Source organism: Bacillus luti, from assembly GCF_001884105.1.
Classification (GTDB): Bacteria; Bacillota; Bacilli; order Bacillales; family Bacillaceae_G; genus Bacillus_A; species Bacillus_A luti.
Window position 1 is genome coordinate 1 of record NZ_MACI01000033.1, and the last position, 48,432, is coordinate 48,432.

General features: G+C 36.2%; 50 protein-coding genes and 2 tRNA genes. 1 reads left to right on the top strand and 51 read right to left on the bottom strand.

The window, feature by feature from the left end; all coding sequences use genetic code 11:
* Nucleotides 1-370: 370 nt before the first annotated feature.
* The 42 genes from lysS to metG all read right to left on the bottom strand — a co-directional run bounded on the left by lysS (nucleotide 371) and on the right by metG (nucleotide 40,910).
* The gene (lysS, locus tag BAQ48_RS07910) at nucleotides 371-1,870 is read right to left on the bottom strand and encodes a lysine--tRNA ligase (protein ID WP_048526409.1); all 1,500 of its coding nucleotides are present in this window, start codon (nucleotides 1,868-1,870) and stop codon (nucleotides 371-373) included.
* A 159-nt stretch (nucleotides 1,871-2,029) separates the two neighbouring features.
* Nucleotides 2,030-3,028 carry a tRNA dihydrouridine synthase DusB gene (gene dusB / locus BAQ48_RS07915; RefSeq protein WP_071710656.1) on the bottom strand — a complete coding sequence of 333 codons (999 nt, stop codon included), beginning with the start codon at nucleotides 3,026-3,028 and terminating at the stop codon, nucleotides 2,030-2,032.
* 23 nt (nucleotides 3,029-3,051) lie between these two features.
* A complete protein-coding gene (locus tag BAQ48_RS07920; protein WP_000387027.1) occupies nucleotides 3,052-3,255 on the bottom strand; it encodes a helix-turn-helix domain-containing protein in 204 nt (67 codons plus the stop codon).
* The gene (gene folK / locus BAQ48_RS07925; RefSeq protein ID WP_001059452.1) at nucleotides 3,207-3,722 is read right to left on the bottom strand and encodes a 2-amino-4-hydroxy-6-hydroxymethyldihydropteridine diphosphokinase; all 516 of its coding nucleotides are present in this window, start codon (nucleotides 3,720-3,722) and stop codon (nucleotides 3,207-3,209) included. Before folK ends, BAQ48_RS07920 begins: the two co-directional genes overlap by 49 nt.
* Nucleotides 3,719-4,081 carry a dihydroneopterin aldolase gene (folB, locus tag BAQ48_RS07930; protein ID WP_000358058.1) on the bottom strand — a complete coding sequence of 121 codons (363 nt, stop codon included), beginning with the start codon at nucleotides 4,079-4,081 and terminating at the stop codon, nucleotides 3,719-3,721. The genes folK and folB overlap by 4 nt, the downstream gene beginning before the upstream one ends.
* Nucleotides 4,082-4,942, bottom strand: a complete 861-nt coding sequence (gene folP, locus BAQ48_RS07935; protein WP_071710657.1) for a dihydropteroate synthase — start codon at nucleotides 4,940-4,942, stop codon at nucleotides 4,082-4,084.
* Nucleotides 4,917-5,789, bottom strand: coding sequence for an aminodeoxychorismate lyase (gene pabC / locus BAQ48_RS07940; protein ID WP_071710658.1), 873 nt, complete (start codon nucleotides 5,787-5,789; stop codon nucleotides 4,917-4,919). The genes folP and pabC overlap by 26 nt, the downstream gene beginning before the upstream one ends.
* Nucleotides 5,783-6,370, bottom strand: coding sequence for an aminodeoxychorismate/anthranilate synthase component II (pabA, locus tag BAQ48_RS07945; RefSeq protein WP_071710659.1), 588 nt, complete (start codon nucleotides 6,368-6,370; stop codon nucleotides 5,783-5,785). Before pabA ends, pabC begins: the two co-directional genes overlap by 7 nt.
* A gap of 5 nt (nucleotides 6,371-6,375) precedes the next feature.
* Nucleotides 6,376-7,773 (bottom strand): aminodeoxychorismate synthase component I, encoded by a 1,398-nt coding sequence (pabB, locus tag BAQ48_RS07950; protein ID WP_071710660.1) that lies wholly within the window; start codon nucleotides 7,771-7,773, stop codon nucleotides 6,376-6,378.
* Nucleotides 7,774-7,996: 223 nt separating this feature from the next.
* Complete coding sequence (gene cysK / locus BAQ48_RS07955) at nucleotides 7,997-8,920, bottom strand: cysteine synthase A (protein WP_071710661.1); 924 nt, start codon at nucleotides 8,918-8,920, stop codon at nucleotides 7,997-7,999.
* Between the two features lie 112 nt (nucleotides 8,921-9,032).
* Nucleotides 9,033-9,908 (bottom strand): redox-regulated molecular chaperone HslO, encoded by an 876-nt coding sequence (gene hslO / locus BAQ48_RS07960; protein ID WP_071710662.1) that lies wholly within the window; start codon nucleotides 9,906-9,908, stop codon nucleotides 9,033-9,035.
* Between the two features lie 6 nt (nucleotides 9,909-9,914).
* Nucleotides 9,915-10,703, bottom strand: coding sequence for a type III pantothenate kinase (locus tag BAQ48_RS07965; RefSeq protein WP_071710663.1), 789 nt, complete (start codon nucleotides 10,701-10,703; stop codon nucleotides 9,915-9,917).
* Between the two features lie 242 nt (nucleotides 10,704-10,945).
* Nucleotides 10,946-12,847, bottom strand: coding sequence for an ATP-dependent zinc metalloprotease FtsH (gene ftsH, locus BAQ48_RS07970; protein WP_001079654.1), 1,902 nt, complete (start codon nucleotides 12,845-12,847; stop codon nucleotides 10,946-10,948).
* Between the two features lie 85 nt (nucleotides 12,848-12,932).
* On the bottom strand, nucleotides 12,933-13,475 hold the full coding sequence (gene hpt / locus BAQ48_RS07975; protein ID WP_000981842.1) for a hypoxanthine phosphoribosyltransferase: 543 nt from the start codon (nucleotides 13,473-13,475) through the stop codon (nucleotides 12,933-12,935).
* Nucleotides 13,472-14,902, bottom strand: coding sequence for a tRNA lysidine(34) synthetase TilS (tilS, locus tag BAQ48_RS07980; RefSeq protein WP_071710664.1), 1,431 nt, complete (start codon nucleotides 14,900-14,902; stop codon nucleotides 13,472-13,474). The genes hpt and tilS overlap by 4 nt, the downstream gene beginning before the upstream one ends.
* A gap of 254 nt (nucleotides 14,903-15,156) precedes the next feature.
* Nucleotides 15,157-17,628, bottom strand: a complete 2,472-nt coding sequence (spoIIE, locus tag BAQ48_RS07985; protein WP_071710665.1) for a stage II sporulation protein E — start codon at nucleotides 17,626-17,628, stop codon at nucleotides 15,157-15,159.
* 259 nt (nucleotides 17,629-17,887) lie between these two features.
* Nucleotides 17,888-17,959, bottom strand: a tRNA-Glu gene (locus BAQ48_RS07990).
* A gap of 13 nt (nucleotides 17,960-17,972) precedes the next feature.
* Nucleotides 17,973-18,046: transfer RNA gene (locus tag BAQ48_RS07995), tRNA-Met, on the bottom strand.
* 160 nt (nucleotides 18,047-18,206) lie between these two features.
* Nucleotides 18,207-18,692 carry a S1 domain-containing RNA-binding protein gene (locus BAQ48_RS08000; RefSeq protein ID WP_000021451.1) on the bottom strand — a complete coding sequence of 162 codons (486 nt, stop codon included), beginning with the start codon at nucleotides 18,690-18,692 and terminating at the stop codon, nucleotides 18,207-18,209.
* Nucleotides 18,693-18,779: 87 nt separating this feature from the next.
* Nucleotides 18,780-19,139, bottom strand: coding sequence for a cell division protein DivIC (gene divIC, locus BAQ48_RS08005; RefSeq protein ID WP_001208736.1), 360 nt, complete (start codon nucleotides 19,137-19,139; stop codon nucleotides 18,780-18,782).
* Nucleotides 19,136-19,789, bottom strand: a complete 654-nt coding sequence (gene yabQ, locus BAQ48_RS08010; protein WP_071710666.1) for a spore cortex biosynthesis protein YabQ — start codon at nucleotides 19,787-19,789, stop codon at nucleotides 19,136-19,138. The genes divIC and yabQ overlap by 4 nt, the downstream gene beginning before the upstream one ends.
* Nucleotides 19,786-20,094, bottom strand: a complete 309-nt coding sequence (yabP, locus tag BAQ48_RS08015) for a sporulation protein YabP (RefSeq protein WP_001059102.1) — start codon at nucleotides 20,092-20,094, stop codon at nucleotides 19,786-19,788. Before yabP ends, yabQ begins: the two co-directional genes overlap by 4 nt.
* 58 nt (nucleotides 20,095-20,152) lie before the next feature.
* Nucleotides 20,153-20,428: an RNA-binding S4 domain-containing protein gene (locus BAQ48_RS08020; protein WP_001234875.1), complete on the bottom strand. Its 276-nt coding sequence runs from the start codon at nucleotides 20,426-20,428 to the stop codon at nucleotides 20,153-20,155.
* 14 nt (nucleotides 20,429-20,442) lie between these two features.
* Entirely contained in the window at nucleotides 20,443-21,903 is a 1,461-nt protein-coding gene (gene yabN, locus BAQ48_RS08025; protein WP_071710667.1) for a bifunctional methyltransferase/pyrophosphohydrolase YabN, read from the bottom strand.
* Nucleotides 21,904-21,915: 12 nt separating this feature from the next.
* Entirely contained in the window at nucleotides 21,916-23,517 is a 1,602-nt protein-coding gene (locus BAQ48_RS08030) for a putative polysaccharide biosynthesis protein (RefSeq protein ID WP_071710668.1), read from the bottom strand.
* Nucleotides 23,518-23,748: 231 nt separating this feature from the next.
* Complete coding sequence (gene spoVT, locus BAQ48_RS08035) at nucleotides 23,749-24,285, bottom strand: stage V sporulation protein T (protein WP_000648302.1); 537 nt, start codon at nucleotides 24,283-24,285, stop codon at nucleotides 23,749-23,751.
* Between the two features lie 136 nt (nucleotides 24,286-24,421).
* The gene (mfd, locus tag BAQ48_RS08040) at nucleotides 24,422-27,952 is read right to left on the bottom strand and encodes a transcription-repair coupling factor (protein ID WP_071710669.1); all 3,531 of its coding nucleotides are present in this window, start codon (nucleotides 27,950-27,952) and stop codon (nucleotides 24,422-24,424) included.
* Nucleotides 27,953-28,057: 105 nt separating this feature from the next.
* Nucleotides 28,058-28,282, bottom strand: a complete 225-nt coding sequence (locus BAQ48_RS08045; RefSeq protein ID WP_000399443.1) for an anti-sigma-F factor Fin family protein — start codon at nucleotides 28,280-28,282, stop codon at nucleotides 28,058-28,060.
* Nucleotides 28,283-28,352: 70 nt separating this feature from the next.
* Nucleotides 28,353-28,913 carry an aminoacyl-tRNA hydrolase gene (gene pth / locus BAQ48_RS08050; RefSeq protein WP_000767701.1) on the bottom strand — a complete coding sequence of 187 codons (561 nt, stop codon included), beginning with the start codon at nucleotides 28,911-28,913 and terminating at the stop codon, nucleotides 28,353-28,355.
* A 73-nt stretch (nucleotides 28,914-28,986) separates the two neighbouring features.
* Nucleotides 28,987-29,940, bottom strand: a complete 954-nt coding sequence (locus BAQ48_RS08055) for a ribose-phosphate diphosphokinase (RefSeq protein WP_000107420.1) — start codon at nucleotides 29,938-29,940, stop codon at nucleotides 28,987-28,989.
* An 18-nt stretch (nucleotides 29,941-29,958) separates the two neighbouring features.
* Complete coding sequence (glmU, locus tag BAQ48_RS08060) at nucleotides 29,959-31,338, bottom strand: bifunctional UDP-N-acetylglucosamine diphosphorylase/glucosamine-1-phosphate N-acetyltransferase GlmU (protein ID WP_000071037.1); 1,380 nt, start codon at nucleotides 31,336-31,338, stop codon at nucleotides 29,959-29,961.
* A 323-nt stretch (nucleotides 31,339-31,661) separates the two neighbouring features.
* Nucleotides 31,662-31,955: a septation regulator SpoVG gene (gene spoVG, locus BAQ48_RS08065; RefSeq protein WP_000454042.1), complete on the bottom strand. Its 294-nt coding sequence runs from the start codon at nucleotides 31,953-31,955 to the stop codon at nucleotides 31,662-31,664.
* Nucleotides 31,956-32,107: 152 nt separating this feature from the next.
* Nucleotides 32,108-32,482 (bottom strand): RidA family protein, encoded by a 375-nt coding sequence (locus BAQ48_RS08070; RefSeq protein ID WP_071710670.1) that lies wholly within the window; start codon nucleotides 32,480-32,482, stop codon nucleotides 32,108-32,110.
* 122 nt (nucleotides 32,483-32,604) lie between these two features.
* Complete coding sequence (gene purR / locus BAQ48_RS08075) at nucleotides 32,605-33,453, bottom strand: pur operon repressor (RefSeq protein ID WP_000702470.1); 849 nt, start codon at nucleotides 33,451-33,453, stop codon at nucleotides 32,605-32,607.
* A gap of 54 nt (nucleotides 33,454-33,507) precedes the next feature.
* Nucleotides 33,508-34,377: a 4-(cytidine 5'-diphospho)-2-C-methyl-D-erythritol kinase gene (gene ispE / locus BAQ48_RS08080; RefSeq protein WP_000772106.1), complete on the bottom strand. Its 870-nt coding sequence runs from the start codon at nucleotides 34,375-34,377 to the stop codon at nucleotides 33,508-33,510.
* A gap of 196 nt (nucleotides 34,378-34,573) precedes the next feature.
* Nucleotides 34,574-34,753: an acid-soluble spore protein SspF gene (gene sspF, locus BAQ48_RS08085; RefSeq protein WP_079999435.1), complete on the bottom strand. Its 180-nt coding sequence runs from the start codon at nucleotides 34,751-34,753 to the stop codon at nucleotides 34,574-34,576.
* A gap of 91 nt (nucleotides 34,754-34,844) precedes the next feature.
* Nucleotides 34,845-35,105: a biofilm formation stimulator Veg gene (gene veg / locus BAQ48_RS08090; protein WP_000044345.1), complete on the bottom strand. Its 261-nt coding sequence runs from the start codon at nucleotides 35,103-35,105 to the stop codon at nucleotides 34,845-34,847.
* 238 nt (nucleotides 35,106-35,343) lie between these two features.
* Complete coding sequence (gene yabG / locus BAQ48_RS08095; protein ID WP_001173739.1) at nucleotides 35,344-36,207, bottom strand: sporulation peptidase YabG; 864 nt, start codon at nucleotides 36,205-36,207, stop codon at nucleotides 35,344-35,346.
* Nucleotides 36,208-36,317: 110 nt separating this feature from the next.
* The gene (gene rsmA, locus BAQ48_RS08100; RefSeq protein ID WP_000651550.1) at nucleotides 36,318-37,196 is read right to left on the bottom strand and encodes a 16S rRNA (adenine(1518)-N(6)/adenine(1519)-N(6))-dimethyltransferase RsmA; all 879 of its coding nucleotides are present in this window, start codon (nucleotides 37,194-37,196) and stop codon (nucleotides 36,318-36,320) included.
* The gene (rnmV, locus tag BAQ48_RS08105) at nucleotides 37,193-37,750 is read right to left on the bottom strand and encodes a ribonuclease M5 (protein ID WP_000692830.1); all 558 of its coding nucleotides are present in this window, start codon (nucleotides 37,748-37,750) and stop codon (nucleotides 37,193-37,195) included. Before rnmV ends, rsmA begins: the two co-directional genes overlap by 4 nt.
* A 216-nt stretch (nucleotides 37,751-37,966) precedes the next feature.
* Nucleotides 37,967-38,734: a TatD family hydrolase gene (locus tag BAQ48_RS08110; protein ID WP_071710671.1), complete on the bottom strand. Its 768-nt coding sequence runs from the start codon at nucleotides 38,732-38,734 to the stop codon at nucleotides 37,967-37,969.
* A gap of 166 nt (nucleotides 38,735-38,900) precedes the next feature.
* The gene (gene metG, locus BAQ48_RS08115; protein ID WP_071710672.1) at nucleotides 38,901-40,910 is read right to left on the bottom strand and encodes a methionine--tRNA ligase; all 2,010 of its coding nucleotides are present in this window, start codon (nucleotides 40,908-40,910) and stop codon (nucleotides 38,901-38,903) included.
* A 493-nt stretch (nucleotides 40,911-41,403) separates the two neighbouring features.
* Between metG and BAQ48_RS08120 the strand changes: the two genes are divergently transcribed.
* Nucleotides 41,404-41,688, top strand: a complete 285-nt coding sequence (locus tag BAQ48_RS08120; RefSeq protein ID WP_000843036.1) for an AbrB/MazE/SpoVT family DNA-binding domain-containing protein — start codon at nucleotides 41,404-41,406, stop codon at nucleotides 41,686-41,688.
* A 20-nt stretch (nucleotides 41,689-41,708) separates the two neighbouring features.
* Here BAQ48_RS08120 and rsmI read toward each other — a convergent pair whose 3' ends face one another.
* The 9 genes from rsmI to BAQ48_RS08165 form a co-directional block, all read right to left on the bottom strand.
* The gene (rsmI, locus tag BAQ48_RS08125) at nucleotides 41,709-42,584 is read right to left on the bottom strand and encodes a 16S rRNA (cytidine(1402)-2'-O)-methyltransferase (RefSeq protein ID WP_071710673.1); all 876 of its coding nucleotides are present in this window, start codon (nucleotides 42,582-42,584) and stop codon (nucleotides 41,709-41,711) included.
* On the bottom strand, nucleotides 42,553-42,843 hold the full coding sequence (locus BAQ48_RS08130) for a GIY-YIG nuclease family protein (RefSeq protein WP_000414348.1): 291 nt from the start codon (nucleotides 42,841-42,843) through the stop codon (nucleotides 42,553-42,555). Before BAQ48_RS08130 ends, rsmI begins: the two co-directional genes overlap by 32 nt.
* Nucleotides 42,830-43,570 (bottom strand): tRNA1(Val) (adenine(37)-N6)-methyltransferase, encoded by a 741-nt coding sequence (locus BAQ48_RS08135; protein ID WP_071710674.1) that lies wholly within the window; start codon nucleotides 43,568-43,570, stop codon nucleotides 42,830-42,832. Before BAQ48_RS08135 ends, BAQ48_RS08130 begins: the two co-directional genes overlap by 14 nt.
* A 120-nt stretch (nucleotides 43,571-43,690) precedes the next feature.
* On the bottom strand, nucleotides 43,691-44,041 hold the full coding sequence (gene yabA, locus BAQ48_RS08140; protein WP_000412062.1) for a DNA replication initiation control protein YabA: 351 nt from the start codon (nucleotides 44,039-44,041) through the stop codon (nucleotides 43,691-43,693).
* A 14-nt stretch (nucleotides 44,042-44,055) separates the two neighbouring features.
* Entirely contained in the window at nucleotides 44,056-44,883 is an 828-nt protein-coding gene (locus tag BAQ48_RS08145) for a PSP1 domain-containing protein (RefSeq protein WP_000272429.1), read from the bottom strand.
* 5 nt (nucleotides 44,884-44,888) lie between these two features.
* Nucleotides 44,889-45,872 carry a DNA polymerase III subunit delta' gene (holB, locus tag BAQ48_RS08150; protein WP_071710675.1) on the bottom strand — a complete coding sequence of 328 codons (984 nt, stop codon included), beginning with the start codon at nucleotides 45,870-45,872 and terminating at the stop codon, nucleotides 44,889-44,891.
* A 35-nt stretch (nucleotides 45,873-45,907) separates the two neighbouring features.
* Nucleotides 45,908-46,534, bottom strand: coding sequence for a dTMP kinase (gene tmk / locus BAQ48_RS08155; protein WP_071710676.1), 627 nt, complete (start codon nucleotides 46,532-46,534; stop codon nucleotides 45,908-45,910).
* Between the two features lies 1 nt (nucleotide 46,535).
* Complete coding sequence (locus BAQ48_RS08160; protein ID WP_071710677.1) at nucleotides 46,536-47,957, bottom strand: aminotransferase class I/II-fold pyridoxal phosphate-dependent enzyme; 1,422 nt, start codon at nucleotides 47,955-47,957, stop codon at nucleotides 46,536-46,538.
* Between the two features lie 71 nt (nucleotides 47,958-48,028).
* On the bottom strand, nucleotides 48,029-48,208 hold the full coding sequence (locus BAQ48_RS08165) for a sigma factor G inhibitor Gin (RefSeq protein WP_071710678.1): 180 nt from the start codon (nucleotides 48,206-48,208) through the stop codon (nucleotides 48,029-48,031).
* Nucleotides 48,209-48,432 lie beyond the last annotated feature (224 nt).

A 48,432-nucleotide genomic window follows, 5' to 3' on the forward strand; every position in this document is an offset into this window, starting at 1 on the left:
TAGTTTGTCTAGCATCTAAAAATAAAAATTGACGTTTCACGTTGTTTGTTTCGTTCAGTTTTCAAAGAACTTCTTCATCGCTCAGAAGCGACTTTATTAATATAACATTTTGTTATATTTTCGTCAACAACTTTTTTTAATAAGTTGTTTTTCGTTTGTTTTGCTTGTTACCTTTCGTGGCAACGAATATAAATATACCAGTTCGATTATTAAAATGCAATAGTTTTTCTAATAAAATTTTTAACTTAGTAAAAAAGTATAAAAACAGCATATTTCTTCTATATAAATATAATTTTCCACACTATCAAGATTTACTATCTCCAAGTAACTCATATTCAAATAAAAAAAGCTTTGGAGAAATCTCCAAAGCTTAGTCTTGTTTATGACGCATAGCAGGGAATAATAATACATCACGAATAGATGGTGCATTCGTTAATAACATAACAAGACGATCAATACCAATTCCTAGTCCACCTGTAGGAGGCATACCATACTCAAGAGCTTCGATATAATCATCATCCATCATGTGAGCTTCATCATTACCTTGTTCGCGTTCTTTTAATTGCGCTTCAAAACGTTCTTTTTGATCGATTGGATCATTTAACTCAGTGAATGCATTTGCATGTTCACGTGCAACGATAAATAATTCGAAACGATCTGTGAATCGTGGATCTTCATCATTCTTTTTCGCAAGTGGCGAAATTTCTACCGGATGACCGTAAATAAATGTTGGTTGGATTAATTTATCTTCTACTTTTTGTTCGAAGAATTCATTTATAATATGACCAACTTCCATTGTATCTTTAATATCTACATTATGTTCTTTTGCAAGTTCACGCGCTTCTTCCACACTCATTGGATTCCAGAAATCTGCTCCAGAATGTTCTTTAATTGCATCTACCATATGAAGACGTGTCCATTCTGGTTCTAGATTAATTTCATAATCACCATATTGGATTGTTGTTGTACCTAGTACTTGTTTCGCAATATGAGCAACCATATTTTCTGTTAGTTTCATAATATCTTTATAATCAGCATACGCTTCATACAATTCAATCATCGTAAACTCAGGGTTATGACGAGTTGATACACCCTCATTACGGAATACACGACCGATTTCATAAACTTTTTCTAATCCACCCACGATAAGGCGTTTTAAATGAAGTTCAATTGCGATACGCATATATAATTCCATATCTAACGCATTATGGTGCGTAATGAAAGGACGAGCAGAAGCTCCACCTGCAATTGCATGCATCATAGGTGTTTCCACTTCAAGATAACCGTTGTCATCTAAGTATCTTCTCATTTCACGAATGATCTTACTACGAGTAACGAATGTTTCACGGCTTTCCATACTTGTAATTAAGTCTAAATAACGTTGACGGTAGCGTTGTTCAACATCTTTTAATCCGTGGTATTTATCCGGTAGTGGACGAAGAGATTTCGTTAATAGTGTAAAGCCCGTTGCTTTTACTGAAAGTTCTCCAACGTTCGTTTTGAACACTTTACCTTCAATACCTACTAAGTCACCTAAGTCTGCTGTTTTAAATAATTCGTACTCTTCATCTCCAACAGCATCTTTACGAACATAAATTTGAACTTGTCCATGTAAATCTTGAATATGTGCAAATCCAGCTTTTCCTTTACCGCGTTTTGTCATGATACGACCAGCGATAGAAACAGAGATTTCTTTCTCTTCTAATTCTTCTTTAGAGAACTCTCCATATAAGCTTAATAAGTCATTTGTTGCATTTGTACGTTCAAATCGTTTACCGAACGGATCGATTCCTTGCTCACGTAAGTTATGTAGCTTTTCACGACGAACAAGCAATTGGTCGTTTAATTCTTCGTGGTTCATGTTATCCATGGTATTGATATCACTCCAGCTCTATTAATTTTTACAATATATACAGTATAGCATTTTCTACTCAACTAGAAAAACTGCCAGCAACTAACTGGCAGTTCTTCTTTCTTTCACGTAATTATAGGAAGTGTGTAGAAGAATGTCAATCTTCCCTATCTATTATTAACCAACGTGAATTGTTTGTTGTTTTGCTTCTACTTCTTCTACAAACGCACCTAATACATTCGCAAGGTCTTCACGCGTATTACAAGCATTGATACCATTACGTACAGTTGCATTACCACGAATACCTTTTAAATACCAAGCTGCATGCTTTCTCATCTCTCTTACAGCGACATTTTCGTTCTTTAAATCGATAAGACGATCTAGATGCAACATACATACGTCAATTTTCTCGCGCACTGTCGGTTCCGGCATTAATTCACCCGTCTCTAAATACTTTACCGTACGATAAATCATCCACGGATCTCCAAGAGCAGCGCGACCAATCATAACACCATCTACGCCAATTTCATCAATCATACGCTTTGCATCTTGTGGCGTTGCGACATCACCATTTCCGATAACCGGGATATTTACAGATCGCTTTACTTGTTTAATAATATCCCAATCCGCTTTTCCTTCATACATTTGTACTCGTGTACGCCCATGAACTGCTACCGCTTGTCCACCAGCACGCTCAACAGCTTTTGCATTCTCGATTGCGAAAATATGATCCTCATCCCAACCAATACGCATTTTAACTGTAACTGGTTTTTTAACAGCATCTACAACTGCCGCTACCATTTCATATATTTTATTTGGGTCTAAAAGCCACTTTGCTCCCGCATCACACTTAACGATTTTCGGTACTGGGCACCCCATATTAATATCAATGATGTCTGCTGTCGTATATTGATCTACGTATTTCGCAGCATCTACAAGAGTTTCTTTCTCTCCACCAAAAATTTGTAAACTTAATGGCTTTTCTCTCTCATCGATGTATAACATATCTAATGTTCTTTTATTGTTCAGTAGTATTGCCTTATCACTTACCATTTCGGCACAAACTAGACCTGCACCAAATTCTTTTACTGTCAAACGGAATGCAGAGTTACACACTCCCGCCATCGGTGCTAATACAACCGGATTTTTCATCTCAATATTTGCGATCTTTAACACTCGATTTACTCCTTCCTTCATGGTCACTTTGGCATTAGCTCATCTATCGAGACCTTTAACGCTTTAGCAACTTCCACTACAAAATCTTGGGAAGGCGATCGATTACCTCTCTCAACTTCACCTAAAACAGATACAGATACCCCTAATTCTTTTGCAAAACCTTCTTGCGTATAACCTTTTAGCTTTCGAAAAGCACGAATGCGTCTTCCCCATTTTTCTGCTTCCATACCGTTACTCCCTCTCGCCTTTTCATTTCTTCTACTTGTGAACGTGAAATGTCTTGTTTTATATCTTGATTAATCTCTAACAACGGAACGATAACAAAAGCTCTTTCGAACATCCGCGGATGCGGAACAATAAGATTCTCCGCTTCAATATTTTCTTGATTATATAGTAAAATGTCAAGGTCGATAGTCCTCGGGCCCCACCTGATTTCCCTTTTTCTTCCTAGGTTGTTTTCTACTTTTTGCGTTACTTTCAATAATTCTTGCGGTGATAAATTGGTAGAAATTTTTATAACTAAATTTAAAAAGCAACTTTGGTCAGTATAGCCAACTGGTTCCGTTTCATATACAGACGAAACATCCTCAACTTGGATATAAGGATTTTTATTTAGAAACTGAATCGCTTCAGTTAAATACGTATAACGCTCTCCAATATTTGAACCTAATGCAATGTACGCTATGTTATTCATGGACGTTCTCTCGTAATTTCCACTGCTACAGCGCGATAATGCCCAGGTATCGGCGGATCCGGTTTAATTACTTTAATTGTACAACGCAAAATACTCTCATATTGTTTCAATATATCTGTAGCGATATTTTCAGCAATACTCTCTACAAGCTTATACGTTCTATCTTCAACAACTTTTCTACACAGTTCGAAAAGTTCTCCATAATTGACCGAATGCTCTAAGTCATCACTTTCTCCCGCCTGTTTCAAATCCAATTCTACTGTTAAGTCGACTTTAAATCTCTGACCTAATTTATTTTCTTCTGGGAATACACCATGATAACCGTAAAACTCCATATCATGGATATAAATTTTATCCAATTACTTCGCCCCCTTACCAATCATCGCATCCATCATCTTAGCCATACGTGCCATTTCCTTCACATCATGAACACGAACAAACTCACAACCTTTTTCAATACCAAGACAAACAGTAGCTCCCGTTCCCTCAAGACGTTCCTCTACCGGTAAATCTAGCACATGCCCAATAAAGGACTTTCTTGAAGTACCTAAGAGAACTGGGTAACCTAGTATGTTTAACTGTTCTAAATTGCGCATCGCCTCTAAGTTTTGTTCAGGCGTTTTAGCGAAACCGATGCCCGGGTCTAAAATAATATTCTCATCTCGCACACCAGCATCTTTAGCAACTTTAATACTATCATGCAAATCGGCAATCATATCCGCCATTAAATTACGATAATTCATATTATCGCGGTTATGCATCAAGATGATAGGCACATTATAATGAGCTGCAACTTCAGCAATTTTCGGTTCCGCCTTCGCTCCCCAAATATCATTAATAATATGAGCGCCAGCTTCAATTGCTTGCTTTGCAACCTCAGCTTTATATGTATCGATAGATATAGGCAATTTCACCTCTTTTGAAACCGCCTGAATCATTGGAACAACTCGCTTAATTTCTTCTTCTACTGATACTTTAGCAAAACCTGGGCGAGTAGATTCTCCACCAATATCAATAATATGAGCACCTTCATCTCGCATTTCTCTTGCATGGCGCACTGCAGCCTCTACCTCATTGTAACTCCCACCATCTGAAAATGAATCTGGCGTTACATTTAAAATCCCCATAATTAATGTTTTTTCATTTAAATTCAATGTATATTCACCGCAGCGTAAATCATAATCCCACTTCAAATTACACATCTCCTCTTCGTAATTCATTTCTGCTCCACAATTTCTCTCTCTGCATTTCATAAAGATTCATCAATCTTTTTGTAACCACTCCCACTTTACCCGGGAAATCTCGCCCTTCTATACGACAAAGCGGAATAACTTCTTGAATGGAGTTTGTTACGAAGATTTCATCTGCGGAAAGTAATTCATCTTTCTTAAAGAAACCTTCCTTCACTTCTATACCAAATTCCTCTGCAATCTTTATAATAAACGCACGAGTGATACCATTTAAAATCCCCGTTTTTAGCGAAGGTGTATACAAAATATTATCTTTCACAAAAAAGAGATTCGAAACAATACCCTCTGCAACATAACCTGCTTCAGTAAGGAAAATACCTTCCTTATTCACAACATTTCCAATTTCACGCTTCCCTAAAATGTTATTTAAATAATGATGAGATTTCAAGCGCAATGCCCCTTCCGGCGTATTGCGCACCTGCTTTAAAATAACCCCTTCTTTTTCCACTATATCTCCTGGGGCTGCTAAAGGTTTTATAAAAACAATAACAGACGGTTCTTCATACATTGCTGTTTGCAATCCTATTTCATCTATACCCGCCGACACATTAAAGCGTACGTACGCGTGTTCCAATCCATTCTGAACGAGTAAATTTTTCAAAATAAACATTACATCATCTTTTGTCATTGTCCATTTGATTTGCAATGTATCCAGCGCATCTATTAAACGGTTATAATGGTCATCCAACAAAAAAGGATGACCATTATAAATGCGAAACGTCTCAAAAACCCCAAGGCCATATAAATAACCATGGTCATAAGGAGAGATTTTCGCTTCACTCGCTTCTACATACTCACCATTTACGTAAATTAGCATGATGCCACACTAGGACTGTATTTACGAATAAAATTCTGTAGCAACTCTTTCCCATGAGAAGTCATAATAGATTCCGGGTGGAACTGCACACCTTCGATCGGCAATGTTGTATGACGAAGCGCCATAATTTCCCCTTCCACCGTCCAAGATGTTACCTCTAAACAATCTGGTAACGTCTCTTTCTTAACAATTAAGGAATGGTAACGCGTCGCAGTAAACGGATTAGGAATATCCGAGAAAATCGTCTTTCCGTCATGATGCATAAGCGAAGTTTTTCCATGCATTAATCGTTCCGCACGAACAACCTCCCCACCAAACACTTGCGCAATGGATTGATGCCCAAGACAAACCCCAAAAATCGGAATCTTTCCAGCAAAGTATCGAATAACCTCCATACTAATTCCTGCTTCATTCGGACTACATGGACCTGGCGAAATCATTAAAAAGTCTGGTTTCATATTCTCAATATCTGAAATAGTCACTTCATCGTTACGTTTAACAACAAGCTCTTGTCCAAGTTCTCCAAGAAACTGCACTAAATTAAATGTAAAAGAATCATAATTATCAATCATTAATATCATTTCTCTCACCTAACCGTTTCTTCGCTACGTTCTTTTGCACGCCATAAAGCAATCGCCTTTTTTAACGACTCTTTATATTCATTCTTCGGATTCGAATCAATTACAATTCCCGCTCCTGCTTGTACATGTGCTTTTCCATCTTTAGCAAGAAGTGTCCTAATTACAATATTCAATTCTGTATCTCCAGAATAACCGATCCAACCGATTGAACCTGTATAAATCCCTCGGCGAACAGGTTCTAACTCTTCAATAATTTCCATCGTACGTATTTTCGGGGCACCAGTAATTGTCCCCCCTGGGAATACAGCCTTCACTAAATCAAAAGCATCTTTATCTTCTTCCACCTCACCACGCACATTAGAAACAATATGCATAACATGTGAGTATTTCTCAATTACCATAAATTCATCTACTTCTACAGTGCCATATTTACAAACACGTCCTAAATCATTTCGTTCTAAATCCACAAGCATGACGTGCTCTGCTCTTTCTTTTTCGTTCTCAATTAATTCTCTTGCCAATTCTTCATCCTCTTGCTCGTTCGCCCCTCTAGATCTCGTTCCAGCAATTGGTCTTGTGCTTACTTCGGTTCCTTGTTTCTTAATTAGTAACTCTGGCGATCCACTAACAATTTGAAAATCTCCAAGCTCCAAGTAACCCATATATGGAGATGGATTAATTTCACGAAGACTTGTATAAATTTCTAGCGGGTGTGTTTGTAACGTTCTTTCTTGTCTTGTCGACAAGTTAACTTGGAATACATCACCAGCACCAATATATTCTTGAATACATTCAACCGCCTTCATAAAGCTTTCTTCAGTAAAAGCAACTGCTTCACTTTTCTTTTCAGGGCACACAAACGGTATAGTCACTTCCGGCGCTTCTGTCGCCCAAAGAACCTTCCATTCATTTAATCGCTCTTTTGCCTCTTCATGCTTATCTACATAATGCGTAATAATCCATAATACTTTTTCTTCTTGATCATATACAAACACATCATCAAATAACAAAAAGAATATATCAGGTATATTAATGTCATCCTCCGCAAGAGAAGGAAGTTTTTCGATGTAACGGATACAATCATAACTAAAGTAACCAATCGCTCCACCTTGGAAAGGCGGGTACTCTGGATTATAGTCCGTTTTCCATTTCTCCATATATTCTTGCATTAAATCTAATGGATTCCCTCGCTTTATTGTTTCCTTACCACTTTCGCTTATATGTAACGTTTCATCCTTCCCTTGGATTACCGCTACCGGATTTAGCCCCACAATGTTATAACGGCCGCCACGTCCACTTTCTAACAAAATATGTTGCGGCTTATCCTGAGAAAGAAATTTATATTGTTTAAAAAAGTCTAACTGATATGGAATAGAAAGCGCTAAAGATTTTCTTCGTTGCATATCAACACCCCGTCTTCTTTTATCCCACCCTCTTAGATTAATCATTTCAAACTACATATGTTATGTATATGGAGAATGATTATACTCAAGGGCTAGTGAAAATAAATTAATTATACTACCTCTTATTTTACATGAAGTTTTCTAGTCATTCACTCTTTTCCTATTTCCAATCCAAAAAGAAAAAAGCATCCTTTTTCAAGGATGCTTTTTCAATCACATTTAATTAGGATTCAAATTGATAAAGTGGTGTACTTAAATAACGTTCACCATTACTTGGGATAATAACAAGTACCTTTTTCCCTTCACCTAACTTTTTGGCAACTTCTGTCGCTGCATAAATAACTGCCCCTGAAGAGATACCGACTAAAATACCTTCCTCTTTAGCCACTCTTCTCGCATATTCGAACGCTTGCTCTGCCTTTACTTGAATGATTTCATCATATATTTCTACATCCAATGTCTCTGGAACAAATCCTGCTCCAATTCCTTGGATTTTATGTGGACCCGGTTTTCCACCAGATAACACTGGCGAATCCGCAGGTTCTACTGCATAAATTTTAATATCTTTATACGCTTCCTTCAGCACTTCACCAGCACCAGTAATTGTTCCACCTGTACCAATACCCGCAATAAACGCATCTAGTTGATCACCCATTTGTTCAACAATTTCTGGACCCGTTGTTAAACGATGAATTTCTGGATTCGATTGATTTTTGAACTGTTGCGGTATAAAGTAGCCATGCTCTTTCGCTAATTCAGTCGCTTGACGAATTGCTCCGCCCATTCCTTCAGGCCCTGGAGTCAATACTAATTCAGCACCGTAAGCACGTAATAAATTACGACGCTCCACACTCATTGTTTCTGGCATTACTAAAATTGCCTTATATCCTTTAGCAGCTGCTACCATCGCTAAGCCAATTCCTGTGTTACCACTTGTTGGCTCAATGATTGTATCGCCTTCTTTTAACAATCCTTTTTTTTCAGCATCTTCAATCATAGCTAATGCAATACGATCTTTAACACTGCTCCCCGGATTCATAAATTCTAATTTTAAGTATATATCTGCGCTGTTTGATTCTACGATGCGGTTCAACTTAACGATCGGCGTTTTCCCGATTAATTCTGAAACTGATTGTGCCACTCGCATTCCTGTCACTCCTAACACCGAGTATTTTTATTGGTTTTATCTATATTTAGATTTTGTCAGAAAATTCCCTGTTTGTCAATCTATTTGGAGGGTCGCTCCCTTAATTCTCTTATTACAGATTCTCAATTAAATTTGTGATATCTTCTTTAGAGAACTTGTATCTCTCATTACAGAAATGACAATGAACTTCTGTCTCTTCCTCTTCTTCACGAACTTGCTCTAACTCTGTTTTACCTAAACTAATTAACACACTCTCAATACGTTCGCGCGAGCACGTGCAATTAAATTGAACATCCATCGTTTCTAATACTTTTACTTTATCTTCACCCAGCACTGCATATAGTAACTCTTCTGGAGAAAGACCTTGTTCGATCAACGTTGATACAGGAGGGATTTTTTGCAAGCGATCTTCAATGAATGAAATTGTTTCTTCCTGTGCACCTGGCATAATTTGAAGAATAAATCCACCTGCAGCTAATATGCTATCATCTCCATTTACAAGAACACCAACACCTACAGAAGAAGGCGTCTGTTCAGAAACTGCGAAATAATACGTGAAGTCTTCCCCTAATTCTCCGGAAACGATTGGGGATTGACCGATAAATGGCTCACGCATACCAATATCTTTAATTACTGTTACAAAACCTTCTGTACCTACCGCTTGATAGACACGTAATTTTCCCTGTTCTGTCCCTTCAAAATCAACATGCGGATTTGTTACATAACCACGTACATCTCCATTTGCATGAGCATCCACTAAGATAGGACCGATTGGGCCGTTACCTTCTACCTTAATCGTTAACTTTTGTTCGCCTTTTAACATCGCACCCATCATTGTACCTGCAGTCAAAGAACGACCAAGCGCCGCTGAAGCTGTTCTCCATGTATCATGACGTCTTTGCGCCTCACCTACTGTGTTTGTTGTACGTACACTATACGCACGCACTTCCCCATCAAACGCTAATGCTTTTACTAAATAATCTTTCATACGTATTTATTCACCTTTCTCATGCTGTAAATTTGCATTACGCTCATATAACATATATAAACCTTTTAACGTTAAGAATGGATCTACAACATCAATTACATTCGATTCTTCTGAAATTAATTTCGCCAATCCACCTGTTGCAATAACTTTCGGTTCTTGTTTAGCTTCCTCTTTCATACGCTTAACAATACCTTCCACTTGTCCAACATATCCATAAAGGATACCAGATTGCATCGCACTTACTGTATTCTTTCCAACAACACTACTTGGTTTTGTAATTTCAATACGAGGAAGTTTTGCAGCCCTACTATATAAAGCCTCTGCTGAAATCATAATTCCTGGCGTAATAACACCACCCATATAATGCTTCTCTTCGTTAATATAACAATATGTAGTAGCCGTACCAAAATCAACAATAATAAGCGGACTTCCATACAAATGGATTCCTGCTACTGCATTTACAATTCGATCTGCGCCTACTTCACGCGGGTTTTCATATTTAATATTTAGTCCCGTTTTTATTCCAGGTCCTACTACAAGCGGTTTAATTTTAAAATATTTTTCACACATGCGCTCTAAAGCGAACATAATTGGTGGTACGACTGAAGACACAATAATACCTTTCACATCTTCAAACGAAAGACCTTCATGCTCCAGCAACTGCTTTACAAGCATCCCATACTCATCTTCTGTTTTATGACGATCTGTTTCCATGCGCCAATGCTGACGAAGTTCCCCACCTTCAAACACACCTAACACCGCATTTGTGTTCCCTACATCCAATACAAAAATCATATTCTCACCACTTATCTTATTTAATCTATATTTGTGCAATATGTATAAAACTTATAAAAACATCATATCACACATACTTATATAATCATTTTTCTATACTCACCATTTTACAAAAAGATTGCTCTCCATTTCAATTTTTAATACTAGTTTTACTGAAATTACTTTATCCCATAGACCTTCAATGGTAATTAAAAAAAATTTAACAAACAAAAAAGGAGTGACCATCGTCACTCCTTCATTTCTTACTTATCTTCTGTTTCTTCATCGTCTTTCTTCATGTTGATGTTTACTTTCACATCAGCTGAAGATGTTGGACGTTCTGGCAATCTGCCGTAATCACATAAATGATTGATTTGCTCTGCATCTAACGTTTCTACTTCAAGTAACGTTTTCGCAATAAGATCTAGTTTATCACGATTTTCAGTAAGAATTTGTTTTGCACGAGCATAACAATCTTTCATAATCGTTTGCATTTCCACATCGATTTCGTGTGCAATTGCATCACTGTAGTTTTGTTCTGAATGGAAGTCTCTTCCTAAGAACACTTGACCACCTTGTGAGCTACCGAATTGCATTGGTCCAAGCTTGTCACTCATACCAAATTCTGTAACCATACGTCTTGCAATACCAGTCGCACGTTGGAAGTCGTTGTGAGCACCTGTACTTACTTCACCAAATACAATCTCCTCAGCTACTCGACCACCAAGTAAACCAGTGATTTTATCAAGTAACTCCGGTTTTGTCATGAAGTAACGATCTTCTTTCGGAAGCATTACTGCGTATCCACCAGCTTGACCACGAGGGACAATTGTTACTTTATGAACGACATCGGCTTCATCAAGAACGACACCAATTACAGTGTGACCCGCTTCATGGAAAGCAACGATATTACGTTCTTTTTCAGAGATAACACGACTTTTCTTAGCCGGACCTGCAATAACACGATCCGTTGCTTCATCAATGTCACTCATATCAATTTTCTTCTTATCTTGACGCGCAGCTACTAAAGCAGCTTCGTTTAATAAGTTTTCAAGATCGGCACCAGAGAATCCTGGCGTACGAGTTGCAATTGCTCTTAAGTTGATATTCTCATCAAGCGGTTTATTACGAGCATGTACTTTCAGTACAGCTTCACGACCATTTACATCTGGACGATCTACTGTAATTTGACGGTCAAAACGACCTGGACGTAATAATGCTGGATCAAGGATATCAGGACGGTTTGTCGCAGCGATGATAATAATACCTTCGTTTGCACCGAATCCATCCATTTCAACAAGTAATTGGTTCAACGTTTGTTCACGCTCATCATGGCCACCACCAAGACCAGCGCCACGTTGACGTCCTACTGCATCAATTTCATCAATGAAAATGATACAAGGAGCATTTTTCTTTGCATTTTCGAATAAATCACGTACACGGGATGCACCGACACCGACGAACATCTCTACGAAGTCAGAACCACTAATAGAGAAGAACGGAACGCCAGCTTCACCTGCAACAGCACGTGCTAGTAAAGTTTTACCTGTACCTGGAGGTCCCACTAATAGAACACCCTTCGGAATACGAGCACCAACTTCAGCGAACTTACGAGGATCTTTCAAGAATTCAACTACCTCAACAAGCTCTTGTTTCTCTTCATCCGCTCCAGCAACATCTCTGAAACGAACTTTTTTCTTTTCGTCATTATATAACTTCGCCTTACTTTTTCCGAAGTTCATAACACGGCTACCGCCGCCCTGAGCTTGGTTTAATAAGAAGAAGAATAAAATGAAGATAATGACAAACGGAATGATAGAAGTAAAGAACGTTACCCAAGCACTTGTTTCTTCTGCTGGTTGATACTTAACTTCAGCACCCTGCGCTTTATCATTAATTTTCTTTTGTAATTCCTCAGTATTTGGTGCATAAGTAACAAATTGTTCTCCTTGACTAGAAGTATTAAATTGTCCTTTTACTTCAAACACACCATTTTTCGGTTGAAGTTGCACATTGCGCACTTCACCTTTTTCTAGTTTAGTAATGAATTTATCGTAGCTAACTGGTGTCGTTTTTTGTGTCGAACCATTAAAATAACTCACGATTCCAATTACTACTAGGAATATCAGTAAATAAAAGATGGTATTACGGAAGATACGATTCATTCCTAACCTCCTCTCACGGCATAAACACTATAGTAAATCGTAACATAGAAAAACTTTCCTATACAATTGTAACGCCTGTATTTAATTAATTTGAGTAAACACTTGGTTTTAATACTCCCACATAAGGAAGATTACGGTACTGCTCTTTATAATCTAATCCATATCCTACAACGAATTCATGTGGAACAGTAAATCCAACGTAATCTGCTTTCAGATCAACCTTGCGGCCTGTTGGTTTATCTAATAGCGTAACAATTTTTACAGATTTCGCTTTACGATATTTGAATAGGTCTACTAAATAGCTTAGCGTAAGACCGCTATCAATAATATCTTCAACGATTAAAATATCGCGACCTTCTACAGAAGTATCAAGGTCTTTTAAAATTTTCACTTCACCTGTTGAAACTGTAGAGTGACCGTAGCTAGATACAGCCATAAAATCCATTTCAAGATATGTATCTGTTCGCTTTAATAAATCTGCCATAAATGGCATTGCGCCCTTTAATACACCAATCGCAAGAGGTACTGTATTTTTGTAATCCTCTGCAATAATTGCACCTAATTCGCGCACCTTTTCTTGTATTTGTTCTTCAGAAATTAATACTTTTTCGATATCTTGATTCATCATTTCATTATCCTCCCGGAAGACTCCTTGCTTTTGTAGTGAATAATCATATATTTATCCTTCTTTGCCATTTCTTTCGAAACAGCAAATGCAGATCGCTTCAACAAGGGTACCCAAATAATATTTCCACTTGCATCACAAACGACCGGCCATTCTTCCCTTTTTTCTTTTGGTACTTTCGCTTCGATAAAAATAGCTTTTATCTTTTTGGTGCCATTCATACCTTGTATTGACATGCGATCTCCATTTTCTCTAGAGCGAATACGAAGTGGATATGATATATCATTATACTTAGCAACAAATACTGTTTCATTCATGTTACTTGGTATATCTTCGCTCACCTCTGTTACAAGTTTATCACCGTTCGATAATGTAATTATCCCTGGTACTGATAAATCTTGCGAAAAAGGAGAAACAATTTCTTGTTTAAATCTAAAGCTACACTCCTCATATGTTCGGACAATTTTTAAATCACCTGGGAAATCAAGTGAACCCGAAGGTTGTGTCCGCTTAAAAAACTCAATCACTTTGTCAATATGTATAGAAGAAAGAGAAGACGGAATCTTATATTCATAAAGATAGTTTAATATTAGTTGAATCCCTCTCCTTTGTAAAGGCAAAGACATGGATTCGAAGGCAGGAATTGATAAGCTAATTTGTTTATCACTTTTTTTTGTAATTACTTTATTCATTTTCTCAAAAGCTAATTCCTGCAAATAAGCCTCATCCTCTTGCATCTGCACGCTAAATTTTTGAAATTTCTCATGCACTTGTGGATTTTCTTCTTTCAAATGAGGGAGGACATATTTACGTAATCGATTCCTTGTATATACTTCCTTTTTATTACTCGGATCTATACGGGGAATTACATTTAGCTTATTACAGTAATTAATAATTTCTTCCTTTGTTACTCCAAGTAACGGCCTAATTAAATATCCATTATGAAAAGGACGCTTCACTGCAATTCCTGCATACCCTTTTGGAGTACTCCCTCGCATAAGGCGCATTAAAATTGTCTCTACTTGATCATCTCCATGATGCCCAAGAGCTACATATCTCGCATCATATTTCTTCATTATTCTTTCCAAAAATGCATATCTGCATTCTCTAGCAGCAACCTGCGCATTCATCCCGTATTGCTGTTGATATTGCGACACGTTAATCCTTATCGTTTCACAAATAACTCCCAGCTCTTTACAAAGATTCTGCACAAACTGTAGGTCCTCATGAGATTCATCTCCTCTAAACATATGGTCTACATGCGCTACTACAATTTCCAACCGCTTTGCCTCTCTTTTTTCTAACAAATAATATAAAAGAGCCAAAGAGTCAGGACCACCAGAAACTCCTACAACAATTGTTGAACGTTCCTTTAATACATCGTGCTGCTTTACAAAGTCATCTACCTTTTCAACAAATGTATCTTTCAACTTCGTAATCACCTTTCATTAAACAAGAACAGCAACGTTAGTTGCCTTGTCTATAATGGTACAACTTTTACAAACATTGTGCAAAAAAAAGATATACAAAAATTACATTTTTATCTTACATCCTTCGTGCATATTCATAAAAATAATACCATTACCTTTTAAGGCAAAAAAAACCTAGGCATTTACCTAGGTTTTTTGTAAATAGACTATATTAATCGGCAGTGACCAAACACCCCACCAAATAAAGTAACACTTTATTGCGCCTGCATTCCTACAATTGGAATCGTAGCCCACTTCGGCATATTTTTCTTCACTTTCGCCACAACAATAGTCATATCGTCGTTTATATAACCATCACAAGATCGAATTACTTCTTCCATAATGATATCAGCAATTTCTTGTGGGTCTTCGGTTTGCAATTCTTTAATTTTTCGCTTCATCCATAGTTCATGGTTTTCCACATGTTGTGCTCCCTCAAAAATACCATCGCTCATCATAATAAGGATATCGCCTGTTTTTAATTGCTCACCTACCACATCAACTTCAACATCTTCAATAATTCCCATCGGTAAATTACTTGCTTCAATTTTCAAAATATTATTTGCGCGCTTAACAAAACTCGGCGTTGACCCAATCTTTAAAAACTTTGCACTCGCATCCCGTAAATCTACCATAGCTAAATCCAACGTCGTAAACATTTCTTCTGTTGTTCTTAAAGAAAGAATTGAATTAATAGACTTAATTGCTATTTCCTCATCAATACCTGATTGAAGTATTTTTTGTAATAATTTTACCGTTTCCTTACTCTCCATATGAGCTCTTTGCCCATTTCCCATACCATCACTAATCGCAAGTGCATACTTACCAACACTTAAATCCATCATCGCATAAGAATCACCCGAAACGAACCCACCACCTTTTGCAGCTGTAGCCAATCCCGTATCAAGGGAATACGTCTTTGCTGAACCAAATGATATTAAACTGTGCCCATTTGGATAAGAAGATTTTTCTTCATGCTTAACAACAATATTTTCTTTTAAGATATCAGAAAGCATCGGTGCAACTAATTTTTCACACTCTCCGTGTTCATTAGATGCGGCTGGAATCAACATTTCAATATCAATACTTCCTCTATCCAAACAATAAATGTCAACATGCTCCACTTCGACACCGAAATCACGGAACGCTTGCAAAATCTGTTCTTCCTGTACTTGATGATTTTCTCGCTCTTTTTGTATTTCCTTAGCAAAATCCTCCATAACTTTTGATACACCTAATAATTGTTCCGCTACTATTCTACGATTTTCTTTCATTTGCTTGCGTAATTTCTGTCCTTCATAGAAGTGATCTAATTCACCCGCTACTAAATCCGTCACTTTTTTTCCTCTCACACAATGCTTGTCCCATTCACGAACTAACTTCCGATTATGTTGCAACGTCCCATCTTCCGTTTCACTCATGATCTGTTTCATATAGTCATATGTTTTATCAAAATTAACTACCCAGCATTGATCTTTTTTAAAACACGTTTGACATGTTTTTGCGGTAATTGTACTTAAGAACAAATCTGCCTCCGTCTCTTTATCTTCCTCCTCCACATACCCATATACAGAAAAGCTATTAGATAAAGCAGCAAACACATTTGCAAATTGATTAATTTTATTCGCTGTAACATCACGCATCCTTCTTAAATATTGTTGTTGATCCTGCGAATGTTCCTGTGTACCTGGCATAAATTTAGCAATACGGTCCATAACAAGTTTTGGTGTTAATAAGAAGAACACAATCGCCACACCAGATTCAATTAAAGTTGTCACAATGTTTGTTTGCTTGTCTACATATAACGTAATCAAGCTCGTCCCAATTAATAAACCTAAACTAACACCTAAACGCTTCCCTTCTTTTAATAAACCACCAAGCAATCCAGAAAAGGCTAACAGACTAAGTTGAGATAAGCTGGAGACATTGGCTAAACTTAATATTAATCCAGTTACAACCCCCACTGTAGATCCTGTAGCGGCCCCCGCAATAAATGCAAACACGAGCACTAAATACCTAGTAAAAATATGTTGAATAGAAGCATCGTATACAAACCAATCTGTTGTACCTGTTAAAACAGATGCTAGTAATATAATTAAACAAACGATTTCTTCTGTCTCTAACGCTTGCTGTTTACCTTTTCTTTCTACTAAAAGCGGAACACTTTGTAAAAATATCATAGTTAATACGAAGCTAAGCCCTGCCTCAATCGTACTAACAAGTAAATCGTACATGGTGACAGTCTGTTGCGCGAAATAAACAACAACTAAGTGTGCGGTTAATGCGGAGATAAATACTTGGAACGGAACAAGTCCAACAGTTTTGCGTGTAAATCGACTAAAGAAGATATTATAAATGAAGAAAGTAAAAATAGATGCAAAGGTAAAAAATAAATTATCTATCGAAACTGAAAGTGCGCCTCCCATTAGAGCCAAGAACGCGAGCGGCATTTTATCCCGCTTCATAACATAAACAGCAGCAAAAAACGGCAGTGCAAACGGTAAAATGTTTGTTAATATATATGCTCGTCCCAAAAGAAAACCAATAACAACAATAATAAATCCCCATCTAAAGAAAACTTGCTCAAACTTCATTCGCAACTTACTCGTCCACTTTGCTGCTCCAAGCTGACTCTCATTCATTGCCAATGCACTTGTATTCATAGTATTCCTTCCTGCTTTAGGCATATTTTTAACACCACCTGCATAGTTTAATTACTGTCATTATAAAAGATGATTATTGGGATTTTTGTCAAAACAACAGTTTTCACTTTTATAATCGTTCGACTTTTTATTTGAAATAATTCTACATATATACATAGTATGTAACTTATCTCCGGCGTTTTGACGGAACTTTCAGAAAATATAGGGTGATTTTGTAGAAGTATTGTATATCTTAATTTATTTAACAAAAAAAGATCATGCATATTTGCATGATCTTTTTAGATGACCCGTACGGGATTCGAACCCGTGTTACCGCCGTGAAAGGGCGGTGTCTTAACCACTTGACCAACGGGCCGTTAAAATAAATATAGCGGCGGAGGGGATCGAACCCCCGACCTCACGGGTATGAACCGTACGCTCTAGCCAGCTGAGCTACACCGCCATGTCGTCTTATTTAACGGACAATTAGTATCTTACATCAGATATAATTTAAAGTCAACACATCTTGAAAACTTTTTTAAAAATATATTTTTACATATAAAAAAGCACCCCGAGCAATTGCCCTGGGCACCTCTCTATATGCTAAGAATTAAACGTTCTGATTATCCGCGACGTGCGCCACGGCCACCACGTTTAGATTCTGTGTTACGTTTTAAAGAAGTTAAGCGATCTTCGCTATCCTTTAAGAAACGTGCCATTTTTTGCTCGAATGTTTCTTTTGGAGCTCGGTCGTTACCACCGCCACGGTTATCTCTGTTGAAAGAACGATTATTACGTTGTGGACGTCCAGAACGTTGTTGATCGCCACCGCGTTGGTATTCACCACGTGGACGATCTCCTTCTGTTTTTTCACGCTCTTTCGCTTTTTTAATAGATAGACCAATCTTGCCATCTTTTTCAACATTAATAACTTTTACTTCTACTTGGTCGCCCACTTTTAAGTGATCGTTAATATCTTTCACATAATTATCAGCAACTTCACTAATATGAACAAGACCCGTTAAGCCTTCTGGCAGCTCCACAAAAGCCCCAAAATTTGTAATACCTGTTACTTTACCCTGTAACTTGCTGCCTACCTCGATTGACATAAAAAAAATGCTCCTCCTTAGTGGTTAAAAAGTCAAATTTTACTTTATTATATATAATCCTAAAATATAGTGTCAATAAGACATACTCTACTTAGAAACAGGAAAAATTATCTCCCCTTTTCCAGAGAAGAAATAATCCCTTCTAGCAATCTTTAATACGTACTCTTCATCATTTAACTTTTGAACTTCGTCTTTTAGACTTTTTTCTTTATTCGTTAATGAATCCAGTTCTTTTTTCATGTCCTTAACTTTTGCTTCTTTTGCTTTAATGGAACTGTTTTGTTGATAAAACGTTACACTAATACTCGCAATAATTGTAAAAGCAAAGACAAGAAAAACCGCTAAACGGCGATAAAGTCGCTTCCTGTTCTCATCCGTTTGTATTATATGCTCTTTAACAGGATTTGGACTCTGTTTTTCGATTGTTCTTTGTCTCAGTTCCCTCATTTCCGAGGTCCCCCTAACTTCTTTTTTATACGCTTCCACAATTGGAAGATATGTCCCTTCAATTTTGCTATATATTGCAGGAACCCTACATGTTTCATTATAAAAAGTTTAACACGATTAGGGAGAAGTTTCCATATGAGCGAAGCAATAAATCGAACAGGCCAGAAAAAAACTTTCCATATGAAAAGTAATATCCAAATCACCATTTTCCATAACACATGTCCAATTGAAAGCAGTATACGAAATAAGAATAATATAAATGCAATAAATAGCTGCGCTATAATAATAACAGGTTTTATCATGAGTAGCTGTATAATTCGAACAAAAAAATGTGTTGTTTGTACAAAAATATAGATGAGAAAATTTAACAGCTTCATGTATAGTGCTTTCAACATGCTTTGATATGCCGCAAAACCACATAATAATGCCAAAAATACATATATACGTAGTTCAGCCTCATTTACAAGAAGCAATACATAAAAAACAAATAATGCTTGGACAATCCAAAATAGTATATCATGTATAAATACAAGCCAACGTTTACGTTCTGGACGCTTTAAAAACCGTTGATATGTATCTAAAGATGCCCCAATCCAAGCACCCATTCCAATCATTGAAAGCATTGTATACAGCTGAATTGTTAGACTCATTTAAACAACTTACTAAAGAAACCTTTAGTTTTCTCCCCTTGATTCTCATCAATATACAGCATCTCATGAACTTTCCCTTTAATCGATACAACACCTTTTTCTACATCTAAATTTTTCATTTGTAAATTTTGACCACGAATCGTTAAAAAACCCATTACGGTCTCGAGTAAAAACTCTTCGCTATCAAAACTCTCTACCTGCTTTACACCCGTAATATCGATTACACGCCTGCCACGCATAACAATATCATGCTCTACAGAAACGTTTTGTTGATTAGAAGACATAGGTGAGTAACCATTATTCACGTAAATCCCCCCATAGATTTATACTAGCTAATAGTAATGTATGAAGGGGGAATCAACTTTAGAACAAGCCTTCTTCCGCTTTTACTTTTTCCTCGCGAACTAAGCTATACATGTTTGCTGCATCTTCTTTTTTAGTCGTTTCTTTTAATTCATTTATTTTTACAGTTACTATTTTTTGACCAAAACGAATTGTTAATTCATCAGCCACTTTCACATCTGAACTTGCTTTTGCCACTTGACCATTAATTGCTATTCTTCCTTGGTCAGCTACTTCTTTCGCTAATGTTCTTCTTTTAATTAAACGTGATACTTTCAAAAACTTATCTAGACGCATATCAAATCCCCCTATTAACGCTCTGTTTGTTTTGCCTCTTCCCATAAAACATCTAACTGTTCTAATGATAAATCTTGCATTTCTTTATTCATTTCAGCTACTTTTGCTTCCATGTATAAAAAACGACCGCTAAATTTTTCATTAGTTGAACGTAACGCCTCTTCTGGGTCTATTTTATAATGACGAGCTATATTGACAAACGCAAATAATAAATCGCCAAATTCACCTAACATCTTTTCATCATCCATGTTTACAACTTCTTGTTGGAATTCTTGCCATTCTTCTACAGCTTTCTCTATCATCGGCTGTACATCAGCCCAATCGAACCCTACTTTTCCAGCTTTCTTCTGAATTTCATAGGCGCGTAGTAACTGCGGCAAACTTTTTGGAACTCCATTTAAAACGGATTCTTTCACAGATCCCTTTTCTTGTTTTTTAATCTCTTCCCAATTAGCAATCACTTCATCAGCATTGTTTACATCCGTATTCCCAAATACATGTGGATGGCGACGAACCATTTTCTCAGATAAAGTTCGAATGATATCATCTATAGAGAACCAACCTTCATCCTCCCCGATTTGAGCATGAAGCATAACTTGTAATAATACATCACCTAGTTCTTCTACTAAATGTTCATCGTCCTCTTCATCAATTGCTTCCAACACTTCATACGCTTCCTCAATTAAGTACTTCTTTAAAGATTGATGTGTTTGTTTTTTATCCCATGGACAACCATTTGGTCCACGAAGGTCTGCAATAATTTCTCTAAGTACGTCAAACTGTTGATACAAGGACGTACGTTCCTGAACTGGTGGTACATACACACTCGTTAAATTATTCAATTCTGTTTCATGATCTAGCATGTACAACGGTACCTTTTTAACTTGTTCAAACGACGTTCCTGCAGCTGTTACGATATACACTTCATAATCATCCGGCAACATTTCCATTAATGTTAACTTCACATCTGAAGCAACGAACGCATCATACACTTGACAAAAGATTAAATGTTGACGTAATTCTAATTGCCCTCTTTCAAATGATGTAGCGTCAATTAATTGGAATCCTTCAATCGGATCGATTTTTAGGCTTGCGAACATTGGATCAAGGAAACTTTGTCCACCTTCAATTCGCACTTCAATATTTGCTATTTCGCCTTTTTCCAACAGTAGCTGAACTGTTCTTTCCGCTACAAGTGGATGCCCTGGAACAGCGTAGATGATTTCTGTACCTTCAGCTCGTTCTAGCAATGTATTCGCAATTGTTTCATATACAATTTCAAATGTATCATGCGCTTCATATACATTGTCAAAAGCCGTATATTGTATACCTTCTTTCTCCAACTCTTCTATAACTGGATGTTCCTTCGTTCTAACAAACATATGGTCTGCTTCTTTTATCTTTCGATATACACCCATCGTTAGCTGATCTAATTCACCAGCACCTAATCCTAAAATAGTAATGATTCCACTCACAACCTGCCACCTCTATCCACTCTTCTTCAATGAACCTTCTTTTTTCTCTTGTTTCATAACGGTTCCTAGCTCTTTTTTTGTAAATACACGTAATTTTAAAATAAAAAACACATATGTTAATCCGCCGATGGCTACACCTAACAGCGCTTCAAGTGTTGCAATTCCTCTATGCTCCGTATCAATTACTAATCCGGACATTTGCAACACACGTATAAACATTATTAATACAAATCCCATACCAATACCACTAATAACTACACCTAACATATTCCGCTTATCGATAAGCGATTCCGATACAGCTCGCATAAGTAACACACTATTTAGCATTGAAATTACAATTAGCGCAACTAAGGTTGCAATTGCAGCTCCCTTTACACCAAAATACGGCATTAGTATATAGTTTAAAGCTAACTTTAAACAACCTCCAAATACAACAAATATTGCTGGTTTTAACATTTGTCCCAACCCTTGTAAAATAGAAGCGGTTGTAATTGACAATGAACTAAATAAAATAGATAAAGATAAAATGGATAAAACATCTGATCCATCACTATTTTCAAACAACATAATATTCGTAGGTTGAATAATACAAGTTAATCCAATCGCAGCTGCAAATCCAATTACGAATGTTATTTTCATTGCTAACCTTACCTTTTCTTGAATAAAGGCAAGATCTCCTCTTTCCTTAGCTGCTGTAATAATTGGAATAAGTGACAACGAGAAAGAAGTTGTCACAACAGTGCCTAATTGCATAAGCGGGATACTTCTGTCATAGACACCTTTTAGTACCTTTGCACTTTCGGCTTGTTCTCCCGCCCCAATAAGTAAAGAATAGAAAGAAACAGAATCAGCCATTTGTATAAAAATAAGCACTAAGTTACTAAAACAAATTGCTAACCCCTGCCAAAAAAGGATTTTAATTATCCTTCCTTTCCCCCTAATATTTTTCAAACTTGTGAAGAATATAGAACGAAAATCACGACGCATATAAAGTACAAGTACGATAATCCCAATCAGTCCACCTGCGATTGAACCTAACATAGCACCTGCACCAACTGTATATAAATCAAATCCGTGAGCAATTAGAAATAGGGATAAAAACACAATAATAGAAACCCGAATGGTTTGTTCTATCACTTGCGAAACAGCCGTTGGCATCATATTATTAAACCCTTGAAAATATCCTCTTGCTACAGATAAAAATGGCATCAATATGAATGAAAACGAAATAACACGTAATAATTTATCTAAGTGTATATCGCCCATAGCTATTGCAATTGTTTCAGCGCCAAAGAACAATGTAAAAAATCCTACGAAACCAATCCCTAATAAAAACCAAAAAGATACACAAATAATTTCTTCTGCTTCTTTTTGCTTTCCTCGCTCTAATCGTTCTGCGACCATTTTTGAAATTATAATAGGGAACCCATAAGTAGCTAAAATTAAACAAAATCCATAAAATGGATAAATTTGTTGGTAAATATAAAATCCAATATCACCCGCTATATTTTGATATGGAATACGGTAAAAAGCGCTTAATAATTTCGTAATAAAACTTGCGATTGTTAATATAATAGCCCCACGCCAAAAGGCTTGATACTTCTTCGCTTCCATACAAGAAAACTCCTTTTTCTATTCTCACCCCTCGTATTATATCATAAAGAAAAAGACAAGCTCCCTTACCTCCATGAGTGATAATAAGTTCGTGCGACATTAGAAAATGTTCAACGAAAAAAGGTAGCAAAGCGCTACCTTCATTCAATATACATGTATCTCCAAATAATTGATTTCTCAAAAAGAAATATCATAATTAGGAAAAATTGCTACTTCTAAAATTATATATTCTTACTGTTCCATTTGTTTCGCTAAGAAACTTGCTGCAGTATTGACCGCTTTATGCTCTATTTCGCTTATAATAGCTTCTTTTGAAAAAATAATGACAGCTCCAATCGGGTCTCCATTTGCAACGATTGGTCCAACTGTATAAGAATGAACCTTTTCTGTTACACCATCGATAATGGAAATATCACTTTCATCCGTCATAATAACAGACTTTCGTTCTTCCATCGTTTTTTCAATTAGATCCCCAACACTTTTATTTAAGTATTCTTTTTTGGATACACCTGATACTGCGATAATAGAATCTCGATCGCACACAAGCACATTATGTCCTAAACTATCATATAAAGCATCTGCATATTCTTTTGCAAAGTCACCTAATTCACTAATTGGAGAATATTTCTTCAAAATTACTTCTCCATCGCGATCAACAAATATTTCTAGTGGGTCTCCTTCTCGAATACGTAAAGTTCTACGAATTTCCTTCGGGATTACTACCCTGCCTAAATCATCAATTCGACGTACGATTCCAGTTGCTTTCATTCTAATGCTGCCTCACTTTCTACTGATGATCAAAGTGGTGAATTTACCTGTTCATGTAAAAATCACCAACTGTTAGACATAGTATTTTACACATTAGTTCTTCTATGCACGTCGAATTGTATTTTTTTATCTTATATTAGGCATTTATTACTTCTTTTTTTACATCTGGTAAGCCTTTTAATAAATTTTCAGCAATTGTTAACCACTTCGATGTCTCTAATCCATTCGTTTTCATAACGATTTTCAATTGTGATCCTTCCATTCCAAGACCAATCATACGACCAAAACTATTTCCAAGCATGAATAATTTTCCACCATCAATATTTTGGCTGGCTTGTTCAGAGAATAGGATTGTTACTTCAAATTTATTTTGCTTAATCAACTCAATTTGTTCTTTCATTGCCAATACTTTAATATTTGCGATTTGTAATAAATAACCAACCTCTTGTGGGTAATCACCAAATCTATCGATCATTTCTTCCTGTAATTCTTCAATATCCTCGATTGTAGAAACACCTCTAAATTGTTTATACATCATAATTTTTTGCTTACTATCTGAAATATAAGCATCTGGTAAATATGCATCTACTTCCAAGTCAATTTCAACATTAACTGTATTTTCAACCCCATCTGTCCCTCTGCGCTGTTCAATTGCATCTTTTAACATTTGAGAATACAGGTCAAATCCGACAGAATCAATAAATCCATGTTGTTCTGCCCCTAATAAGTTACCAGCACCACGAATAGATAAGTCCCTCATCGCGATTTTGAAACCAGATCCTAGTTCTGTAAACTCTTTAATTGCTTGCAAACGCTTCTCTGCAACTTCTGATAACACTTTATCTCGTTTATATGCAAAGTATGCATACGCGACACGATTAGAACGTCCAACACGCCCACGAAGCTGATACAACTGCGATAAGCCCATACGATCTGCATCAAATACAATTAATGTATTTACATTCGGAATATCTACACCTGTCTCGATAATTGTCGTACTTACAAGAACATCATGCTGCCCCTCTAAAAACGATAGCATGACAGACTCTAATTCACTTTCGTTCATTTTTCCATGCGCATATGTTACACGAGCATCTGGAACTAACATCGAAATTTCATCTGCTTTTCTTTCGATATCCTCCACACGGTTATACAGGAAGTAAATCTGACCACCTCTTGCAAGTTCTCGCTCTATCGCTTCTCGCATTAATGCCGGATTATACTCTACTACATACGTTTGGACTGGGAAACGATTTTCTGGCGGCGTCTCAATAACAGACAAGTCACGCACACCAAGCATAGACATATGGAGTGTACGCGGAATCGGAGTTGCCGTTAATGTTAATACGTCAACATTCGCCTTCAATTGTTTAATCTTTTCTTTATGCGTCACACCAAATCTTTGTTCTTCATCAATAATAAGAAGACCTAAATCTTTATAAGTAACGTCTTTAGATAAAATACGATGCGTTCCGATTACAATATCCACCGTACCATCTTTTAAGCCTTTAATCGTTTCGTTTTGCTGTTTTCTCGTACGGAACCTACTTAATAATCCTATATTAATTGGATAATCTTGAAAACGCTCTCGAATTGTTTCATAGTGTTGTTGAGCCAGGATTGTTGTCGGTACTAAAATCGCAACTTGCTTTTCATCCATAATTGCTTTAAATGCAGCACGAATAGCTACTTCCGTCTTTCCATATCCTACATCACCACAAAGAAGCCTATCCATCGGACGTCCGCGTTCCATATCTTTCTTAATTTCTTCAATAGAACGTAACTGATCCTCTGTCTCTTGATACGGGAAAGAAGATTCAAATTCTTGTTGTTCTGCCGTATCTGGTGTATACGCATAACCTTTTGAAGCCTCGCGCTCAGCATATAGTTTAATTAGGTCGTCCGCTATGTCTTGTACAGACTTTTCGACTTTTGTTTTGACTTTCTTCCAATCATTTCCGCCCAATTTATAAACTTTTGGATCCTTACCTTCAGATCCTACATATTTTTGCACTTGGTCAATTTGTTCAATCGGAACATATAACTTATCATTACCTTGATATTTGATATTCAAATAATCTTTATGAACACCATTAATCTCTAATGTCTCAATACCTAAAAATTTACCTATACCATGATTTACATGAACTACATAGTCCCCGACTTTTAATTCTGAATAACTTTTAATACGTTCAGCGTTAGATAACTTTTGCTTACGTTGTGATTTCTTAACTTTCTTATGAAAAAGCTCCTTTTCAGTAATGACAACGAACTTTTGCATCGGCATTTCAAATCCTGCATGTAAATCACCTACCGCAATTTGTAACCTTCCAGGCAATAAGATATCTGTGCCCTCTACAATATCTGCTTCAATATCATAATCACTTAAAATATGTTGTAGTTTTTTTACACGTTCATCATCTGTTCCAAGCACAACGGTCGTAAAGTGTCCTTCATTCCATCTATCAATTTCAGTTTTTAACAACTGCATCTGCCCATGGAAATCTTGCATCGTTTTACATGTCACATTCACAATGTTTTGCGGATGTGTGTGTGCTATATGGCGTAAGAATAACGTTAAATATACAAAACTTCTTTTTTTATGATGAAGAAATCCCTCAAATGAGTGAGAGAAAGATAAATCTTGAATAATTGTTCCTTCGCCAAGAAGTGATATATACCATTCCGCCTCTTCTGTTTCAAGGTGTGATGCTGTTTCTTGAATGCGGGAAATCTCATCTAAAATGACAACACCGTCTTCTGGTAAATAATCTATCAGACTAGCAGGTTCTTTATAGAAAATAGATAAATATTTAAACATTTGTTCTATACTTTGCCCGTTTTTCAACATTTCAATTTCATGACTTACCGTCTCAAGCACTGTAGTCTTTAACTTATCATCAGAAAGTTTTTGCATCGTCTTAGTTAAACCTTCTTCAAGATGCTTAATTCCCGATTTCAATTCTTCCTGTGAAAATAAAAACTCTGTTGCTGGACCGAATCTAATACTTTCCTTTTTATCTTGAGAGCGCTGTTCATCCACGTCAAATAATCGAATAGAATCGACTTCTGTGTCGAAAAATTCAATACGAAATGGTAATTCTTCAGTTAATGGATAAATATCTAATATGCCCCCACGTAAACTGAACTCCCCTGGAGCTTCTACCATCGACTTACGCTCATAGCCGATATGATGTAAAGTGTGCAAGAATGCATCTAAATCAATCTCTTGCCCTAGATTGATTTCAATTTGCCTTTGCTTCCACAATTCCTTTATTGGTAAAAACCTACGCAAACCTGCAACTGGCGCTACAATAATTCCATTCTCTCCCGCTGCTAAGCGATTTAGCACCTCAATGCGCTGCGCCTTCAATTCTGGACTTGCAACCCCAACTTCTGATGCTATTAATTCATTTACTGGATATAGCCACACATCTTTTTCACCAAGTAACGCCACTAAATCTTCATGTACTTTTTGTGCTTGGTATAAATTGTGTGTCACAATCAGTTGTGATTTTTTTGTTTTTTTATATAAAGCTGCCATTAATAATGAACGAGAAGATGTTGCCATACCTGATACAAGTTGCTCTTTTAAACCATCTTCTAACCCATTAATAACCGATTGTATCTCTTCATTTTTATAAAACTGCTCTAATAAACCTATCATTTTCAAAACTCCTCTCAACATAAAGAGCAAGCCACTATATTTTATGCAAATATTTCGGAAAAAGAAAACAGAAAAATGCTTTGGACATGCCAAAGCGACAACATTTTATTGTAGAAATTTTTCATATTCATAATACTCTGGATAAGATGCGAGCGTTTCTTGACACGATTCACAAATCGTTTTTATATATATATTTCCATTCTCATGAAAACGAATCATCTCTACTACTTCTTGCTCTGTTAGTTGAAATAAAACGTCGCTATATACTTTTTCTGCGGTAACGGAGCCTACATTGCTCCCACAATGTCTGCAATAATAATACCCTTCCATACTAGCCTCCTAAATATCTAATTACTACTAGTATGGGTGAAAATAAAATAAAATATTCCCAATCATGCCCTTAACTATTGAAAGTATTCATAATTTGAAGAAAGGGTTTTTTTAACCATTCTTCACATGCATCCGCTGCTTTTTCAATAGAATGATTAACATCTGGGATTTCTTCAGATGTAAAACGTGCTAATACGTAATCTACTACCTTCATTCCATTTTTCGGACGATCAATTCCCATACGGATACGTTGAAATTCTTGTGTTCCTAAATGTGAAATTGTTGATTTCACACCATTATGTCCACCAGCACTTCCTTTCATACGAAGACGTAATTTACCTACAGGGATATCTAAATCATCGTACAACACAACGAAGTCCTCAACGTCAATCTTGTAGTAATCCATGAGTGGTCGAATGCTTTCCCCAGATAAATTCATATATGTAAGCGGCTTTAATAATATTACTTTTTCTCCATTAACAAATCCTGCACCAAATACCCCTTTAAATTTTTGTTCATTTAAAGAAATATTCCAACGCTTTGCAAGTTCATCAATCGCCATAAATCCAATATTATGCCTTGTTAATTCATATTCTCTACCTGGGTTCCCAAGTCCTACTATCAATTTCATTCTTGTACCAACTACTTTCTTTTTTCGATACGAAAAGACGTAACCAAGCTTGGTTACGTCTCATTCTATCCAATTAATTGAATAATACACTTACAGATTCTTCTTCGTATACACGAATGATTGCTTCTCCGATTAATGGAGCAACTGAAAGTTCATGTACTTTGTCGATTTTCTTCTCTTCTGGTAATACGATAGAGTTTGTTACAACTAACTCTTTAATATTTGAATTTTGAATACGCTCAATTGCTGGACCAGATAATACTGGGTGCGTACAGCAAGCATATACTTCAGAAGCACCGTTCTCTACAAGAGCGTTTGCTGCTAATGTAATTGTACCAGCTGTATCAATGATGTCATCAATTAAAATCGCTGTTTTACCTTCAATATTACCGATAATGTTCATTACCTCTGATACGTTCGGGCGAGGACGACGCTTATCAATAATAGCAATTGGTGCTTTTAGGCGATCTGCCATTTTTCGAGCACGAGTTACACCACCGTGGTCAGGAGACACGATTACGATATCTTTAAGACCTTTTGTTTCAAAGTAATCCGAAAGAATCGGTACACCCATTAAGTGGTCGATTGGGATATCAAAGAACCCTTGAATTTGTGGAGCATGTAAATCTAGAGTGATTACACGAGTTGCACCTGCTGTTTCAAGCAAGTTTGCTACAAGTTTCGATGTAATTGGTTCACGAGAACGCGCTTTACGGTCTTGACGCGCATAACCATAGTAAGGAATAACAATATTAATTGTTTTTGCAGATGCACGTTTTAATGCATCGATCATAATAAGTAATTCCATGATATGTTCGTTTACTGGGAAGCTTGTAGATTGAATAATGAATACATCGCAACCACGGATACTTTCTTCAATGTTAATTTGAACTTCTCCATCACTAAAACGATCAACAGAACATTTTCCTAGTCCTACTCCAATATGCTTTGCGATTTGCTCAGCAAGTTCCTTATTAGAGTTTAAAGAGAATACTTTCAAATTAGAATTTAGATATTGAGTCGACATCTAGATTAACCCTCCACATTATGATTTTTTCTTATTCAGCAATTGATCAACATAGTCTTCTTTGTTAACTTGACGTGCACGTGCTACTGATAATGCTTTTGATGGAACATTCTCTGTAATTGTAGAGCCTGCCGCTACATAAGCACCATCTTCAACTGTTACTGGCGCAACTAGATTTGAATTACATCCAATAAATACCCCGTTACCAATCACAGTTTTGAATTTATTCTTGCCGTCATAGTTCACCGTAATTGAACCACAACCAAGATTCACGTCTTCTCCAACTTGTGCATCCCCGATATAACTTAAGTGTGAAGCTTTACTTCTATTACCAAAAACAGTTTTTTTGATTTCCACGAAGTTTCCAACGCGTACTTCATCTCCAATAACTGAATCTGGGCGAATATGTGCAAATGGACCAACCGCTACTTCTGTACCAAGTTTACTATCATGTACAGTAGATTGACGAATTGTCGTACGATCTCCAATTTCACTATCGCGAATTACTGTATGCGGTCCAATTTCACAATCAGAACCAATTACAGTATTACCCTCAATAACTGTTCCTGGATGAAGAACTGTATCACTACCGATAATTGCGTCGGCAGAAATATATGTGTTACTTGGATCGATAATTGTAACACCATTCACCATATTTTTTCGGTTGATACGGTTTTTCATAATAACTTCCGCTTGCGATAGAGCGACTCTGTCGTTAACACCTAACGTTTCATCGAAGTGCTCTGTTTGATAAGCTGATACGATATGACCTTCATTTTTTAGAATCTCAATAACATCTGGAAGGTAATATTCACCTTGTACGTTATCATTTGAAACTTTAGAAAGTGAAGCGAATAAAGCTTTATTATCAAAACAATACGTACCTGTATTGATTTCTTTAATAGCTAATTCTTTTTCATTTGCATCCTTATGCTCAACAATCTTTTCAACATGACCATTCTCATTACGAACGATACGACCATATCCAGCAGGTTCTTCTATGTACGCTGTTAGCACCGTTGCCATTGCCCCTGCTTCTTTATGTTGCTGAAGCAATGCTTCCATCGTTTCAGCAGTTATTAGCGGCGTATCACCACAAATAACTAAAGTTGTTCCTTCTTCATTTGCAAGTACACTTGCAGCTTGATCTACAGCATGCGCTGTACCCAGTTGTTCTGCTTGTAATGCAAACTCACTTACGTTTCCTAGCTGTTCTTGTACCATTTCAGCACCATGTCCCACGACTGTTACAAGTTTCTGCAATCCTAATTGAGATACTTGGTCGACAACATGTTGTACCATAGGTTTTCCACATACAGGATGAAGCACTTTGTATAGCTTAGACTTCATACGTGTGCCTTTACCTGCAGCTAGAATCACTGCAAATCTGTTTGACATATAGACCCTCCATCGCAACCTATTTATCCATTAACGATATTATCCTAAATCATCATATATTTCAAGAAACACATTTTAACTATTAAATTTTACCATAATTCTTATAAGATGTTTTACTCTTTAGTATCTTTTTTAAGAAATAAGCTATACTATTTAAAATGATTTTGAAAAAATTAGAAGTTTCTCCTCTTCGTTCGAATGGATTTAGAATTTTCTAAATAAATATTATATAAAATCACAAAAAAACAAACCCCTGTAAATGCTTACAGGGGTTTGCTACAAAATTATAAGGCTTTCTTTCAAAAGCCCTTTTCATTCGAATTTTACGAAGCGCCTGCTTCTTCAAACTCAACCTCTTCTAACTCGCCTAAACGATGATACTCTGTTAAAACCGCATCTTGAATTTTAGAGCGTGTATTAGAATTAATTGGATGTGCAATGTCACGGAATTCTCCATCTGGAGTACGTTTACTTGGCATTGCTACAAATAATCCATTATTACCATCAATTACACGAATATCATGAACAACAAATTCATGGTCTAGAGTAATAGAGGCAATTGCTCTCATGCGGCCTTCTGTGTTTACGCGGCGTAATCTTACGTCAGTTACTTCCATCCTGTGTTCACCACCCTTTTCTAAATAAGCGATATATTTGTATAAATTCCACAAAATTTCTATTTTCCCTTTAATTTTTTAAAAATTTTTAAGATAAAAATTTTTAGCACAGTTGAATATAAGGATTAATAGAGGTTATCGCTTACAAAGACTTACTTAACTAGGGCAATTACTTCGATTTCAACCGAAACATCTTTCGGTAATTTTGCTACTTGTACACAAGAACGTGCTGGTTTATGAGTAGAAAAATAAGCGCCGTACACTTCATTAACAGCGTTAAAATCGTCCATATCTTTTAAAAATACTGTTGTTTTTACTACTGTATCAAATGAAGCACCCGCTTCTGCTAATACAGCTTGTAAATTTTCAAATACTTGCTCTGTTTGTACTGTCACATCTCCCGTTACAAGTTCTCCACTTGCTGTTAACGGAATTTGTCCTGAACTATAAAACATATTATTTACAATAATCCCTTGTGAATATGGTCCGATTGCTTGTGGTGCTTTGCTTGTTTGAACAACTTTCATATTTTTTCACCCTTTATTATTTATTTTTACTCTTTAAAAATAGTGCACGAAAAGCAGTTTGTCCATCTATTTTATAATTTATAAATAGAATAAAAAAAGATAAAGCTATCCGCTTTATCTTTTTATTCAGCCTCTACAAGCCCTTCATCAAATGGTGCCAGTGAATAATTTCCCTTTTCCACCTGAATTGCTTTTTCTTTCACATCAACTTCTGACAGACGAATTAATGATACAAAATTATTAATCAGTCGTTCTTCGATGTCCGTAGATTCTACTAATACTCCAATACCGACAACATTAGCCTTAAACTCTTCTAACATGCTCATCATACCTTGAATTGTTCCGCCGGCTTTCATGAAGTCATCAATAATTAAAACATTTGATCCCTCTGGAAGGCTACGCTTTGCTAATGTCATTGTTTGAATTCTCTTAGAAGAACCTGATACATAGTTAATACTAACAGTAGGTCCCTCTGTTACCTTATTATCTTTTCTCGCAATTACTACCGGTACATCTAAGTAGTTTGCTACCGCATAAGCAAGTGGAATCCCTTTTGTCGCTACCGTCATAACTGCGTCAATTGGTTGCCTAGCAAAAACAGAAGCAAACAAACGACCTGCGCCATTAATATAGCGAGGATTGCTTAAAAGATCTGTCATATATAAGTAACCGCCAGGCAAGATACGACCCGGATTTTCAAATAAGTTACAAAGCTCACCAATAATTAGGTCTGCCTCTTCTTCACTTATATATGGTATATATTTCACTCCTCCTGCTGCTCCTGGTATCGTTTGCAATGTGCCGACCCCTTGTTGTTCAAACGTTTGCTTAATAATAACTAAATCCTCACTAATGGAAGACTTAGCTGATTGATACCTTTCAGCAAAAAAAGTGAGAGAAACTAGCTGACGAGGATTTTGTAACAAGTAATACGTCATATCGACCAATCTTGTACTTCGTCTAATTTTCATACCCTCACCTCAAATCACGAATATTTTAAACAAATCATAACGTATTATACGTCTTTATTCAAGCGTTTCTCGCTCTCCTAATAAACGTACGGCATATACTTGTTCGCAAAATCCCTTTAATCCGTTATAAATCCGATGCATTCGCGAATCATGGTGTACAAGGCCGAATACAGTTGGACCACTTCCACTCATTAATACAGCATCTGCTCCAAATCGCTTCATCTGTGCTTTAATACGAGCAACTTCAGGATGCATCTTAAATGTTACATCTTCTAAAACGTTGCCAACGGTATCACAAATTCCTTTGTAATCCCCAGCATTTATAACATCCACCATTTTATCTACATTTGGATGTGTAACTCGATTTAATTTTAAATTTCCATACACATCAGCAGTAGATACACCAATATGTGGCTTCGCCAAAATAACCCAACAAGAAGGCGGAGTCTTTATATGCTCAATTTGCTCTCCTCTTCCAGTGGCAATTGCTGTTCCACCGTATACACAGAACGATACATCTGATCCAATTTCTGATCCAAGCTTTGCTAATTCGTCAATTGTAAGCCCTAAATTCCATAATTTATTAAGGCCACGTAATGTCGCTGCTGCATCACTACTTCCACCTGCTAATCCAGCCGCAACTGGAATCGTTTTTTCAATAGTAATAGATACACCTTTTTTCACATTAAACTTCTCTTTTAATAATCTCGCTGCTTGATAAGCTAAATTTCGTTGGTCGTCTGGGACATACCGATTATGGGATAAAATTTCAATACGGTCTTCTGCTAATTCCGTTAGTTCTAAACGATCCGCTAAATCAATTGTTGTCATAATCATTTTCACTTCATGATATCCGTCTTGTCTTTTTCCCAGTACATCTAACGACAGATTAATCTTTGCTGGTGCTTTCACTAGTAGCTTCAATCTATTCACCCACTCTATGTACTCAATCTTTTATCGTTTATTTTACCATAAATTTATAGTAAGACGATGACACTTCCCTAATTATAACGAAAAGCATTAAGAATGAAACTATTTATGTAAAATGATGGCACCTTTTAGAGTACAAAAAGCCGAGGAATCACTCCTCGGCTACCGTAGCATAGAAAGTATCTTACAACTACTGGTTTTGTTTCATCAATTGCTGTTCTGCAATTTCTATAGCACGTTTCACCATGTTACCAGCATCTTTCGCACGAATTCCGCCCCATCCTTCTTTCTGAACAACATCATAAAAACCTAGCTCTTTTGCTAGCTCTTCTTTAAAATGATTTGACATGACACCTCTTCGTCTACTCAATGCAGAGTCCCTCCTTATTTTGCTACGGTATAGTTAGTATGCAAAATAATATAGCTTTTCATTTGTGGGAATATATGTAACGATACATGAATTATAAAATGACTTCATTATGTGGTTCATCATAAAATGTTAACTCCACTGTCTCTGTTAAAACATCTGCATAACTATAAGATACACGTTGCAGCGCATCTTCTTGCTGATCTAACTGTACAACAAACACAGAACGGTATGTTTCTGCAAGTACACCCGATTGCTCCACAGTTTTTCTTCTTCCACTATTAGCCTTTAACATAAGTCTCTGTCCAAGATGGTGATCTAATTCGCTTTTAATTTCATCTAAACGTTTTGACATATACCTTGCTACACCTCGCTGTAATTTAGATTGAACACTTAAAACACGATATATCTATCCCAATGATTAACTGCAATTCATAGACAATATCATTATAAAAGCATCATGCGTTCGAATAGATAGAAGAAATACTATATTGTAAAAGTATCATTATGTAGTCTTTACGCTCTTACCACTTTTTATCCAAATTCATTTCATTCCCTTTCACATAAAAAAGCAAGATACATATGTACCTTGCTTACTCTTCATAGTGTTGAAAAGGTAATCCAGTTCGTAAAATCCCCCTCGTTTCAATCCCACCTAGTCCCTTTTCACCAGTAATCGTATTACGTACAACATCCCATACATTGACTCTCTCCATAAATGAGGTAAAACTAATTTTACCAACCACATATACAGGATCTAGTGCATGAATATTAATCCTGGACGGGGAACTAGCGAAGTTAGCACCTGCTCGAATTAACGCCTCGAAATGCGATTGACACGCTCCCGCAAAAATAACGAGTTGATCCAATGATGGATATTTTTTTCGCACTTCTCTAACAGCCTGTACAAAATGTCTTGAGTGCCTATATGCTGCTAAATCTCCCTTTACCCCTTTTGACTTTGTATAAGCATCATGCCCTGTAATAACTAAAATATCTGGACGAAAATGATCGATTAAGTCTACTACCTTTTCGTGCATCTCCGTTTCCTTACAATGAATACCCTGTACAGGAACACCGATTTTATTATATAAGTCTAAGCACTTACGTAAATATAAAGGATCCCCATCTATATGCAATACACGCCCTGGCATTTGAAAATAATTCACTTCACTTGTGTACCCACCAGTTGAAGTGTGTTCATGCCTTTGTTTCATCAATACATAATCTTGTTGGAATAAACGGTACGTACGCTCCATTGTCTCTTTTTCACGCTTCACTCTTTTTTTATGTTCTCGTTGATCTATACTAATTAAATCTTCAAGCGGCGCATCTGCCACGAGTCTAATTTCCTCTCCAAACAATATAGCTATCTCGCCTTTTATTTCTATAATACGAAAAAGGATATCCCTATTATGAGAATATCGTTCCACTAATTCTCCAACATGTAAAGCCATTCTCCTACCTCCAAACTCGTTAGGCCATCTTACCTGTTTTTAAAGTATGAATGTAGGAGAGAAAAGGTGACAAAAGGGACAGTTCAAGTTGAACTGTCCCTTTTATATTCTTATGATAATTTATGAAGAACTAATGCATTACTTAATGTTGCAAACTCCTCAATAGATAACGTTTCGCCTCTTCGCTTTGGATCAATTCCTACTTCTGTTAAAATTTGATTCAACAGCTCTTTATCTTTCGGGAAACCATTTAAATTATTTGATAAGTTATTCATTAAAGTTTTACGACGTTGCGCGAAGCTTGCTCGTACTACTTCAAAGAAGAACGTCTCATCCGCCACCTCTACAACTGGTTTCGGACGCTTTAGAAGACGAATAATTGCAGAATCAACATTTGGTTGTGGCACAAACACTGTACGTGGCACAGTCATGACTGTTTCTACCTCTGTATAATACTGAATAGCGATTGATAAAGAACCATACTCTTTCGTTCCAGGTTTAGCTGCTAAACGATCCCCAACTTCTTTTTGCATCATAACAACAAATCCACGAACAGGTAATTTCTCTTCCAGCAATTTAAATAAAATTGGCGTTGTAATATAGTATGGTAAGTTAGCTACTACCATTACATCTTGCCCTTCTTCAAATTGCTCACTAAACACCTCATGTACATCTGCCTTTAGTACATCTTTATTGATAACTGTAACGTTGCCATATGGAGCTAATGTCTCATCTAAAATCGGTAATAACCTTTGATCAATTTCAAAAGCCACTACTTTTTTAGCACGCTTCGCTAATTGTTCTGTTAATGCACCGATACCTGGTCCAATTTCAATTGCACCACTTTCTGAACCAATTTCAGCGTGATCAACGATACGATTTAATACATTCGTATCAATTAAAAAATTTTGCCCTAAACTTTTTTTGAATGAAAATCCATACTTTTCAACAATGTCTTTCGTACGATTTGGTGTTGCGATATCCTTCATTTTCTTTCCTCCTGTATGACTTGCTTGTAAGCTTCTGCAAATGATTCTTTTGAAACTTGAAACATTTGTAAACGTTTATGTAACTGTTTTGCATTTGTATAACCAATCTTTAATAGCTTACCCATTCTTTCTCTGCGACTCTTTGCCATTTCTCCGCCCACTAAACCTGCATCGACTAGATCGCTCCAACTAATTTCACTTGTGTAAGCTTCCATTTCTTCATGTATATTCTCTAAAGCACGGCGAATTGATTCATTAGAAGCATGTTCAATTCCGACACCTTTTTTCCTCTTAGCAAGTGCTTCTTCCTTCGGTAAAAAAGCATGTTTACATCCAGGCACCTTATCAGAAATAATTTTTCGAATACGCTCTCCAGGATAATCCGGATCTGTGAAAATAATAACGCCTCGTTTTTGCAGCGCTAATTTAACTTGCTCAATAACATGATCACCGATTGCTGAACCGTTCGTTTCAATTGTATCCGCATCAACAGCACGCTTAATCGCAACTGTATCATCTTTACCTTCTACAACGATAATCTCTTTAATTTTCATGCTTGCCTCCACACTCGTTTCGTCTCTACTTAGTAAAACAAAAAAATGACGACTTTTCCATTATTATTTTCCCCATTCTTGCATTTTAAAAAATAGAATGGCAAAAACTTTGTTCTCTCTCCTTATTGTAACACTTCCTCATTCGCCTTCGTTTTCTCTACCACTTCTACTACTCCATTTCTCAAAAAATAAAAAGAATGGGCTCCCCCATTCTTTTTATTCAACACCAAATAAAGCTTTTGCATTCTTAGTTGTTACTTCCGCTACCTCTTCATAAGAAATTCCTTTTAAATTCGCAATTTCTTCTGCTACGAGTTTTACATAGCTCGGTTCATTTCGTTTTCCGCGAAATGGATGTGGTGTTAAATATGGACAATCTGTCTCAATTAACAATTTCTCTAGTGGAATCTCCACAGCAACTTCTTTTGGTTTCTTAGCGTTTTTAAATGTAACTGGCCCGCCCAACGAAATTAAAAAGTTCATATCAACGCATCGCTGCGCTACTTCCACACTACCGCTAAAGCAATGCATAATGCCTCCTACTTCAGCTGCATTCTCTGCCTCTAGAATATCAACAATATCTTGAGTTGCATCGCGGTTATGTATAATAATTGGTAATTTCACCTTTTTGGCTAATGCAATTTGTTTACGGAATACTTCCTTCTGTATTTCCTTCGGTGACTTATCCCAGTGATAATCTAAGCCCATTTCTCCAAGTGCAACGACTTTAGGATGGGAAGCAAGTTCTTCTAACCAAGCTAAATGTTCTTCTGTCATGTCGATTGCATCCACAGGATGCCATCCAACTGCAGCATAAATAAAATCATAGGCTTCCGCTAATTCAATCGCCTTTTTTATCGTTACTTCATCAAATCCGACAACAACTGTATATGTAACTCCCGCTTCTTTCATTCGTGCAATAACTTCTTGTAAATCTTCTTCAAATTGCTCTGCGTTCAAATGTGAATGTGTATCAAACAACATAATACATAACTCCTTTTATATTGAAATCAAGTTTATTCTACAAAAATAAGCTTTTTAATAACTTAACGATAACAATACTACAATTTTAATGCAAAAATAGAGAGTGTAAAAAGAAAAAAGACGCTTCACACATGTTACACGTGAAACATCTCTTTTCTTGTCTTAATTACTTGATTTTTGTACCATTAGGCAGATTTTGATCGATTGATGCTAATGACAATACGCCATTCTCTTCACCTGCTAAAATCATACCTTGTGATAATTCACCGCGTAATTTTACAGGCTTTAAGTTCGTTACACAAATAACCTTTTTACCTTTTAGTTCTTCCGGAGAATAGAATTTTGCAATCCCAGAAACAACTTGACGCTTTTCTGTACCTAAATCAAGCTGAATTTTTAATAACTTATCTGCTTTTTTCACAGGTTCAGCCGATATTACTTCTGCTACTCGTAATTCTACTTTGAAGAAATCATCAATTGTAATTTCTTCTGCTTTCGGTTCTTCTTCTTTTTTCTCCTCAACTTTAGGAGCAGAACCTTTCATTTGTTCTTTAATATACTCTACTTCTACTTCCATTTCTAAACGTGGGAAGATTGGTTGTCCTTTTTCTACTTTTGTTCCAGCTGGAATACAGCCAATTGCAGATAGACTTTCCCAAGATTTATGCGCTTCATCAGTAAGGCCAAGTTGAGCAAACATTTTGCTCGGTGCCACTGTTAGGAATGGCATAAGCATAATACCCGTTTGACGAAGTACTTCCGCTAAATGAGCCATTACAGAAGCCAATTTCTCACGATCACTCTCATCTTTCGCTAGTACCCATGGTTGTGTTTCATCAATATATTTATTCGTGCGGCTAACCAATTGCCAAATTGAGCTTAAAGCTACAGAGAACTCCATATTCTCCATTGCTTCTTCTACTTTTTTCAATGTATCTTTTGCAAACGTTACTAATGTTTCATCAAACTCCGTTACATTTGCTTTATATGCAGGAATCTCTCCGTTAAAGTACTTATCAATCATAGCTACTGTACGATTTAATAAGTTACCTAAGTCATTTGCTAAATCGAAGTTGATACGTTCAACAAATCCTTCTGGTGTGAACACCCCGTCAGATCCGAATGGAACTTCGCGAAGTAGGTAGTAACGTAATGCGTCTAATCCGTAACGATCAATTAATGTAACTGGATCTACTACGTTTCCTTTTGATTTACTCATTTTTCCGTCTTTCATTAAAATCCAACCATGAGCAAATACTTTTTTCGGAAGAGGTAAATCTAATGCCATTAAAATGATTGGCCAATAAATTGTATGGAAACGAACAATTTCTTTTCCAACTAAATGCACATCTGCTGGCCAGAATTTCTTATACTTCTCTTCATTTGCTGTTCCATAACCTAGTGCTGTAATGTAGTTAGATAATGCGTCAACCCATACGTAAATAACGTGTTTCGGGTTACCTGGAACACGAACTCCCCAGTCAAATGACGTACGAGAAACTGCTAAATCTTCTAATCCTGGTTTAATGAAGTTATTAATCATTTCATTTTTACGAGACTCTGGCTGAATGAAATGTGGGTTATCTTCATAGAACTTTAATAGTCTGTCGACATATTTACCCATTCTAAAGAAATATGATTCTTCACGAACAAGTTCTACATCGTGACCACTATCTGGACTTTTTCCTCCAACTACTTTATCGCCTTCCATAATTGGATCTACTAATTGATGCGCTGTATAGAATGTTTCATCTTGTACAGAATACCAACCTTCATATTCATCCAGATAAATATCACCTTGATCTACTAACTGCTTGAAGATTTTTTCGACAACATCTTTATGACGATCTTCAGTTGTACGAATAAAATCATCATAAGATATATCCATTTTTCCCCATAGTTCTTTAATTCCTGAAACAATGTTATCCACATACGCTTGTGGTGTAACATTTAATTCTTCTGCTTTCTTTTGGATCTTCTGCCCATGTTCATCAGTTCCTGTTAAATAATGAACATTGTATCCTTGCATACGCTTATAGCGCGCCATCGCATCTCCTGCTACTGTCGTATAAGCATGTCCAATGTGTAATTTTCCACTTGGATAATAAATTGGGGTAGTAATATAAAAGGACTTATTTTCCTCTGTCATTGTTTTGGACCTCCCGAATAACCTCATATGTATTTATAAACAGTATATCAAAAACTCATATATAAAGTGAAACTTTAATCAGTAAGGGGCTTGTTCATCTCCCGCTAATCATTTCCTTTCACCAAATGGACTTTTACTAACGGCCCGGCACTCACTTAACTTCTTTGTCCCAGCCTAATGTTGGGGTGGAAGTCTTACTATTCAAAAATAATGGGATAGAAACGAGTTAATACTCAATATCCTTATCATCTATTACTCATATTTCAAAAAAATATACACCTTTCACACATAATATATAAACTTTTCAGAAAATAAAGTGAAATATTTGTAGAAATTACTCCCATTCTATTATATATAAGAAGTAAGAAATCTATAAATCTTTTTAAAAAATATAGAATTAAAGAATTGACGGAAATGTAAATGATTGGTATCATATGTCCATAGGGTATTTTGTCGAAAAATGACGAATCAAAAAATAGACTCGAAACTTATAAACTATTTATTTAGGAGGAAAAGAATTATGAAATCTACTGGTATCGTTCGTAAAGTTGATGAATTAGGTCGTGTGGTAATTCCAATCGAATTACGCCGTACTTTAGGTATTGCAGAAAAGGATGCTCTTGAAATCTACGTTGATGACGAGAAAATCATCTTAAAAAAATATAAGCCAAACATGACTTGCCAAGTAACTGGTGAAGTATCTGATGGTAACCTATCTTTAGCTGAAGGTAAAATTATCTTAAGCAAAGAAGGCGCTGAGCAAATCTTAAACGAACTTCAAGATTATATCGAAACAGCAAAATAAGCTTCTCAATTATGAGAAGCTTATTTTTTATCAACATGATAGGTTTGATATACGTCGCGTTTCGACAAATCTCGATCTTTAGCGACTGTTTTTATCGCCTCTTTTGAATTCATACCTTTTTCATTTATATAATGTTCAATATGATCATATACCGAAATAGATTCCCACCATTGTTCTTCTGGGGCAGGTTCTTCCGTTGAACCAGCTACTAAAATACAAAACTCACCACGAACTTCATTTTGCTTTGTCCATTCAATCGCTTCCTCAACTGTCCCTCTAATAAATTCTTCAAATTTCTTCGTTAACTCTCGACATAATACAATTTCTCTGTTCCCCAATACTTCTTGCATTGAGATTAAAGTATCATCCAGACGGTGAGGTGCCTCATAAAACATCATTGTAGTTTGTACATATCGAAGTTTTTCTAATTCCAGTTTTCTTTCCTTTTTATTTCTTTGTAAAAACCCATAGAAATAAAATTGTTTTGTCTCAAGACCTGATGCAATTAATGCTGTAAGAGCCGCATTTGCCCCAGGAAGCGGAATTACGTGATATTGTTCAGCTACTGCCTCGACAACAATATCATAGCCTGGATCGGAAATACACGGCATACCAGCATCGCTTACGATGGCTACAGTCTTGCCTTCTTCTAACTTATCTAAAATTTTACGTCCACTTACTTCCTTATTATGCTCATGATAACTCATAACCGGTGTTTCGATTTCAAAATAATTACAAAGCTTCTTCGTTTGCCTTGTATCTTCCGCTGCAATAACATCTGCCTCTTTTAAAATGCGGATCGCACGAAATGTCATATCTTCTAAATTTCCAATTGGAGTCGGTACTAAATATAACATTCCTTTTTCAGTTTGCTGAAAGCTTTTTTGTTGCCACATATGGTTCTCCTTTTTGCATGTATTCTTCTTTTTGTTTTCTATTTAATTGCTTAAAATAATACTCTGCCTGCATAGCTGTACGCTTATCTTCATGAAATTCTACATACTTTAAAACAACAGGAAGTCTAGCACGCGTATACCTAGCCCCTTTTCCGCTATTATGCGTTTGAACCCGCTTCTCTATATGATTTGTATATCCAGCATAATAACTTCCATCAGAGCACTCTACTACATAAAAACAATGCTTATTCTTCTCCATATAAAATTGAACGAATCTCCTTTGTATATTCATTATTTTCTTCATATACAAAAAGAGGTGGCAATATTTTTAAATCTGCGTTTCCGTCCTTAATTCCTTCAATTAACAATGTATTCGCTTCTTTCCCTGCCTTAGGATAAACAAATCGTACACGCTTTGGTTCAATTTTATATTTACGCATTAATGTAACAATGTCTAGTAAACGACCTGGACGATGTACAAATGCTACTTTCCCACCCTGTTTTACTAGCTGACTGCTTGCAGATACAACATCCTCTAATGTACACATAATTTCATGACGAGCTATCGCCAAATGTTCATTCATATTTTTTTCAGAAGTTGCAGGTGTTTGGAAATAAGGCGGATTACATGTGACAACATCATATTGATGACGGCCCAGTTTCTCCGGCATATCTTTTAAATCCCCATGTATTAAGTGAATTCTTTCTTCTAATTTATTATATTGAACGCTTCTTATTCCCATATCATATAAACGTTCTTGAATTTCCACACCTGTAATATTCCCTTTTGTTCTTGTACTTAATAGCAGAGGTACAACTGCGTTACCTGTACACAGATCGAGTAAATTACCTTTTTGAATTGGCACCCAAGCAAAGTCTGCAAGTAAAACAGCATCTAAAGAAAAATTAAATACCGATGGACTTTGTATAATTTTCATTTCTTGCGCTAATAAGTAATCTAAACGTTCATCTTCATATAAATTCATATACTACTCCTTTTCTTACCCTTAACCTACCCTATTGGATCTTCTACTAATATAAAACACATTTCGTTCTATTCCCATGTATAAAAAATTACCTTTCCAATTATAATTGGAAAGGTAATTTCACTTTTTATTTAAAAATGACAGACAGAATAAACAATCTCCCTCTTTACGTACACTTCCATAATGTAGATTACAAATATGAAAACCCTCTTGATACAGTCTTGCTAAATTATCGTAGCCTTCACCAATATCTGTCTTTGGCTTCACTTCTTTACGTTTTTGAGTTTTTTGTTTTTCTTTAATCTGCACTTCTTCAAAACGTTGTCGCAAATTTTCATTTTCCATTTTTATATGTTGGTTTTCTTCCAATAACTCTGCAAGATGTTGTTTTAATTCTCCCAACTGTTTATATAAATGTCCAATTTGCTCTTCCATACTAGAAACCGATGCAAAAATATCCTTTTTCTCCACAAGCACCCACCTCATTAATCTGTGGTTTGACTCGAAACGACCCCTTTATTCACTAATTCATCTAACGTATATTCTACTATCCGTTCCTTGTCTACTAGTTCCACTTGAATTAATCTTTCTAAAATATTTAATCCGATAACACGGCCAGTACCATGCGGGGTTTGTATACGTTGATCTAAATCAGGAAGTTGTTCCTTTGCTGCCTCATATTCATCATTCTCATATTTTAAGCAACACATTAAGCGACCACATAAACCAGAGATTTTTGCAGGATTTAATGATAAATTTTGATCCTTAGCCATTTTAATGGATACAGGTTCAAAATCTCCTAAAAAAGTAGAACAACAAAGCATACGACCACATGGACCAATACCACCAAGCATCTTCGCTTCATCACGAACACCAATTTGTCTTAGTTCAATTCTTGTCCTAAAAATTGCCGCTAAGTCCTTCACTAGTTCGCGGAAATCAATCCGACCATCCGCAGTAAAGTAGAAAATAATCTTATTACGATCGAACGTATACTCTACATCTACCAGTTTCATATCAAGATTATGCTCTACTACCTTTTGTTGACAAACTTGATATGCTTCTTTCGCAGCATGTTTGTTCTCTTCAACAATGGTACGATCATTTTCATTTGCAATACGAATAACTTTTTTCAGCGGTAATACAACGTCGTTTTCATCAACTTGCTTTTTGGTAATAACTACTTTTCCGTATTCAATACCTCTTACCGTTTCTACAATTACGAACTCATTTTCAGAGATATCGAACTGATTCGGATCAAAGTAATATACCTTTCCGGCCTTCTTAAAGCGAACACCTACTACATCATACAAAACGGTCATCCCTCCTGCAACCGCAACACTAACTGTTCGAACACAAGCTGCGCATTTACATTAGCGTTGATTCTATTTTTTGCCTCTAATATATTAAAGAGAGCTGATACAATGCGCTTCTGAGCATAGGAGAAAGATTCAAATATCTCTTTCTGCTCATGAAAAACAAGACGATCTTCTTCTCCAAGTTGAACATATAATAAATCCTTATAAATAAGGAGTAACATATCTAAACCTTGCTGTAATTGTTCTTTCTCTCCAAAGTGTTTTCCCCATTTTTCTTGTACAAAAAAAATAGAGGCTTTATCTTTTTCGAGCGCTTCACATAATTTTATCACTAAAGCTCGTCCTTGTGCAAACCATTCATCATTACACAAAGCTAAAGCTTCTTCAAAACTATTCGTAAGTTGTGCAGCAAGGGTCGCTAAAGGTGCTGTAATACCTTCATCCTGTAATCTTTTAATTAAAGATTCAGTAGGTAATGGTCTAAATGTAACAACTTGACAGCGAGATAAAATCGTATTTAAAATTTGATGACTTTGTTCAGTAAGTAAAATAGCTGTTGTATCACTACTTGGTTCTTCTAAAAATTTTAAGAGTGTATTCGCTGCGTTTGCTGTCATACGATCTGCATGCTCAATAATGTATACTTTTTTATTTGCCTCTAATCCTGTTTTTGAAAACTCTTCTTGTAAATCGTGAATTTGCTGCTTTTTAATAGATAATCCGTCTGGTTTAACAATATGTAAGTTAGGGTGGTTACCTGAATCAATTCGCTTGCAATTTGTACATACGTGACAGGGCTCTACCCCATTCCTTTGGGAACAGAGAAAACTCTTTGCCATCTGAATTGCTGTCGCAAACTTCCCTGTTCCTTTCCCTCCCTCTAACAAATAAGCGTGGGATATACGCTCTTTTGCAATGCTATTCATCAACATTTTTACACCGATGGGCTGTATACCAGAAAGCTGCTCCCACGTCATCGTCATAATGCATACCTCACTTATTTCATTCTTTCCTTCTATTATAACAATTTCTCTTCTATAATCTGAACAACTTCTTCTATAAGTTGTTCCATTGGTTGATCAGCATTTACCACTACAATACGATCTGAGAAACGTTCTACAACTTGTAAATATCCTTCACGCACTCGTTTATGGAAAGAGATATCTTCCATGTCTAATCGATTCACTTCGCGTCCCGCATCTTTTTCAATTCTAGCTAAACCAACCTCGGGTTCAATGTCTAGGTAAATTGTTAAACTAGGCATGCAGTCTTCTGTTGCGAAACGATTGATTTCAAATACTTTATCCATACCTAATCCTCTTGCATAGCCTTGATAAGCTAAAGAGCTATCTATAAAACGATCACATAGCACAAGATAGTTTTCATTAAGCGCTGGCATAACCTTTTCCACTAAATGTTGTCTACGTGCAGCGGCATATAGAAGTGCCTCTGTACGTGCTTCCATCATCGTATATTCTTGTTTATGTAAAATCGTTCTAATATCCTCAGAAATTGCAATACCACCTGGTTCTCTCGTCGCCATTACCTTTTGTTCTTTTTGCTCAAAATATGGTAATAATCTTTTAATTAACGTTGTTTTACCCGAACCTTCTGGCCCCTCAATTGTTACAAATAATCCCTTCATCCTAAAACCTACTTTCTATATCATACACTTTCATATCTTTCGTGCTCCCTTGAAAACGAGCTCCCGTTTTCTCTAAATACATAATTTGCTCTTTATGTTCTGAAGTAATTCTTTCACCATACATAATCAATGGAATTCCAGGTGGATACGGAATTACCATTTCCGCCGCTATCATCCCAACCGCTTCTTCTATCGGTACTACTTTTGTTTTGTATCCTTCTAGTTGCTTATACGTATACGGTAAAGGAGTGAATTCTCTTTTATAAGTATAACGAATAGATTCGTTCTTGTCTTTCCTCTCATAATGTTCCAATGCTACTCGAATTGTCTCTATAGCCTGCATGTACTCCTTACTTACTTGCAGAGGTAAAATAAATAGGACATTATATGGATCTGCCATTTCTGTATATATTCCGACCTTTTCAAACAAAGACTGTAATTCATATCCTGATAGCTGACAACGAGTTTGTACAGTAACCTTTAAATCGTCTTGCAACGGATATTGTAAAACAGCTATTTGTGGAATAGAGTACAATCCTTTTTTAAATCCCCGTAAAAACCCAATAATTTCATCGTGACCTTTTTCTTTTATACTCGCTAGCGTAAAGCGCGCTATATCAAGAGAAGCCATAATTGGATATGACGGACTACTAGATTGTAGCATACTCAAATAAGTAGAAACTTTTTCTTTATCGACTAAATGACTATTTATATGTAAATAGGATCCCATTGTCATCGCAGGTAATGTTTTATGTGCAGAATGAACTACAATATCTGCACCATATTCTAATGCTGACTTTGGAAATGGGTCTCCTAAGCAAAAGTGTGCTCCGTGAGCCTCGTCCACTAAAACAAGGATTTTATGTGCATGTGCATAAGCAATACTTGCCTCTAAATCTATTCCCATACCATAATAATTAGGATGCGTTAAAATGAGAGCTTTAGCATTAGGATATTTTTCAATTGCTTCTATAATAACTTCATCATGAATTCCCACTGGCACGTTATACGCCTCATCAATCCATGGGTCTAGAAAAATAGGATTCGCACCCGCTAGTTTCAACCCATTAATGATTGATTTATGACAATTTCTTTGCACAAGGACAATGTCATGCTCACCGCAGCAAGACAAAATCATTGCTAAATTTCCCACTGTTGAACCATTAATTAAAAAATAACTTTTTTTTGCACCATATACATCAGTTAACAATTGTTGCGCTTCATTTATACATTCAAACGGACTATGTAAATCATCTAATCCTGTTAACTCTGTTACATCAATGGATAGTATATCTTTAAACTCTCCAATAGCTTCCTGTGGGAAGTTTAAACCATTCTTATGACCTGGAACATGAAGAGATAGCGGCTCTCTTTCTTTAAACTCTATTAAAGCCTCATATAAAGGCATACGATTTTGATTCATATATACCTCTTCCTTATTATTCATTCTTTATCTATTATACAGAACAAAAAAAATAATAGGCATACGCCTATTTAAAAATATGATACTTCTAATTTTCGAAGTTGTTTTAAATAATGTATATATTTCGGATCATTCGTCTCGGTATTCACCATATCCTTTTCACATTCATGACATATCAAATTATTATAAACATATATACCTTCTTTTCTTTTTGTCTCACACACGATGCAAATTTCACTTTGTAATTTCATATCCTTTCCTCCCCTATTTTAATACACATATTTTGTACTACTATTCCTTAACAATTTACAGAAAAATATACATCAATCTCTTATATAATATGATTTACTCTTGGGCAACGTGTTTGTATTACCTTGACTTCTTTCACATATTGTTTAACAACATAAAAAAACACGAGTCAAATGACTCGTGTTTTAAGTTGCTTGGCGACGTCCTACTCTCACAGGGACAAGGT

What these genes read in the sequence shown, in the direction of transcription:
- lysS (WP_048526409.1), bottom strand. Translation starts at nt 1,870, where the DNA reads ATGGATAACATGAACCACGAAGAATTAAACGACCAATTGCTTGTTCGT.
- BAQ48_RS07920 (WP_000387027.1), bottom strand. Translation starts at nt 3,255, where the DNA reads ATGGAAGCAGAAAAATGGGGAAGACGCATTCGTGCTTTTCGAAAGCTA.
- folK (WP_001059452.1), bottom strand. Translation starts at nt 3,722, where the DNA reads ATGAATAACATAGCGTACATTGCATTAGGTTCAAATATTGGAGAGCGT.
- folP (WP_071710657.1), bottom strand. Translation starts at nt 4,942, where the DNA reads ATGAATTACGAAGAGGAGATGTGTAATTTGAAGTGGGATTATGATTTA.
- pabC (WP_071710658.1), bottom strand. Translation starts at nt 5,789, where the DNA reads ATGCTAATTTACGTAAATGGTGAGTATGTAGAAGCGAGTGAAGCGAAA.
- pabA (WP_071710659.1), bottom strand. Translation starts at nt 6,370, where the DNA reads ATGATATTAATGATTGATAATTATGATTCTTTTACATTTAATTTAGTG.
- pabB (WP_071710660.1), bottom strand. Translation starts at nt 7,773, where the DNA reads ATGCAACGAAGAAAATCTTTAGCGCTTTCTATTCCATATCAGTTAGAC.
- cysK (WP_071710661.1), bottom strand. Translation starts at nt 8,920, where the DNA reads ATGCGAGTGGCACAATCAGTTTCAGAATTAATCGGGAAAACGCCGATC.
- hslO (WP_071710662.1), bottom strand. Translation starts at nt 9,908, where the DNA reads ATGAAAGATTATTTAGTAAAAGCATTAGCGTTTGATGGGGAAGTGCGT.
- BAQ48_RS07965 (WP_071710663.1), bottom strand. Translation starts at nt 10,703, where the DNA reads ATGATTTTTGTATTGGATGTAGGGAACACAAATGCGGTGTTAGGTGTG.
- ftsH (WP_001079654.1), bottom strand. Translation starts at nt 12,847, where the DNA reads ATGAATCGTATCTTCCGTAATACCATCTTTTATTTACTGATATTCCTA.
- hpt (WP_000981842.1), bottom strand. Translation starts at nt 13,475, where the DNA reads ATGATGAATCAAGATATCGAAAAAGTATTAATTTCTGAAGAACAAATA.
- spoIIE (WP_071710665.1), bottom strand. Translation starts at nt 17,628, where the DNA reads ATGCCTAAAGCAGGAAGGAATACTATGAATACAAGTGCATTGGCAATG.
- BAQ48_RS08000 (WP_000021451.1), bottom strand. Translation starts at nt 18,692, where the DNA reads ATGTCAATCGAGGTAGGCAGCAAGTTACAGGGTAAAGTAACAGGTATT.
- divIC (WP_001208736.1), bottom strand. Translation starts at nt 19,139, where the DNA reads ATGAGGGAACTGAGACAAAGAACAATCGAAAAACAGAGTCCAAATCCT.
- yabQ (WP_071710666.1), bottom strand. Translation starts at nt 19,789, where the DNA reads ATGAGTCTAACAATTCAGCTGTATACAATGCTTTCAATGATTGGAATG.
- BAQ48_RS08020 (WP_001234875.1), bottom strand. Translation starts at nt 20,428, where the DNA reads ATGCGTCTAGATAAGTTTTTGAAAGTATCACGTTTAATTAAAAGAAGA.
- BAQ48_RS08030 (WP_071710668.1), bottom strand. Translation starts at nt 23,517, where the DNA reads ATGGAAGCGAAGAAGTATCAAGCCTTTTGGCGTGGGGCTATTATATTA.
- spoVT (WP_000648302.1), bottom strand. Translation starts at nt 24,285, where the DNA reads ATGAAAGCAACTGGAATCGTACGTCGAATTGATGATTTAGGCAGGGTA.
- mfd (WP_071710669.1), bottom strand. Translation starts at nt 27,952, where the DNA reads ATGATAGGTTTATTAGAGCAGTTTTATAAAAATGAAGAGATACAATCG.
- BAQ48_RS08045 (WP_000399443.1), bottom strand. Translation starts at nt 28,282, where the DNA reads ATGGAAGGGTATTATTATTGCAGACATTGTGGGAGCAATGTAGGCTCC.
- pth (WP_000767701.1), bottom strand. Translation starts at nt 28,913, where the DNA reads ATGAAATTGATAGTAGGACTTGGGAACCCAGGTAGAGAATATGAATTA.
- BAQ48_RS08055 (WP_000107420.1), bottom strand. Translation starts at nt 29,940, where the DNA reads ATGTCGACTCAATATCTAAATTCTAATTTGAAAGTATTCTCTTTAAAC.
- glmU (WP_000071037.1), bottom strand. Translation starts at nt 31,338, where the DNA reads ATGTCAAACAGATTTGCAGTGATTCTAGCTGCAGGTAAAGGCACACGT.
- spoVG (WP_000454042.1), bottom strand. Translation starts at nt 31,955, where the DNA reads ATGGAAGTAACTGACGTAAGATTACGCCGCGTAAACACAGAAGGCCGC.
- BAQ48_RS08070 (WP_071710670.1), bottom strand. Translation starts at nt 32,482, where the DNA reads ATGAAAGTTGTTCAAACAAGCAAAGCACCACAAGCAATCGGACCATAT.
- purR (WP_000702470.1), bottom strand. Translation starts at nt 33,453, where the DNA reads ATGAAAATTAGACGAAGTACAAGATTGGTCGATATGACGTATTACTTG.
- veg (WP_000044345.1), bottom strand. Translation starts at nt 35,105, where the DNA reads ATGTCAAAACGTTTAGATGAAATTAAAAGCGAATTAGATCACCATCTT.
- yabG (WP_001173739.1), bottom strand. Translation starts at nt 36,207, where the DNA reads ATGGCTTTACATGTTGGAGAATTAGTGGAACGATATTCTCATAATAGG.
- rsmA (WP_000651550.1), bottom strand. Translation starts at nt 37,196, where the DNA reads ATGAAGGATATCGCAACACCAAATCGTACGAAAGACATTGTTGAAAAG.
- rnmV (WP_000692830.1), bottom strand. Translation starts at nt 37,750, where the DNA reads ATGAAAATTAAAGAGATTATCGTTGTAGAAGGTAAAGATGATACAGTT.
- BAQ48_RS08110 (WP_071710671.1), bottom strand. Translation starts at nt 38,734, where the DNA reads ATGTTGTTTGATACACATTCACATTTGAACGCAGAGCAATTTGAAGAA.
- metG (WP_071710672.1), bottom strand. Translation starts at nt 40,910, where the DNA reads ATGAGGTTATTCGGGAGGTCCAAAACAATGACAGAGGAAAATAAGTCC.
- BAQ48_RS08120 (WP_000843036.1), top strand. Translation starts at nt 41,404, where the DNA reads ATGAAATCTACTGGTATCGTTCGTAAAGTTGATGAATTAGGTCGTGTG.
- rsmI (WP_071710673.1), bottom strand. Translation starts at nt 42,584, where the DNA reads ATGTGGCAACAAAAAAGCTTTCAGCAAACTGAAAAAGGAATGTTATAT.
- BAQ48_RS08130 (WP_000414348.1), bottom strand. Translation starts at nt 42,843, where the DNA reads ATGGAGAAGAATAAGCATTGTTTTTATGTAGTAGAGTGCTCTGATGGA.
- BAQ48_RS08135 (WP_071710674.1), bottom strand. Translation starts at nt 43,570, where the DNA reads ATGAATTTATATGAAGATGAACGTTTAGATTACTTATTAGCGCAAGAA.
- holB (WP_071710675.1), bottom strand. Translation starts at nt 45,872, where the DNA reads ATGACGATGACGTGGGAGCAGCTTTCTGGTATACAGCCCATCGGTGTA.
- tmk (WP_071710676.1), bottom strand. Translation starts at nt 46,534, where the DNA reads ATGAAGGGATTATTTGTAACAATTGAGGGGCCAGAAGGTTCGGGTAAA.
- BAQ48_RS08160 (WP_071710677.1), bottom strand. Translation starts at nt 47,957, where the DNA reads ATGAATCAAAATCGTATGCCTTTATATGAGGCTTTAATAGAGTTTAAA.
- BAQ48_RS08165 (WP_071710678.1), bottom strand. Translation starts at nt 48,208, where the DNA reads ATGAAATTACAAAGTGAAATTTGCATCGTGTGTGAGACAAAAAGAAAA.